The following is a 57,671-nucleotide window of genomic DNA, read 5'->3' as shown; positions in this document are numbered from 1 at the left end:
GGTCCGCCGTGTAGACACCGTCAACACCGTTCTTAGCCATGAGCACCACATCGGCGTGGACTTCCAGGGCACGCTGGGCGGCCACGGTGTCGGTGGAGAAGTAGGGCAGGCCCGCGCCGGCACCGAAGATGACCACGCGGCTCTTCTCGAGATGGCGGATGGCGCGCCGGGGAATGTAGGCTTCGGCAACCTGTCCCATGGTGATGGCGCTTTGCACACGGGTGTCAACGCCGGCTTGTTCCAGGAAATCCTGCAACGCGAGGCAGTTCATGACAGTTCCCAGCATGCCCATGTAGTCCGCGCGCGAGCGGTCCATGCCCGAGGCGGACAATTCGGCGCCGCGGAAGAAGTTACCGCCGCCCACAACGATGGCCACCTCCACGGTGTCAACGGTGCTGGCGATCTGCTGCGCGATGCCGCGGATGGTGTCCGGATCGACACCCAACTTGCCGGCGCCAAAGACCTCGCCCGAGAGCTTCAACAACACACGACGGCGCTTGGCCGCACCCGTTGCGGGTGCTGTGCCGCTTGGCGCGGTCTGGGAAATATTCGTGGTCATGGTGCCTTCCGTGGGTGCCGGTACTGAGCAGCTGAAACTGGGTCTGGACGCGGGGCCCAGCTCTGGACGCGGGGCCCAGCGAAGAGCTGCGTCTAAAATCTTATCTGACGTTACATGCGAAGAAGGGGCAACCGCAGATTGCGGTCACCCCTTCTTCGTCACATCTAGCTATACGACAAAAGTGTCTTATGCTCCGACGCGGAAACGTGCGAAAGCAACAGGCTTGACGCCTGCTTCTTCCAGAACAACGCCAACGCTCTTCTTGGCATCCTTGGCGAAAGCCTGGTCAACCAGAACGAGTTCCTTGAAGAAGCCAGTCAAACGGCCTTCAACGATCTTGGTCATGGCTGCTTCGGGCTTGCCTTCGGCCTTTGCGGTTTCGCCAGCGATGCGGCGCTCGTTCTCGACGGTCTCTGCAGCAACTTCGTCGCGGGAGACAAACGTCGGGGACATGGCGGCAATGTGCACGGCTACGTCGTGAGCAACTTCCTGGTTGTCGCCGTCGATTGCGAACAGCACGCCAACCTGGGCCGGGAGGTCCTTGGAAGTCTTGTGCAGGTAAGCGTCAACAGTTGCACCCTCGATGCGTGCAATGCGGCGGATGGCAACCTTTTCGCCCAAGAGTGCACCGGCTTCGATGACAACCTCGGACATGGGCTTGCCGTCAACGTCAACAGCCAGCAGGGTCTCAACATCGGCTGCACCGGAGGACAGCGCGGTTGCGAGAACCTTGTTGGAGAATTCGATGAAGGGAGCAGCCTTGGCAACGAAGTCAGTTTCGCAGTTGACTTCAACCATGACACCAACGCCACCGTCAACAGCAGCGGCAACGAGGCCTTCTGCAGTTGAGCGGCCTTCGCGCTTGGTGGCGCCCTTGAGGCCCTTGATGCGGATGAGCTCCATGGCCTTCTCGGCGTCGCCGTTGGCCTCGTCGAGAGCCTTCTTGACGTCCATCATGCCAGCGCCAGTGCGCTCGCGCAGAGCCTTAATATCAGCGGCGGTGTAGTTCGCCATATGAACCCCTCAGTGTAGATGTTTAAGTAAATAAATCAGTACTAGGCCAGTTCTGGCAGGACCGCTTTGCCTTGTGAGCGGTGCGATCCTGCCAGCATCTGGTTCCTAGGTGGCGGAGCTATTGGGGTTGCCCCGAACAGCTAGGTCCGCGAGGAAAAGTTTTTTACTTCTCGGTTGCAGCTTCGGCAGCAGCTTCAGCCGGAGCCTCAACTACGGCTTCAACAGCAGCTTCGGCCGGAGCCTCAACAGCAGCTTCAGCAGCCTTGTCGCCTTCGAGGAGCTCGCGCTCCCACTCAGCCAAGGGCTCGGCCGGTGCTTCTTCGTTGCCGGTTGCCTTGTTGTTGCGGGCGATCAGGCCTTCTGCAACAGCATCAGCGATAACGCGGGTCAACAGTGCAACGGAGCGGATGGCGTCGTCGTTGCCCGGGATCGGGAAATCAACTTCGTCGGGGTTGCAGTTGGAGTCCAGGATGGCTACAACGGGGATCTTGAGCTTGTGAGCCTCGTCGATGGCGAGGTGTTCCTTCGGGGTGTCAACGATCCAGAGCACTGAGGGTGCCTTGGTCAGGTTGCGGATACCACCGAGGTTGGTCTGCAGCTTGGTCAGTTCACGCTTGAGGAGCAGGAGCTCCTTCTTGGTGTGGCCGGAGGAGGCAACGTCCTCGAAGTTGATCTCTTCGAGTTCCTTCATGCGGGAGATACGCTTGGAAACCGTCTGGAAGTTGGTGAGCATACCGCCCAACCAGCGCTGGTTCACGTAAGGCATGCCAACACGGGTGGCCTGCTCGGCGATTGCTTCCTGAGCCTGCTTCTTGGTACCAACGAAGAGTACGGTGCCGCCGTGTGCAACGGTGGACTTTACGAACTCGTAGGCGCGGTCAATGAAAGACAGTGACTGCTGCAGGTCGATGATGTAGATGCCGTTGCGCTCCGTGAGGATGAATCGCTTCATCTTCGGGTTCCAACGACGGGTCTGGTGTCCAAAGTGGACGCCGCTGTCAAGCAGCTGGCGCATAGTTACGACGGGCATGCCGGCGCTCCTTCTTGTTAATTTTACGGTTGTTTAGCTTGCTGGCCCGGACGGGGAAACCCGTCTGGACGCTGCTCCTAGCACCCATTGTGTACGCCATAAACCGCCGTGAGGCGGACCGTATGGCCACAATCCGTCAGCAGGACCCACGATCACTCGTGGCATGCCTCGTCAGGAAGAGGTGCGCGTAGTCAGTGCACAAACAGCACACTGCTCCTTCAATGTTACTACAGCGCCGTAACCTTGACTGACCATTTTCAGTCCTCCCGAGCCCCCTCTGGAGCCTGTCTTGTCCACAATTCCCAGCCCATCCGCCCATGGGCGGGTTTCAGGGTTCACTCTTGAGAGATGGGCAACATTATTAGACGTGGCAGGACGGCGATGGTGGGGGCACTCCTTCTTGCCCTTCCCGTGCTGCTGCCGGGTTCCAGCATGGCCGCCCCGCTGCTGTCATTGTCACGCACGACGGCGGCCACTCCGCTACCAGCCTCACTCGCCTGGGGCTGGCCAGTGGCGGGAACACCCCAGCTGGTGCATGGCTTTGATCCGCCCAACAAGCCCTGGCTCAGCGGCCATCGGGGCGTTGACTTGCTGGCCCCTCAAGGCTCCACCGTGCTGGCGCCCGCCGCCGGGGTGGTGACCTTCTCCGGCGTCGTCGTCAACAGGGCAGTGCTGACCATCGCCACAGACAATGGCTTGCGGCTCAGTTTTGAACCCGTGGCCTCGCCCCTGAAGACTGGCGATGCCGTGGCCCGAGGCCAACCACTGGGCATTCTCAAGGGGCCAACGCACTGCGATGGCGCACCGCCTCCCGGAAACAGCTGCCTCCACTGGGGCGTGCGGCGCGGTGAGGAGTACCTCGATCCCCTGCAGTTCATCTATGACCTGCGCCCGTCGGTACTGCTCCCCCTGATCAGCTGACTTTATGCAACTGGCCCGCAGAAAACGGCGAAAATTGAGGGTTTTCACCCCATTTTCGGCGTTTTCTGCGGGCCAGTTTTAGGAGGGACGGGGATCAGACGATCGCGGAGATGCCCGTGATGGCGCGGCCCGTGACCAAGGTGTTGATCTCGTAGGTGCCCTCGTAGGAGTAGATGGCCTCGGCGTCGGCGAAGATTTTGGCCATCTCGTAGTCGGTGACGATGCCATTGCCGCCGAAGAGGCTCCGGCCCATGGCCACCGTTTCACGCATGCGCGCAGTGGTAAAGGCCTTGGCAAGCGCTGATTGCTCGTCCTTGGCCTGGCCCAGGTCCTCGAGTTGGGACAAGCGGACCATCATGCCAGTGGAGGCTACCGTGTTGCCCAGCATCTTCACGAGCTGATCCTGGACCATCTGGAAGGAGGCGATGGGGCGGCCAAACTGTTGGCGCTCAACGGCATAACGGCGGGCAACGTCAAATGCCGCCATCTGCTGGCCAACTGCCTGCCATGCCACGGCAAGGCGGGTTACCTTGAGAACTTTGTTGGTGTCGCGGAAGCTGTTGCCACCGGCAAGTTTGAAATCGTGCGGAACCACCACGTTTTCCAAGGTGATGTCGGCGTTTTGAACCGTGCGCAGGGCCGTCTTGTTCTCAATCTTGGTGGCGCTGTAGCCGGGCAGCGTGGTGTCAACCATGAATGCCTTGACCTGATTGTCCGCCGTATCGCGGGCGTAGATGACAACCCAGTCAGAAAAAGTGGCGTTGCCAATCCAGCGCTTGGCGCCGTTCAGGATCCAGTTGTCACCGTCGCGCACAGCCGTGGTGCGGGTGCCACCAGCAACATCCGAGCCGCCCAAGGGTTCGGTCAGGCCAAAGGCGCCGATCTTCTTCATGGCGTAAATGTCCGGGAGCCAGGCGGCCTTTTGTTCTTCCGATGCCAGCGCTTCGATGGATCCGGTGAAGAGTCCGTCGTGGACGCCCATAAACGTTGCAATCGAGGCATCCGCCCGGGTGAATTCAGCATGGCTTAGGCCGGCAAACAGGCTTGAATATCCCTGGCGGTGCACCGGGCTCATGATGTCCAGCTCGGCCAGCTTGGGGATGAGCTCCATGGGGAATTCGCCACGGTTCCAGCAATCCGTGGCGATGGGCTTTACTTCCTTGTCTAGGAAGTCGCGGAGGTCCTGGAGGCGTTCCCGTTCCTTCGCGGAGAGCATCTGCTCGAATCCATAGAAGTCCCCATCGGCGTAGGGAAGGTTGTTCAGGTCAACAGCTGCCTTGGACACAAGTAATCCTTTGCTTGTTCTCATCTTTGATTAGTCAACGGTTCAGCCCAGCACCAAACTTGTTACTGGTGAGTAACATACCGCATTCACGTGACCTGGGCAACATTCCCCACGATGGCCGGGCAGCGGCCACGTAGCCGGTTGGCATCAAAGTAGCCGCTCCCGCCCCCCTTCATTCGTCGAGACGGGCGTGCGCCAACTCCCACCAAAGCGACCACCAAACCGACCGCCAGTGACCGCCGTCGAGCATGGCCTTAAAGCAAAATACCCCCGGAATCGTGGCGATTCCGGGGGTATTGCAGGTAGGGCCACTCGGACTTGAACCGAGGACCTTAGGATTATGAGTCCCGCGCTCTAACCAGCTGAGCTATGGCCCCATGCAAGGTGCCCCTCCTTCGGTAACTGCAAACCTAAGGAAAAGCACTCTCACAATACTAGTGGGTATTGGACTAAACCGCGTGATCCTCGTAGCTTCCGCCACGATAAATATCTTCGAAGGTGTCAAGGGTCTTTTTCAGCCCGTGACGTGCCACCTTGTCGTGGCTGGCGGCACCCATGGCTTCCCGGTCCTCGGGAGCCAGCCGCATGATCGTGGTGATCTTCTCGGCCAGGTCGTCACTGTCGTTGGGCTTAAACAGGTATCCATTGACACCGTCCTCAACCAGGTGCGGCAGTGCCATGGCGTTGGCCAACACCACAGGTGTTGAGGCGCTCATGGCTTCCAGGGTCACCAGGGACTGCAGTTCTGCCGTGCCAGGCATGACGAACAAATCGGCCTTGAGGTAGACCTCACGCAATTCCTCATCACTGATCAAGCCGGTGAATGTAACCCGCGGGGTGAGCCCCAACTTCTCGGCCTGCGCCCGCAACGCGTTCTTGACTTCGCCGCCACCAACCACCACCAGGTGCAGTTCGAGTTCGGCAGGCGCCTTGGCGATCGCGTCAATGAGAACGTCAATATGCTTTTCCTCCGCAAGGCGACCCACGAAGGCAACTGTGGGGTACGGGTTCGAAGGCTTCGCTTCGCCCTCGGCAAGCTCGTAGTTGCCCACCTCAATGCCGTTGGACAGCGGCAGAACCTTGCGCAGGAACGCGTGCTGGTGCATGGCCTTGGCGGCCAAGGGTGTGGGGGTGGTAACAACGTCGGCCTTGCTCATGACCTTGCCCATGTCGCGCCATGAAACACGGCCCACAATGTTCTTGAACCACTGGGGGAACGGCAGGAAGGGGTTCAGATTCTCGGGCATGAAGTGGTTGGTGGCCACAATACGGATGCCGCGGCGCTGCGCCTCGTAGATCACGTGCTCGCCGATCATGTAGTGGCTTTGCACATGAACCACATCAGGTTGAATCACATCAAAGAGCGCCGCAATGTCCTTCTTGATTTCCCACGGCAGGCACACCCTGAAATATTCGTGGGTGGGAACGGGCCGTGAGCGCAAACGGTGCACAGTGGCCTCGGGCCGCTTCTCAGAAAACATGGGGCCACCATCAGGGCGGCCGGCCATCACGTGTACTTCGTGTCCCCGGGCGCTCATGCCCGTGGCCAACCGGAATCCAAACTGCGCTGCGCCATTGATATGCGGAGGGTATGTATCTGCAGCGATCAAAATGGTCAGCGGTTTTAGCGAGCTTTCACTCGGGGTGGATGTCACGGATAAAACTCCTGATGGATTCTTAGATAGCCCGGAGGCTGACTCGTTACTTACGTTGTTCCTTCTTTGCAGCTGCACGCTGCTTCACCACGTCAGGGTGGTGCCGGGACAACGCGATCACCCCCACGATAGCAAGTATCGCCGCCCCCGCCATGGCAATTGCCACCACGGGCGGCACATCGTCACGAAGCTCACCTAAAATGGTGATGCCAATGGCGATGCCCACAATGGGGTCAATCACTGTCAACCCGGCAATCACCAAATCCGGCGGTCCGCTGGCATAGGCGCTTTGCACAAACCAGCTCCCCAGGCCGCCGGCGGCCGCAATGGCAATCACCGAGTACCACTGCACGTTCAGCAGGAACAGGCCGTTCGGGTCAAATATCTGCTTGGAAATGATGCGGGTCAGCACGGCGACAAAGCCAAACAGCACCCCGGATCCCAGGATGTAGAAGAACGCCTTCAGGCGGTGTTTGAACAGCACCAGTGCCCCGCCAAAAAGTATGATGACAGCTGCCAGCAACAACACCACTGTGAGCTCCTCGGCAGGGTTGACGTGCGTGTTCTCCGCCACCACGTTCACAGCCATCAGGACAAACAAGGCGCTGCCGCCCACACAGCAGGTGATGGCCACAACCGTGGCCCTGTTGAGCCTGATTCCCTGGTCCCGCGAGTTCACAATAGTGGTGATCACCAGCGCAATGGCACCAATGGGCTGCACCACCGTCAGCGTCCCCAGGGTAAGGGCCACAACGTTCAAGGCCATGCCAGCCCCGAGCAGCACCAGACCGAACACCCATCGCGGGTTTCTCAGGAGGCGCAGGAAGCCCGCGCCGCCCAAGGCAAGTCCGCCCGTGTTGTTTTGCACGGCGCTGCCTTGGCGTTGCGCACCAAAAGCGAGGAAAAATGCCCCGGCCACCGCGCACACCACGGCAAGCCATATCATGGGCGGCCCTGAACTGGTTTGTGAAGCTCACGGTGTTTGGCCAGGACCGCCACCATGTACTGGCTGAAGGCAATAACGTGCATGACCATGCCGGCGCCAAGGAACACCCAGGCGAGAATGAACGTGAAGTCAGATTCCAGGGCCTTGGCCAGCAAGAGCAGGGGGGTGCCAATCATCAGCGCCGCCGTGCGTGTCTTTCCCAACATGGTGACCTTCAGATCAGCATCTCCACGGAAACAGTACAGCGTAACGCTCAGCAGTACGACGTCGGGAATCACCAACAACAGCAGCAGCCACAGGGGCAGGATGTGGGCCACCACCAAGGTGATACTGACAGCCACCAGAGCCACCCGGTCGGCCAGGGGGTCCAAGATGCGGCCAAGCTGTGTGGTCTGGTTGAGCTTCCGGGCAACGAAGCCGTCAATCCAGTCGGTGCAACCCATGAGGGCAAGGACAAAAACGCCCCAGCCGTACTCGTGCCGGGCGAGGACCAGCCACACAAACAGTGGTGTCCCCAGGAACCTGACCACCGTGATGACATTGGGGATGGTGACGATGGCGTTGGCGTTCCCTGCCTTGGGGTTGGAACTTGTGGACATCGCAGGTCACCTCCCCTGGTGAAATGTGGCTCGGGCCGCGCAACCGGCACCGCGTGTGGATGTGAACATTGTGTGGCGAAACTACTTCTTCAACAACTTTCGCAGCAACAAGGCGCAAGCCCCGGCAGACACGGCCAGAACAGCGAGTGGTTTCCATCGTTCCTTGATGGTTTCCGCAGCGTGCCCGGCCTGTTCCGCAGCTCCGGACGCTGCCAGGTTCATGACGTCCTTGGCCCGGCCCTTGGCAGTGCCGATCAAGTAGCTGGCCTGTTTCTTCACATCTGCCTGGTTCACCAGTTCCTCACGCAGCGTCAACAGGTGGGCGCGCCGGGCCGTGGTGCGTTCAATGAGCTCGTTTTCGTTGGCCTTGGGACCGTGTTCGGCTTCCTTGGCTGCCCGTTCGGCCTTGGCCTTCGCCGCAGCTTCTTCGGCCTCAGCCTTGCGGGCCTTCTTTTCTTCCTTGCTCAGTGGGACCGGATCAAGTGTTGCCGGGTCAAAGTCGCGGCCTTCCTTGGCAATGCCCAGATCGTGGCGGATTCCACGCCATGCCTGTTCCGGCAGCAAGGGCAGCAGGGACTTGAACTTGCGGTAGCCAATCAAACCGCTGATGCCAATAATGAGCAGGAACGCCGCGCTGACAAGAAGTGCCGAAAGCCAGAGCGGCATGACGGTGGCCAGACCGGCAATGGCGGCCACCACCAAGGCAATGACGAGAAGGGCCGTGAAGACCAGGGCTAGTCCGGCGGCAATCGCCACACCGCCCACGCGGGCCTTCTTGTGTTCCAGTTCCAGCTTGGCCAACGCAATTTCGTCGTTGATCTGCCGGGGCACCAGCCTCGACGCAGTCTTGACCGCTTCAATCAAGGAAGATTCTGGCGCCTTTGGGCTTTCATCCGCCGTGATATGCACGTCCTTTTGCACATCCGTCACTGAAACCGCCTCCGTAATGAGAGTTTTTGCTGCCCATGGAAAGTCGGCGCAAACCCGAAGTCTTTGTACTGCCCCCGCAAGGTGGCACTACTCGTAAAGTCAAAATTACCATCCATCCAGCACCCGGTGGTCCCTTGGCCAGACAAGGCCGCACGCACCATGGCGAAGAACACGGCTGCGGCGTGTCTTGGGCGGGCCGCGAAGTCAACAACGGCCCCCGTATTCCCTAGGTGTCAAAAGCACTAGCATGAGTCAGTGGGCTATCCGGATCTGGAGTTGCCCACATTCGAGCGCACACCCAAGAAACATAAGGACTCCAGCCTTGACCATCACAGCCCACCCCGGCGATGCCCTGTCCCGCCGACAGAAACTGGTCTACGTTCTCGTCTTGGGGCTACTAACGGCGCTGGGCCCCTTCACGATTGACCTCTACCTGCCGGCGTTCCCCATTATTGGGCATGAACTGGGCGTCAGTGCCGCAGCCGTGCAGCTGACGCTGACCGCCACAACCATTGGTTTCGCCGCCGGGCAGCTGGTGGTGGGCCCGTTCAGCGACAAGTTTGGCCGGCGGATGCCGCTGATCCTGGCCACGGCCCTGCATGTGGGTGCCTCGGTTGGTGCGGCCATGTCCACGGATATCACCATGCTCGGCGTGTTCCGCGTGCTGCAGGGCATTGGCGCGGCAGGTGGCGGTGTGGTGGCGATGGCCATGATCCGTGACCTCTTCGGCGGCTACCAACTGGTCCGCATGCTCTCGCGCATGTCGCTCGTGAACGGCATGGCACCCATTCTGGCCCCCGTCATCGGGTCCCAGTTGCTGGGTGTCATGGACTGGCCGGGCATTTTCTGGTTCCTGGCCGGCTACGGCACCTTGGTGGTCATTGCCGCGTTCGTGTTCATCATTGAGACCCTGCCGCCTGAAAAGCGCCATTCCGACGGCGTGAGTGTCGCCAGCAGGTACAAGGCCGTGTTCAGCGACAGGATATTTGTTGGCACCCTTTTTGTGGGTGGGCTGAACTTTGCTGCCTTGTTCACCTACCTCTCGGCCTCCACCTTCCTGTTCCAAAATACGTATGGATTCACACCCCAGCAATACGGCTACTTGTTCGCCGTCAACTCGCTGGGTGTGGTCTCTGGGGTGCAAATAGCTGCACGGATCATGCGCCACACGGGGCCACAGTGGGTCATTGCCGGGGCAACCGTTGCCCAGGTGGCTTCCGCCGCCGCCATAGTCATTTGCGACCAGCTTGGCCTGGGCCTGTGGGGCGTCATGGTGCCACTCTGGTTCTTCATCTGCGCCACCGGCTTCATGTTCCCCTCCGTCCAAGTCATGGGCCTGGCCCGCAACGGCAGGCAGGCCGGCACGGCAGCATCCCTGCTGGGCGCGGCAACCTTTGGCTTCGCTGGGCTCATCACACCCGTGGTGGGCCTGGTGGGTGTGGCGGCAACGAGCATGGCCGCCATCATGGGCATCTGCAGTTTGCTCGCCATGGCCGCCCTGTGGCTCATTGTGCGGCCCCGCACGGTACCCAAGATCTAGCGCCACAGTGCGATAAGGTCCCGGAAAATCCAGCCATTGCCACGATAGCGTTCGCGAAAAACTCGCCATTGCTGCGAGAGCGTGTGGGGTGGGGCGGGGGTGGCGGTGGGAGCGTCTGCGCTGACCCTGGGCGAGAGCGTGTGGCGCCGCAGCACGGCCTCGCCCATAGGCATGGTCTGCACCAGCCGGACGCCTGCCGGGGGTTGCCGACCAGCAGGCGCGGATCGTCCGCACGGATGGTCCCGGCTCCCACCATGATGCCGTCAAGGAACGGCCCCACCCCCGGTGGCTGGCGGTGCGAGCCGGCAGGGCCGCGGGGAGATCAATTGGGGATGGCGGCCAAGAAAAAATCCCCGCACTCACGTGGAGTGCGGGGATTTTCTTGCAAGCTCCTCTGACTGGACTTGAACCAGTAACCCTTCGATTAACAGTCGAATGCTCTGCCAATTGAGCTACAGAGGAATGAAGCAGGTAATAGAATAGCAGGGCTTTTTTGGAAATACAAAACGGGCGCCGGGGCCCCACTTTTCAGTGCCCAATGCCTGAAAAGTGGGGCCCAACTTCTGGCTGGTTGACGCCAGCTACCAGCGCATTGCGCCCGGGGCCGACCACGTCACCACGCCGAATTGGAACTGCTGCCGGCAGTAGCCCGTGGCACAAACCTCGTTCCACGTGGGATACCCAAGCTTGGCGGGCCCGCCAAGCTTGGTCCAATTCGCCAATATGCCGTTCTTGACCAGTTGGGCCGGACCTGACGCAGCTGACCAGTAGATGCGTCCGCCTTGGTATTGCTGGTAGCAACCCTTGCGCGGCAGCCCGCAGACTTCTTCACCCGTTGGGTACCCTTCCGGACCAATCCAGCCAGGCATGATGCCTGAGTGCGCTGATCGGATGGCTCCACGCATTGTGTGTGCTCCGGTTTTGGGGGACCACACAATGTCTCCACTCTGGAAAGACTGTTTGCAGCCTCCGCCAGGAATTCCGCAGGCTTCTTCCGTGGTGGGGTAGCCCAGGAAGCCATTTTGGGCGCCCAGGGCTTGGTATTTGCCTCCGATGGCACCCTTGACAGCGTGGGCACCCGTCTTGGGAGACCACGCGATTCGGCCGAAACGGAAGTTCTGCATGCAGCCACCATCACGCAGTCGGCACACCTCATCCGTGAGGGGGTACCCAAGAACACTCACACTGCCCGTCGACATAAAGACAGCGCCAATTCCACCTTGAACTGCCACGGAACCTGCCGCGGCTGACCAAATAACATTTCCGCCTTGGAACGACTGCAAACAGGTGACGACGACTCCGGAACACTCCTCTTTCCAGGTTGGGTATCCCAAGTAGCCGTCCTGCGCGGACAAGTTGGCCCATTTGGACTGGATGCCACCTGTGATTAGGGTTCCCCTCGTGTCATCACTGGAGACCATCAGCCCGGCGTCAAACGATTGACTGCAACCCCCATCTCGCAATCCACAAGCCAAATTGCTGGTGGGGTAGCCGGGCCCTTGGAGTCCTCCACTGTGAAACCATCCGAAGCCCAGACCGGAGGCCGGATCCACACGGAGCACGCCGTACTTGGCCCGCCAGGTCAGCATAAATGTCGAACCGCCGCCCAAATGCAGGAACTCTTGAGTCGATCCTTGACCCACATGGATCTCGTCGGACTTCGGGTACCCGATGCCCGAGCTGAGCCCGCCGGCTGCGAACCAGTGCGGGCCAAGATTTCCAATGGTCCGGAAGATGACAACAGCCCGGTCTGTGTAGGATTCAAAAATGGTGCCCCCAACAAATTCCTGGCGGCACGGGCCCATTGAACAAGTGCGTTCGGCTGTCGGGTTGCCCAGCAAACCCTCGGCACCTCCCAGCGACTTCCACTTATCAAGAATCAATCCTCGAACCTCAATCGTGGACCCAGACGATTCAACACCAACAGGCAAGACCGCCTGCTTGGGGCTGGCCGGCGGAACCTGGGAAACAGTTGGGACTGGCACTTCGGCCGGGGCTGGCTCCTGCGGGTTGCCTGACGGAAGCGGCTGCTCGGTCTGCGCCGGCATTGTCTGCGCCGAAGTAGTGGGCGGCGTGGTTGGATCCGATGCAACCGCAGGCTGCAGCCCCCACCCGGCCAGGGACATGCCCAGGACAAAGACCACTGCGGCCGCGCGTTTATTCACTTTTCCCCCAAATACTAATTCTGTGATTGTCAGCACTAATATACGGCGGAAAGCCCATGCAACGGAAGTCGTAGTATTTGGGAAAAACAAAATTCCCCGCACTTTAATAAGTGCGGGGAATTTGTTTTGGCTCCTCTGACTGGACTTGAACCAGTAACCCTTCGATTAACAGTCGAATGCTCTGCCAATTGAGCTACAGAGGATCGCGCAGGAACAACAATAACAAACCATCGCCAGGATGTGAAATCGAGCGTTGGGAGGGGCCTCAGCCGTCCCCGCGCAGCTGCCTGCGGGCTGTCTCCAGCTCCATCAGCTCGCGCTGCAGGAGCTGGTAGCTCTCCGGGTCAACGGACGGATCCATGCGTTGCAAGGCACCCAAACGCTCCTCCTTGAGCCGGGTGATCTGCAGTTCAAAGAGTCTGCGCAAAATATCGCGGCAATACCGCATCAAGGTATCTTCCCGCGTTGCAGGCAAGGGACTCAACGCCAATTCGGCCACCAAGGACTCCAATTCCGGCGGGACGTTGGCGCGCACGGCTTCCAGCCACTGGGAGGAGGCCTCCGTGGACTCCCCCGCCAGGGTGATGCCCTGCTGCAGGGCCTTGTAGGCGGGCACCATAAACTCCGTGGCGGCAAAGTGCTGCCAGTTGCCCGCCGTCAGCAAGCCGGGATGCTGCAGGACTACCTCCAGAGCCTCCCGCTCCATGCGCCCCTGGGGATCGCGCGGATCCGGGCGCACCAGGGCAGGCCGGCCGGCCGCAGCTTCCTGCTGCTGCCCGGGGGCAGGCGCGGAGGGCCCCCCGGCCGGGGCGCCGTGCTGCCGTCCGACGTCGGAACGCCCCTTCGCGCTTGGCTGCCCTTGGCCGTGGGCTTGCCCGGGCGCATGGGACGGCCCCTTGGCATCCGGCTGGGTATGCGCGCGTCGCTCAGCCGTCTTGACAGCCCGCAGGACCTCGTTGGGGTCGGCCATACCTAGCCAGCCAGCCAGCTCCTGGCTGTACCCCATGCGGGTGGAGCCGTCGCGGATATCGGCCACTACCGGCGCCGACGCGCGGAGGCCATTGACCCGGCCCTCCACAGTGCTCAAATCAAACTTGGCCAGCGTGGTGCGGATGGCGAACTCAAACAGGGGCCTGCGCGAACGGATCAAGGCATGCACAGCCTCGTCGCCCTTGCGCTGGCGAAGCTCACAGGGGTCGGCGCCGGAGGGCTCCACGGCCACGAAGGTTTGGGCAATAAAACGCTGGTCCTCATCGAAAGCTTTCAGGGCAGCTTTTTGGCCGGCGGAGTCGCCGTCGAAGGTGAACACCACCTCCCCGCCCGTGCCATCGTCGGAAAGCAGGCGCCTGGCCACCTTGATGTGGTCGGCGCCAAACGCCGTTCCACACGTGGCAACGGCCGTGTCCACACCGGCCAGGTGGCAGGCCATGACGTCGGTGTAGCCCTCCACCACCACCAGCTGGCGCTTGGCGGCAATGCTCTTCTTGGCCAGGTCAATCCCGTACAGCACCTGGGACTTCTTGTAGAGCGTGGTTTCCGGGGTGTTGAGGTACTTGGGCCCCTGGTCATCGTCAAAGAGTTTCCGGGCGCCGAAGCCCACCGTGTCGCCGGCGATGTCGCGGATGGGCCAGATGAGCCGGCCCCGGAAACGGTCGTAAATGCCGCGGTTACCCTCGGAGAACATGCCCGTGAGCTTGAGTTCCTCCTGGGTGAAACCCTTCGCCGACAGGTGCTTGAGCAGCGCGTCCCAGCCTTGCGGGGCAAAACCCACGCCAAACCGGTCCGCGGCCTCGCGGTCAAAGCCGCGCTCGGAAAGGAACGTCCTGCCTGTGGCTGCGGCAGGAGTGAGCAACTGTTCACGGAAGAATTCGCCGGCGATCTTGTGTGCGTCGAGGAGCCGCTGGCGCTTGCCAACATCCTCACGGCGCGGACCCGTGCCGCCGTCCTCGTAGCGCAACTCGTAGCCAATCCGGCCCGCCAATTTCTCCACGGCTTCGGAAAAGGAAATGTGATCCATCTTCTGGATGAAGGAAATCACATCGCCGCTCTCCTGGCAGCCAAAGCAATGGAAATACCCCATTTGCGGGCGCACATGGAAGGACGGGCTGCGCTCATCGTGAAATGGACACAGTCCCTTGTACGAGCCAATGCCAGCGGATTTTAAGGTGACGTAGGCGTCAACAATTTCCTTGAGGTCGGTGCGTGTTCGCACCTCGTCAATGTCTTCTCGTTTAATTAGCCCAGCCACACCGCCAGTTTACGTGAGCGCCGGCCCGGGGCAGTACCTACAGCAGTGTGCGTTCGGTCCCCACCAGGCGCTCGTGCAGCGCCAGTGCCGATACATCCGTCAGAGACGCGATCTGGTCGATGACAACCCTCAGCCGGGCGTCGTCGTCGTCCGCGTCCCGCCAATCGGCAGCGAACATGGTCTCCAAATGGGCATCTCCGGTGGCGTTGAGCACCGCCACCAACTCGCTGAGCACATCCTGCTGGCGCTGGTAGATGGGCTGACGGTGGTCGGTGGTCATGACGAAGGTGGTGGCCAGGCCCTTCATGACGGCAATTTCCAGGGCTGTCTCATGAGGAACGACGACGTCGGCGGCGTACCGCGCCAGGCGGTGCGTCCCGTAGATGGCCTGGGTGGCGCCCACCGCGCTCTGGCAGAAGCGGCCAATCAGCTGGCTTGTCATGTCCTTCAGGGCCGCCATGGACGCCCGGCTGCCGTCGGCGTGGCGAACCCACACATCGGTGGCCTCAAGCCTTTGCAGGGCGGCATCGATCTCCGCGGTGTCCACGGTTGGCAGATACCACTGCTGCGTGTAGCCCAGGACCCGGTTGCGCTGATCCTGGTTTGCCAGCCATTTGAGCTGCACATGGCCAGCCACGATGGCATCCTCCACGTCGTGGACGGAGTAGGAGATGTCATCGGAGAGGTCCATGACCTGCGCCTCAATGCAGCTCTTGCCCCGGGGCGCACCGTCGCGCAGCCAGGCGAACACGGGGAGGTCGTCGGCGTAGGCGCCAAATTTGCTGGTCCGCAGGCCGTCAATTAAGGGCGCATCCGCAGCAAGCCACGGGTACTTGGACGCAGCATCAAGGGACGCCCTGCTGAGGTTCAATCCTGCTGAACCGCCGGAGGAAGTGAGCACCTTGGACTCCAGCCGGGTCAACAGCCGCAACGTCTGGGCGTTGCCCTCAAAACCGCCAATGGTGTGGGAAAGGTCATTGAGCACTGACTCGCCATTGTGGCCGAAGGGCGGGTGGCCAAGATCGTGCGCCAGGCAGGCGGTGTCAACAACGTCCGGGTCGCAGCCCAGAACACGGCCCAGCTCACGGCCAATCTGGGCCACTTCCAGGCTGTGGGTCAGGCGGGTGCGGACAAAGTCATCTGTGTCCGGGGCAACCACCTGCGTCTTGGCACCGAGGCGGCGCAGCGCGGAGGAGTGCAGCACCCGGGCCCTGTCCCGCTCAAACACAGTTCGGAAACTGGTCTTGGGCGCCTCCTGCACCCACCGTTGCTCATCGTGGGGCAAGTACACTGACTGCGAATCTGAGGACATGTTCCCCAGTTTAGGGCCAACGCCCCTGTACTCAGGGACATTGTGCACAGGGCTGCCGGCGGCCGGCTCGTCCCGCGCGCAGCGATGGTGGGGCTTGCGGCGTGGTGGTCAGCCGCCGGAGACGTCCAGTTCTGCGCCCACGAGCTCCACCTTTTGCGATCCGCTCAGGGTGCGCTCGTTGAGCCAGCCCTCGGGCAGTGCCGTGCGCTTAGGGGTGCCAGCGCGGCCGCGGGGGCCCTCGGCGTCGACGCCCGGGTACGGCGAGTCCATGTCGAGCGTATCGAGCAGGCCGCGCAAGACCTCGAGGGTGGGCACGGCTGACAACTGGGCGCGAAGCTCGCCACCAACAACGTAGCCCTTGAAATACCAGGCCATGTGCTTGCGGATGTCGCGCAGGGCCTTGTTTTCGTCGTCGAACGTGTCAACCAGGAGTTCCGCGTGACGGTACACGGCCGCGGAAACCTCAGCCAAGCCGGGCTTGTGGCGGGTGTCGCTGCCTTCAAAAGCTGCCATGAGATCGCCAAACAACCAGGGGCGGCCCTGGCAGCCGCGTCCCACCACCACGCCGTCCACACCGGTCTGGCGGACCATGGCAATGGCATCTTCGGCGCTCCAAATGTCGCCATTGCCCAAGACGGGAACATCCGGCAGCGCCTCGCGCAGGCGCGCAATGGCGTCCCAGTCGGCCTTGCCTGAGTAGAACTGGCTGGCCGTGCGGCCGTGCAAGGCCACCGCGGCAACACCGGAATCGCGGGCAATGCGGCCAGCTTCCAGGTACGTCAGGTGGTCATCGTCGATGCCCTTGCGCATCTTGATGGTCAAGGGGATGCCGCCCTTGGAGGCCTCGCGGACCGCCGTCTGCACAATGGAGGTGAACAGATCGATCTTCCACGGCAGCGCCGCGCCGCCTCCGCGGCGGGTTACCTTGGCCACGGGGCAGCCAAAGTTCAGGTCAATGTGATCCGCGTGGTTTTCCTCGACCAGCATGCGCACGGCCTTGCCCACAGTTTCGGGGTCCACACCGTACAACTGCACGGAGCGGATTTCCTCATCCTCGTCATGGCTGATCAGACGCATGGATTCCGGGGTGCGCTCCACCAGGGCACGTGAGGTGACCATTTCGGAGACGAAAACGCCACCTCCGTGCTCGCGGCAGAGCCGGCGGAAGGCGGTGTTGGTGATCCCGGCCATGGGGGCAAGCACTACCGGGGTGTTCACGGTGATGTTGCCAAGTTTCAGGGGCGGGAGGTCCAGTTTGGTGTCGCTGGTGGGGATATCTGTAACAGTCACCCATCAATTCTCTCAAATCCGTGCAAATTAAGCGCCCGCCCTGCGGCGAGGGGTATATCACCCCCGGCCCCGGCGCCTCCGCCCGGTGCAGAACGCGTAGATTCCGCCGCACCGGCTGGTGAACAAGCTCACCTTGCCGGAGGTGCATCCCGCTCCATACTATTGTTAGACTGACTGGTCAGTACAAAGAATTGCGAACACCGGACGAGCCGCGACAACAACGGCCGCCCGGATCCGGAATTCAGCGTCAGAATCCGGAAATCAGCGTCAGAATCACCCACGATTCAATTCCGCCGGAGATCGGCACGATCCCGGCGGAACACTTCAAAAATTGCCCCACACGAAGGAACCCCTGTGCAGATTCATGCCAATAATCTTGCGCTGTCAGCAGGCCGCGGCCCTGTTTACGGCCCCCTCAGCTTTGAACTGGACGGCGGCCTCTGCGTGCTCCGCGGCGACGCCGGAAGCGGGCGGACATCGCTGCTGTTGACCCTGGCCGGGCGTATGAAGCACCAAGAAGGCAGCCTTCTGGTGGGCGGATACGAACTGCCCCAGAAGCTGCGGGCAATCCAAAAGATCAGCTCTGTGGCGGGTTTCCACGGCATTGACGAGCTGGAGGAGTCCGTCACGGTGGGCGCCGCGCTGCGGGAGCGTCTCGCATGGATCTCCCCCTGGTGGTCACGGGTGCCCAAGCTTAACGATGTGGACGTGGCCAAGATCTGCGCCCCCACCTTTGGCCGCGAGCCCATCCCTCACGCCAACACAGTCATCTGGGACTTGAGCGACACGCAAGCGTTCCTGCTCCGCATTGCCCTGGCCATGATGAGCCGGCCCAAAATCCTGTTTGTGGATGACCTGGAGCAGATCCGCAACACCAGCTCCCGCGCCATCGTCTGGGACCGGCTGGCCCACCTTGCCGGCGCTGGCACGGATGTGGTGGTCTCATCCTCGTCCCTTGACGCGCAGCTCTGGGAGCAGCTGGACATTTCTCCCACCGTGGTGGACATCAGCACCCACCAAAGCACCCCTGAAGAAGAGCCGGAACAAGAACCGGAACAAGAACCAGCAGCAGCACAGCACGAATTGGAGACCGTCTAAATGTTTGCCTTTTTATCCTCCGGCACGGAACTGAGCCGATTCAAGCGCGGCAAGATGCCCAAGATTGCCGTTGCCGTGATGCTGTTCATCCCGCTGATCTACGGCGCCCTGTACCTGTGGGCGTTCCAGGCCCCGGACAAGCACATGGATGAGCTTCCCGTGGCCCTGGTCAACCAGGATGTGGGTGCCAGCAATGACGGAGAAGCCGTCAACGCCGGCCAGGACCTGACCACTAAGCTGCTGGACGGCATGGACCTCAAATGGGAGCAGACGGACACCGACGGCGCCGCACAGGGCGTGGCCAGCGGCAAGTACTACTTTGCCCTGACCATCCCCAGCGATTTCTCCGCCAACGCCGTCTCCGTGGGGACCGACACGCCAGCCCAGACCATGCTGGATGTGCAATTCAACGATTCCAACAACTTCCTCTCCAGCGTCCTGGGCAAGCAGGCCATGGCCCAGGTGCGCGACGCTGTTTCCGAACAGCTGGGCGAGCAGACCTCCTCCACCCTGCTGGTGGGATTGCACGACGCCGGAGCCGGGCTGCGTGCCGCGGCCGACGGTTCCGCTGACGTCACCGAGGGCATCGGCACGGCCAAGGACGGCGCCGGCAAGCTGGTGGTCGGCATGACGCAACTGGCCAGCGGCTCGGTGACCCTGAACAATGGCGCCCTGCAGCTTTCCGACGGCGCCTTAGCCCTGTCCAACGGCATTGACACGCTGGCCGGCGGCGCAGCAACCCTTAACACCGGCGCATCGAGCCTTTCCGCTGGTGCCGGTTCCCTGGCCACCGGTTTGGGGCAACTGAACACAGGCGCCGCCCAGTTGGCAGCCGGCAGCAGCACCCTTGCCGCAGGAACCGGCCAACTGGCCACCAGTTTGACCGGATCCATCCCCGACGCACAGAAGTTGGAGCAAGGTGCGGCCTCCGTCTCAGCCAGTGCCGGAACCCTGTCCGCGAGCGCAGCCAAGCTTTCCGGATCAGCCGCTACCTTGGCCACGAGCGCCGATAGTGTGGCCACCGGTGCCGCCCAAACCTCCGCCCAACTGGCCAAGCTCATTGCCAGTGCCGAAAGTCTGCCGCCGGGAACCCCTGCGAGCGCCCTGGTGGACAGCCTCAAGCAGCTCCACGCTGAGGCTGCCTCGCCCGTTGCGGCGGGAGCCGGCAAGTTGGCCGCGGGTGCGCAAGCTCTCTCCACCCAAGGCGCCGCTCCCCTGTCCGCGGGCGCTGCCAAGCTGGCCGCTGGCGCCGATGCTGTGTCTGTGGGCGTCACCAAACTCTCCACGGGTGTCAGCGATGCAGCAACGGGTGCAGACTCGCTCGCCAAGGGTGCAACCACGCTGAATTCGGGCGCGGCCACCCTGGCCAAGGGGGTCCAGAGCGCGGCAACGGGTTCCGCCGATGTGGCCGGCGGTGCCGCCAAGGTTTCCGGCGGGGCAGCAGCCCTCTCCACGGGTGCCGGCACCGCCAAGGACGGCGCAGCGGCGCTGGCCACCGGGGCAGGCTCCTTGAGCAACGGCACCTCGGAGCTGGCAACAGGCACCGGGACACTGCTTGCGGGTGGAACTGAGCTGTCGGCGGGTGCAGAGAAACTCGCCGCCGGCAGCCAGCAGCTCACTGAAAAACTGGGCGACGGCGGCAAGGCCATCCCCAACGATTCCCCCGAATTGCTGGAGCAGAAGTCGCAGGTCCTGGCAGCCCCCGTGGCCGTCAAGTCACAGTGGAGCAATGAGTCCAAGAGTTTCGGTGAGGGCTTTGCGCCGTTCTTCATTGCACTGGCCACCTTTGTGGGCGCCTTGATTTCCTGGTTGTTGCTGCGGGCGCTGCCCACCAGGGCCCTCGCTGCCGGAGCCAATGGGCTGCGGAGCGTCCTGACGGGCCTGCTGCCTGCCCTGGCCATTGGCCTGGGCCAGGTGTTGATCATGATGGCCGTCCTGCTGTGGGGCCTGGACATGAAACCGGTCTACCCGGTGGCAATGGCTGCGTTCATCTACCTGACCACCGTGGCTTTCCTTGCCCTGCAGCAAATGTTCATCATCATCTTCGGCACGGCAACCGGGCGGGTGGTCAGCCTGGTGCTGCTGATGCTCCAGCTGAGCTCCTCCGGTGGAACCTACCCGGTGGAAACCACGCCCGGCTTCTTCCAGGCGCTTCACCCGTTCATGCCGGCCACGTATGTGGTGAGTGGACTTAGGGAGCTGATGACTGGTGGAATAGACTCCCGGTTGTGGGTCTCGGTGGCATTCCTTGCTGCACTGGCACTGGGATCGGTGGCTGTCAGCTCCTTCAGTGCCGGCCGCCAGCGTGTCTTCTCCATCAAACGCCTGCATCCCGAACTGGAAATGTAGGCAACACCCCGGCCTGGCGGTTCAGCCAAGTCCCTGCCAGCCCAAAATACTAAGGAACCCCGTGCCCCGCATCTCTGCCACCAAACAGGCCATCCTGGCTGCCGCACTGGAATTAGGTGCGTTGCACGGGATTTCCGGCACCACCATGGATGAGGTGGCCGAACGGGCGGGGGTGGCCAAGGGCAGCGTGTATTACAACTTTTCCTCCAAGGACAAGCTGTTTGAGGAGTTGCTGACGGCGGGCGTCAGCTCGCTGTCAGCAACGCTGCGCACGGCCCGCGAACAAGCAAGTGGCTTTGGCGCCATCGAGGCCATGGTCACGCAGATGCTGACCTTGATTGCTGAGAACCGGGCCCTGGCAAAGCTGATGGCCGCGGAAATTTTCCGCACCGACAGGGTCTGGCAGCACACAGTCAGCGTGCTGCGCCGTGAAGGTGTTTCCGAGATTGGCACCGCACTTGCCCCCCTGGTTCCGGCGGACACCCCGGAGGCCACCCGTTTGTTGATGGCTGGCGGCATTTTCGGGGCAACCCTCATGGGCGGGCTGGAATGGCTGCTGTTCACCCCGGAGACGCCCGTAGAGGAAGTCTCGGCTGCCATTCTCTTCACCTATTCGGGGCGCCTGGCCCACTAGGCGATTGCCCCTGGGCAGCGGCGAAAATGCTCGGGCGGGTGCGCGGCAACTTTGCTGATATTCTCAGCCTTGAGAGTTTCATCCGCCCGGGAGGGCGCAATCCGTGGAAAGAGGTGGTCAGTGCCATGATGGCCGAACCCCCAAGTATGTATTCCATGGCCCCCTCCTACCCTGCCTAAGGCATTTGCACAGCGCAACTGTTCCATGGAGCGTTTGCGCTCCATCAGGCGGCCTATGGAGGCTGGCCATGCATGACTGGCCCCTTCCCTCACTGCCGTTTGGAATCCCCATGAACACCCGCCGCACTGCCACGCGCCTGCAAAACCTGGTTCCCCTCAAGCCCCGCGATACCCTCGCCCCTGCCGACCCGGGCTCGGCGCGGAAGCCGAGCTACGACGTCGAACACGTCCGCCCGCAAAGCCACAACAGCATGGTTGACGCCGGCATCTACTTGGAGGGGAAGAGGATTTCCTCCCCCAGCACCCTCCCTGACACCTTCCGGGAACTGAACAAGGCCCCCGGGTCCATGGCCTGGATTGGGCTGGTCCGCCCGGAGGAGGCGGAGCTGCAGGAGCTGGCCGCCGAATTTGATCTGCACGAGCTGGCTGTGGAGGACGCCGTCATGGCCCACCAGCGCTCCAAGATTGAACGCTACGGCACCACGCTGTTCGCGGTGCTGCGCGCCACCCGCTACCTGGAATCGCAGGAGGAGGTGGAATTTGGTGAACTGCACATTTTTGTTGGCCCCAACTTCATCATCACCGTCCGCCACGGCCACTCCCCCGATCTGGCGACGGTGCGCCGCCGCATGGAGCAGGACCAAACACTGCTGCAGCTGGGCCCGGAAGCGGTGCTGTACGCCATTTTGGACGCCGTGGTGGACGGTTTCGCCCCCGTGGTGACGGGTCTTGAGAATGACATTGACGAGATTGAAACGGAAGTTTTCAGCGGCGATCCCCAAGTGTCGCGGCGCATCTATGAGCTTTCCCGCGAGGTCATTGAGTTTCAGCGCTCCACCAAGCCCATGGTGGGCATTCTTGAGGCCCTGGCCGGCGGCTTCACCAAGTACGGCATCAATGAGGACCTGCAGCAGTACCTGCGCGATGTGGATGACCACGTCAAGCAGGTCAACGACAAGATTGACGGTTTCCGGTTCATGCTCCGGGACATTCTCACCGTGAACGCCACGCTGGTGGCGCAGCGCCAGAACGAGGAAATGAAGCACCTGGCGGAGGCCAGCAATGACCAGAACGAGGAAGTCAAGAAAATCTCGGCCTGGGCCGCCATCCTGTTCGCCCCCACCCTGGTGGGCACCGTGTACGGGATGAACTTTGACTCCATGCCAGAACTGCACTGGGAGTGGGGCTACCCGCTGGCCCTGATTGCCATGTTCGGGGTCAGCGTGGTGCTGTTTGGCATCTTCCGGAACCGCAAATGGATCTAGGCAGCACGCCGTCATAGTCCTTAGATAGCTGCATCTTTTGTACCTCCCCCATTGTGCACAGGCGCGGGCGGCCCTAAGAATGGACTATGACTGTCACCTTGCGGGCCTTAGAAACAGCAGTTCCAGCCACCATCTTGATTCAGGAGCAGGCCCGGGACGTGTTTGCCGCCCAGCCGGGGTTGACCCGGCTGGGCCAGCGCCTGGTGCGCACCTGCTTTGATTCGGCAGCCATCGACACCCGGCACACGGCGGTTGCCGAAATGAGCCTGGACTTCCACGGCCCCGACCCCATGTTTTACGACGGCGCAACCGGACTGCTGCTGAACCCCACCACCAAAGAGCGCAACGACTTGTTCGCGGCCGAGGCCACGGCCTTGTTCATTGAGGCCGCGGCCAAGGCACTTGCGGCCTGCCGCGAACTGGGTGCCGCAGACATCACCCACGTTGTGACGGTTTCCTGCACAGGCTTTTTCAACCCGGGGCCGGACTACAAGATTGTCCGCGCCCTGGGGCTCAGTCCTTCGGTGCAGCGCTACCATCTGGGGTTCATGGGCTGCTACGCTGCGTTCCCGGCCCTGCGTGCGGCCAAGGCCTTTTGTGAGGCGGATCCGGATGCGGTGGTGCTGGTGGTTTCCGTGGAGCTGTGTTCGCTGCATGTGCGCACCTCCAACGATCCCGACACCATCATGGGCTCCTCCCTGTTTGCCGACGGGGCCGGGGCCGCCATCATCACAGCCCGCGACCTGCCCTACTCCGGCCCCGTCCTGGAACTGGACCATTTTGAGACAGTGCTGACCCCCGTGGGGGAAGACTCCATGGCCTGGAACATTGGCGACCACGGCTTTGAAATGGTTCTGGACACATATGTGCCCCGGATCATCGATGAACACATTGTGGGCGCCCTGGAGCCGCTATTGGCCCGGGCACCGGCATTGGCGGGGCTCCCCTATGGCGACATTGCACACTGGGCCATCCACCCCGGCGGGCGAAGCATTTTGGACAAGGTCCAAGCCAAATTGGAGCTCAGCGACGAACAGCTCATCCCCGCCCGGGAAACCCTGCGCAACTTCGGCAACATGAGCAGCGCCACCGTGCTGTTCGTGCTCAAACACATCCTGGAGCAGCCCTCCGTGGAGGAACGCGAAACCATCTGCGGCATGGCCTTTGGCCCGGGACTCACGGTGGAAACGTCCCTTTTCACCAAGGTCGCAGAACTGCCCAGCCTGTCCGGCCAGGACACAGGGAACCAGTTTGACCACGCTGTCAGGGTCTAGTCCCGGCCGGTTCCTGCGCACCCGTGATCTGCAGGCCGTGGAGGAAATGGACAGGCCGGAGTGCGATCCTGCCACGCTGCAACGGACCTATGCCCAATTTCCGCTGATCAACGCTGTGGTGTCTGGCTGGCGCAGCAACTACCGGCACCGCATCCGGCCGCTACTCTCCGCCGCCGCCAGGACAACTTTGCTTGACATTGGCTGCGGCGGCGGCGACGTGGCCCGCAGCCTGGCCCGCTGGGCTGCGGCGGACGGTTTGTGGCTGGAAATTACTGCCATTGATCCGGATGACAGGGCCTTTGCGTTTGCCCAGTCCCAGCCACCGGCACCCCGCCTCGCCTACAGAAAAGCCTTCAGCGCCGAACTGGTCGCCGAGGGTGCCGGGTTCGATCTGGTCATTTCCAACCACATCCTCCACCACCTCACCCCGGCCGAGTTTGCCGGGTTGCTGGCCGATTCCGCCGCCCTGGCCACGGTGGCGGTGATCCACAGCGACATTGCCCGGAGCCCCGTGGCCTACGCCCTGTTCGCCGCCGGGACGCTGCCGTTCTTCCCGGGGTCGTTCATTCGCCGCGACGGGCTCACCTCCATCAGGCGCAGTTACACGGCGGACGAGTTGCGTGCCCAGGCCCCCCCGGGCTGGGTTGTCACCTCCGAGCGGCCCTTCCGGAATTTGTTGCTCTGGCAGCCAGCAGCAGATGCCGCACGCCATGCTTGATGTGCTGATTGTGGGGGCCGGGCCGGTTGGCCTGCATCTGGGTGCGCTGCTGTTGCAGCAGGGTGTGAGCGTGCGCATACTGGAGCAGCGCTCCGCGCGCAGCGAGCATTCGCGGGCCATTGGCATCCACCCCCCGGGGCTGGCGGCGCTCGCCCAGGCGGGGATCGGCCCCGCGTTGATCCGCGACGGTGTACACATCAGCCGCGGAGTGGCCCGCAGCGCCGGGCGGACCGTGACGGAACTGAGCTTCTTGCGGCTCGGCAATGCCCACCCGTTCATCCTTGCCCTGCCGCAGGCGCGGACCGAGGCCCTGCTGGAGGCCCGGGTGGCCGCCCTTGACCCGAGTGCGTTGTTGCGCGGCCTGGCCGTCACCGCCGTGCACGACGCCGGAACGCATGTCACGCTGACTACTTCCTCGAGCGCCGGGCCAGGATTGGGCGGATCTGGAGAGCAGTCCTTCACGGCCCGGCTGGTGGTGGGTGCCGACGGGGCCAAGTCAACGCTGCGGCGGGAACTCGGCATCGCCACGCGGGGGCGCAACTACCCCGACACCTACCTCATGGGCGACTTTCCGGACACAGGATCCGACGGCCCCGCGGCCGTGCTGTATTTGGAACCCGGCGGGATAGTGGAATCGTTCCCACTGCCGGGCGGGCTGCGACGCTGGGTGGTCCACACCGACACCCTGCTGGACGGTGCAGGAGCCGCGGAGCTGGCCGGACTCATTGCCGAACGCACGGGCGTTGCGGTACCGGCGGCCGAAAACAGCATGCTCAGCGCGTTTGGTGTCCGGTCGCGGCTGGCGACCCGAATGGTGGCCGGCAGGGCTGCGCTCATTGGCGACGCCGCCCACGAGATCAGCCCCATCGGGGGCCAAGGCATGAACCTGGGCTGGCTGGACGCCGCGGCCCTGGCCCCCATCATCACGGCCGCGCTGCGGGGGGAAGCCACGGGGCGCCGGCTGGCACAGTTTGAACAATCACGCATGGCCGCGGCAGCGGGGGCCTCCGCCCAGGCGTGGCTAAACATGGCGCTGGGACGGCCCCATCCGGCGTCGTACCTGGAAAAACGGCACCAGTTGGTCCGTGTGGCGTTCCGGGCCCAATGGCCCAAAGACGTGGTGGCGCGGCGCTTCAGCATGGCCCCGTGGCGGGCGCCCGGCTAGGGTGTTCACATGCATACACCCTCGGACGTTTGGCCCCTGTTCGAACTCACGATCACCTCCCCGCGCCTCACCATGCGAATTGTCCGGGACGATGATCTGCCCGGCATTGTCAATGCCGCACTGGCTGGCATCCATGATCCGGCCGTCATGCCGTTTTCGGTGCCATGGACCGATGCAGACCCGCTGGACATGGCCCGGGGCATGGCCCGCCACCAGTGGGAGTTGCGGGCCGGCGTCCGGCCCGACCACTGGACTCTAAACTTCACTGTCCTGCTCGGCGGGGTGCCAATCGGCACCCAATCCGTGGGGGCAGCCGGGTTCTCCACCACCAAGACCGTCAACTCCGGTTCATGGCTCACGGTGGCGCAGCAAGGCCGGGGATACGGCAAGGAAATGCGTGCCGCGGCACTGCTCTTTGCCTTCGACCACCTGGGGGCCGACGCTGCGGAATCCAGCGCCGCCGTCTGGAACCGGGCCTCACTCGGTGTCTCGCGAAGCCTGGGTTACCGTCATGGAGCCATCAGGCCCATCGAACCCAGGGCCGGCCACCCCGATGAATTGCAGGAGGTGCGGTTGCTGGCCGCCGACTTCAACCGGCCCGACTGGGACATTACGGTGGATGGGTTCAACGCCGTGCGGCGCGACCTTTTTCTGCCCGTTTAGCCAGCAGAACAGGGGTTACAGGGCGGGCACGGTTTGCAGCTTCTCCGGGCTGGTGGGGTCACTCTTCCGGCCGGTGGATTTCACCACGGCAACCGCAACGGCCGTGGTGACCGGGACGGCCAAGACGAGGCCGATCGAGCCCACCAGGATGCGCACCACTTCCTCGGCGAGTTCGGCGCTGGTCAGTGCGTTCAGCAACGGCTGGTCATAGAGGGACACCATGAGCAGCACCGGCAGGGCGCTTCCAGCGTAGGCAAAGGCAATGGTGTAGACGGTGGAGGCAATGTGGTCGCGCCCAATGCGCATGGCCGAGGTGAAGAGTTCGCGGGTGCTGGTGTGCGGGGCCAGTTCGTACAGTTCCCACACGGCGGAGGACTGGGTGATGGTGACATCGTTCAGCACGCCCAGGCCGGAAATGACCAGGCCGCACAGGATCATCCCGGACAGTGACATCCCCTGGGTGAGGCTGAGCAGCTGGTAGGCGTTGTGGTCAGAGGTTCCTGTCAGCGCGGCCGCATCCACCGCCCAGTAGGCCATTCCCGCGGTGACGGCCAACCCAAACAGCGTTCCCAACAAGGCGGTGGAGGTGCGGGCGGAGAAGCCATGGGCAAAGTAGAGCACCCCAAACATGATGGCCGAGGATCCCACCAAGGCCACCAGCAGCGGCGGCTGCCCTTGTGCCAGGGCGGGCAAAATGAACCAGGCCAGGACGGCAAACGCCCCGCCCAATCCCACGATGGCCCGGAGCCCACGCCACCTGGCCACTGCTATGACCACCACCGCATAGAGCGCAGCGAGCAGTCCCATGGGCATGGTCCTGACAAAGTCCATGAAGACGTACTGCGTGCCGGGATTCTCGGCGCCTGTCATGCCCGGCAGCCCGGACAGGTCCAGGAAGCTGATTTTGTCGCCGGCATTGACGCCACGGGCCTGGACAATGTCCGGGCTGACAACAACAGGCACCTCGGCGGCTCCGTCCACCGCCGTGTAGGCGATGAAGCAGCTGCCAGCAGGAGCACCCACGGTGCTGCCGGGGCAATCCTGGGTGGCTGTGCGCTGCACAACGCCCGTCTCAATGCTGGCCCCGGGCGCCGCCGTGTACGGGTTCCCCGCAGCAGGTGCCGCGTTGTCGCCGCCGGGCCACATCAACGCCATGGCTACCAGCGTGAGCACCGCCAGTGGCGCCAGGATCCAGCTCAGCAAAACCACTGCCCGGCGCCGCACAGCGTTGCGGCTGCGCAGCTCGGCCCGGCTCAGCAAAGAATCGTCAGTGTCACCGTGCGAGTGCGAGTGTCCCATAGGCTGAAATCAGTCCTTCGGTTGGCGGTGGCGGTGTGGTGACCGCCCACTAAGGCGGCGGAGCCAGGGTTTCCGCAGGTCGCGTAAAGGAGACCCCAAAGGCCGCCCGCGGCCGACGGGTCGGATAGCGACCGAGGAAATCCTGGTCCGCCGCCGGAGGTGAGTCCGGCGGCGGATAGGTTGAACTTACTCGCCGACGACGAGTGTTTCGGTGCCGCGAACCTTGGCAGCACCCACGGCAATCATCGGGTTGACCACAGCCGCGAGGGCTTCCATGGCGTCATCCAGTTCAAGCAGCACGGGGTACTGGTGGGTGATGAGAGCCAGCAGGTCATACGCGGCCTGCACCGCTTCATCGTTACCCAGGGCGGGTTCCACGCCGAGGAACACCTCGGAGGCGCTGGCGGGGATATCCTCGTTCGTCTCAATGCTGCCCTGCGAGTAGCTCAAAGCGAACGCCTGGATCTTGCCCTTCTTACTCGGGGCAACATCGGCGCCAAAGGCGCTGGCAGGCTCGGCCCGCAGCACCAAGGCTCCGTGGGCGCCCGTGAGGTCATCCAGGAACATCCGCTGCACCGTCCCGGGACTCAAGGGTCCGGTGGGATCCCACTGGTTCACGGATTCGTAGTAGCGGCCCACAACGTCGGTCAGTTCAACCGAACCGGTGGCCAGGTCCTGAAGACGGGCAGTTGCCTCCTCCTCGGTGCCTTCGCCAAAGCTGGGCAGCTTCAACGCGCCGGGGCCCACCTCGATGACCCTGTTGCGCTGCAGCACGCCCAGGCCCATGGCCTGCGCAAAAGCGGCACCGGAAGTCTCCGGGGCAACCTTGCTACGCAACGCCGTGGTACTGACCAAGCCAGTCTCAAACGCACCGTGTGCTTCACGGCGCAACATGGTCAGCAAGGTGGCACCAACGCCTGCACGGCGGTGGTCCTTGGCAACCTCAACGAAGGCCCACAGGCGGGCCGGGTGGAGCTTGGTGGAGTACACCACACCGGCCGCAACCGGGATGCCCTGATCCTCGGCCACAATGGTGCGCCGCCATGGATTGGCATCCTGCTCCGGCGCCAACGCGGCACGGAACTGCCCGGCCGCAGCGGAATCGGCGTCACCCCAAATTTCCAGCAGGGTCAGGTCGTCGCCGTCGCGCCACGACCGGTATGTCAGCTCAGCCATGCTTAGGCACCCAGGAGACGGGTGGCCAGGTACGCCTGCACCTGATCCAGGGGCACGCGCTCCTGGCTCATGGTGTCGCGCTCACGGATGGTCACGGCGTTGTCCTCGAGTGTTTCAAAGTCAACGGTGATGCAGAACGGGGTGCCAATCTCATCCTGGCGGCGGTAGCGGCGGCCAATGGCGCCGGCGTCGTCGAACTCGATGTTCCAGTGCCTGCGCAGGGTGTTGGCAAGCTCCTTGGCCTTCGGGGACAAATCCTCGTTGCGGCTCAGCGGCAAGACCGCAGCCTTGACGGGGGCCAGGCGCGGATCCAGCTTCAGGACCGTGCGCTTGTCCACGCCGCCCTTGGCGTTGGGGGCCTCGTCCTCAACGTAGGCGTCCACCAGGAACGCCATCATGGAACGGGTCAGGCCGAAGGAGGGCTCAATGACGTACGGGGTGAACCGCTCGCCCGTGGCCTGGTTGAAGTAGCTCAAATCCGTGCCGGAGCCCTTGGTGTGCGAGCCCAGGTCGTAGTCGGTGCGGTTGGCGACACCCATGAGCTCCCCCCACTTAGAGCCCTGGAAGCCGAAGTTGTACTCAAAGTCGATGGTGCCGGCGGAGTAGTGGGCGCGCTCGTCCTCGGGGACGTCAAAACGGCGCATGTTCTCCGGGTTGATGCCCAAATCGATGAACCAGTCCCAGCACAGCTCGACCCATTCCTTGAACCACTTCTCGGCATCTTCGCCGGGCACAAAGAACTCGATTTCCATCTGCTCGAACTCACGGGTGCGGAAGATGAAGTTGCCGGGTGTGATCTCGTTGCGGAAGGCCTTGCCGATCTGGCCGATGCCGAACGGGGGCTTCTTGCGAGAGGTGGTGAGCACGTTGTTGAAGTTCACAAAGATGCCCTGCGCGGTTTCGGGGCGCATGTAGTGCAGGCCTGCGGCGGAATCCACCGGGCCCAGGAACGTCTTGACCAGGCCGGAGAAGAGCTGCGGCTCGGTCCACTGGCCCTTGGTGCCACAGTCGGGGCAGACAATGTCTTCCATGCCGTTCTCCGGCAGGCGGCCCTTCTTGGCCTCAAAGGCTTCCATGAGGTGGTCCTGGCGGTGGCGCTTGTGGCACTGGGTGCACTCGACCAGCGGGTCGGTGAACGTTGCCACGTGACCGGAGGCTTCCCAGACGGCCTTGGGCAAGATGATGGAGGAATCAAGGCCCACCATGTCTTCGCGGCCGCGGACAAATGACTGCCACCATTCGCGCTTGATGTTTTCCTTCAGCTCAACGCCGAGGGGGCCGTAATCCCAGGCCGACCGTGAACCGCCGTAAATCTCACCGGCCTGAAATACAAAGCCGCGACGTTTCGCGAGTGAAATGACCTGGTCAAGCTTGGACTGAGGCGCCACTGTTTACTCCTATTAATTACGAGGCCGCTGGGTGCGGTCCGTCTCGCGCTCTAGCCTACAGTTGCGCAGCTGTTCGGCGGGAATTGACCCGCTTCGCTGTGCCGGGGGCCGTTGCGGACATTCGCTGCCGGGTGAACCACGGGCGGATGTCTGCAGCGGCCCCCGGACGGAATCAGCGAGGCGGTGGATCCTCCTGCGGGCGTCAGGCGATCAAAATGCAGGTGGGACTGCCGAAGTCCACGGACTGCACGGGTTCCGCACCCGGCAAGCCGTGACTGTCCAGTTCGAAGACGGCGACGTTGTTGGAGAGCTGATTTGCCACGTAGACCTGGTTGCGGCCCACGGCAAAGTGCCGCGGCCAGGTGCCGCCACAGGGAATCTGCCCCAGAAAACTCGGCGGCGCCGGTTGCTCCGCGACCAGGCCCGCCACATCCAGGGTCACCAGGGTGTTGGGGCCGCGAACGGCCGCATACAATTTGCTGCCGTCCCCGGAGAGCTGGATGTGTGAGGGATAAAACTGCTCCGCGGCTTCAAGCTCCGCGACGGATGGCGCCAACGGCGTCTTGAACAGCCAATGCCAAAAGTAGTCCTCCCGGGAGGTTTCTCCTGGTGCACGGTTCGGCGTCCTTTGCAGCACGTGCAGGCAGCCATCGAGCTCGCCCGCCACCAGGAGGAAATCCCCCTTGAGCGCAACATGGCGCGGGCCTGTTCCCGGCGGCAGTTGTGCCGATCGCAGCAAGGTGTGGCTGCCGGCGGTCTGGGCGTACTCATCCACCCGGTCGGAACCAAGGTCCGCCACAAGCACGCTGTCCCACGGTGTGGGAGTCACCTGGTGCGCATGGGATTCAGCTTGCCGCTCCACCACGGGGCCACTGCCAGGATGCGCCAAAACCTGCGCGGCGGGCGCGTCATTGCCGAGCAGGCCATCCAGCGCCAGCACGGTTGCCGTGCCCGATGAGTAGTTGGCCACCCACACCTGACCGTCCACCAGGGCAACATGGCAGGGATCCGAGCCCAGGGTTGGTGCCCGGCCAAGGACTTCCAGGGTGAGCGGATCAACGGCAACAACGTTGCCCTCCGGCAGTTCTTCCACCGCGAGCAAAAGCCAGCCTCCCGTGCTGAGGAACGAAGGATTTAGCACAGCAGAGCTTTTTCTCAGCAGTGCCCCCACGGTGCCGTCGGCCAGCACCTCAAACAAGGACAGCCCAGGACCGGCACCATAGCCTTCTTCGGTGTAGCCGCTGACAATAATGGCAGGTGTGGATGACATGGCTGATTCTCCTTGTGATGAAAGACCTTGGCTCCAAGCTACCCGCCTGCGCAGCGGCATTGCCATCCATGCGGCACAATTAAGCCATGAGTTCACACGAGATCATTGACATCCCCATCCGCGACGACATGATCCGACTGGGACAGCTGCTCAAACTAGCCAGCCTGGTGGAGGACGGCGTGGAAGCCGCCGACCTCATCAAGGCCGGTCTGGTGAAGGTCAACGGCGAGATCGACGAGCGCCGCGGCCGCCAACTGCACCACGGCGACACCGTCACCGTCAACGGCGAAACCGTTCGCATCACCACGGGCGGATAGTCCACCACCCAAGTACGACGGCGGGCACCCACGTCGGGTGCCCGCCGTCGTACTTTAAGCGGCTACTTCGCGGCCAAGACCTTGTACTGCAGGAATTCGCCCACATGGGAGATCTCCTGGGCGTTGATGCCGTGCCAGATCCCCGTGTAGAGAACCTTTGTCAGCTGCACATTGGCCCGCATCCACACATTGGTTGACTCAATGGCCGTTTCCGGAATGACCGGGTCGGCCTGGTCGCGGCCCCAAAAAACCTCCGGCTTGATGGCAGCCACTGCTGCATCGTCAAAGAACGCATCGCCTTCGGCATCCACCACAAAACCGGAGAGCCCCACCACGGCGGCATAGCCGGCCGGCCTGTGCCGCAACAAGGTTATGGCCATGCACATGCCCTGGGAGAAGCCCAACAGGCTCACGGAGCTGTGGTTGGCGCGGACGGCGTCAATCCACTCTTCGAGTGCGGCCGCGGCGCTGGTCACGGCAGACACGGAATAGCTCAGGTCGCTGCGCAGCGGGAACCACGAGTAGCCCGGACCTGCCTGCAGGGAAGCGCGCACGGAGGCCACGGTGAATTCGCCCGGCAGCTGGCCGGCCAAGGAGAAGAGGTCGGCCTCATCGGCGCCGTAGCCGTGAAGGATGACCAGCAGGGGTGTGCCGGTGCGCTCGGATTCGGGACGTGACCAAAGGACTGTGGGGGTTTCGCTCATTCCTTCATCTTTCCATGCGGCGCCCCGGGTCCAAAAAGGCCCACTGGCGAAACCGGCCGCCCAAGGGGCAGGATGGGATGGTGAAAGAATCTACCGCACAGAATTTCCAGTCCGGGCCAGCGCAGCCCACTTCCCGCCATCCCTGGAGCCGCTACGTGGCCATGGGCGACTCCTTTACCGAGGGAATTGGCGATCCGGAACCGAGCAGCCCCGGCGGCTATCGCGGCTGGGCCGACAGGCTGGCCGAGGAGCTCAGTCGCGATCACGAGGACTTCCGCTACGCGAACCTGGCCATCCGCGGCAGGCTCCTGGGGCAGATCCTGGGCGAACAGCTCGCACCGGCGTTGGCACTCAAACCCGACCTGATCAGCATTTCAGCAGGTGGCAATGACTTAATCCGGCCGGGCTCGGACCCCGATGCATTGGCCGAATCTCTGGATGTCGCCGTGGGGAAAATGACGGCCGCCGGGGCCACCGTCCTGCTCTTCAACGGCCCCGACATCAGGGACACCCCGGTGCTGGGCATGGTGCGCGGACGGGTTGCCATCTACAACGAGAACCTGCGCACCATCGCCGCCCGGCATGACGCCGTGGTAGCCGACATGTGGTCCCTGCGCCAATTGGGCGACCCCCAGATGTGGGCCGAGGACCGGCTGCACTTTGCCCCGTTGGGCCACCACACCATCGCAATCATGGCACTGAACGCCCTCAACGTCCCGCACGCGCTGGCTCCGCAGCGGCCCAAGCCGCTGCCGGCGCAGAAGTGGCAGGCCGCCCGCGCCGAGGACCTGGTGTGGGCCAGGGAGTTCTTGTTCCCTTGGGTACTGCGCAGGCTTCGGCACCAATCCTCCGGCGACGGCATCTCGGCCAAGCGCCCCACCCCTGGACCGGTGTTTGGCCCGGGCATGGGCACTGGAGCAGGCGGCTAGGTGTGTCCCACAGGAGGTTTTGACACGGACTAACGCCGGATCCGGTACCGGGTCATGACCACCCCGCCGGGAAACGTCCGCGTCTCCACCAGATTCAGATTCACCCGGCGATCCAACGCTGTGAAGAACGGAGTGCCGCCGCCCACCAGGACCGGATGGGTCACGATCGTGTACTCGTCGACCAGCCCGGCCCGCATGGCCGCCCCGGCGAGAATTGCGCCACCGACCCTCATCGGCCCGCCAACCCCGGCCTTGAGCCGGGTGATCTCCGCGACCGCGTCACCGGCAACCAGGCGGGTGTTCCAGTCGACCTGCTCCAAAGCCGAGGAGAACACCAGCTTCGGCGTGTCCCGCCAGTTCCGCGCGAACTCGATCTGCGCCGGGGTGGCGTCCGGCTGCTGGTCGCCGGTGGGCCAGTAGGAACTCATGACCTCCCAGAGCTTGCGCCCATACAGCAACAGGCCGATCGCCCGCTCCTGATCGAGCCACCACTGAAACAGCTCCTCGCTCGGCATGCTCCAGCCGATGTCCTCTCCGGGCGCGGCAACGTAGCCATCCAGTGTCAGGTTCATGCCGTAGATCAGTTTCCGCACAGCGCCATGCCTTCCGTCATCCGGTCCAGAAATTTAGCGTAATCGGTAACGAAACACGGTGTAAAGCACCACGTTGGCACCATTGCTATACTGCACGCCGAGGAACTTCGCTACCCGCTGTGCCGGGGGGCGCAGCGGGCGGACTAGGATGAGAAGAGGCGCTGGATTCGGCGGCCTATTCGTAGAAGAGGTGCGTTGTGCCCATCATGCTCGAACCATTGGCGACGAGTATTGTTGCTGCCTCGTCCAGCAGCTCATCCGGCTTTTCGCCCCTGTTCATGCTGGCAGTTGTGGGAGTCATCCTGCTCGGCATCTTCACCAGGTCGGCCAACCGCAAGCGCCGCGCGGCACGTGAGAACATCTACAACCCGGCCAACCCAACAGGCAAGGCGGGGGTGGCCCATCAACCAGGCAACGCCCCCTATGTGGGAACACTGCTCAACGGCGTCCCGATGCGCAACTACGACACCTCCCACGGACACCAGACAACCGGTTTCGCCAACGAGCGCATGAAGGCCGAGGCCGAGCTGAAGCGCCAGCTCGACGCCCTGGACACCGCACGCCGCAGCGGCCAGGTCACGGCAGAACAATACGCCGTCCACCGCGAAGCAATCTTCAAGAACTTCTAACCCCCGGCAACTGCCCTGTGGTGTCAGCTGCTGAAGAAGGATTCCTTCAGCAACTCCCCCACCACGGCCACCTCGGTGAGGAAGCCGTCGTGACCAATGGCGGAGTCGATGTGGTGGACAGCCACATCCCCGGGAAGCGCCGCTGCTAGGGCAAGCGACTGGGCCGGGAAGTACAGGCGGTCGCTCTTGACGGCCGCCACCAGGAACTCCACGCCCGCCGTTGCCGCCAGGGCCTGGCCCAGGGTGCCGCGGCCGCGGCTGACGTCGTGGCTCATCAACGCCTCGGTGATGGCAATGTAGCTGTTGGCATCAAAGCGTCCCACCAATTTGCGTGCCTGGTGGTCAAGGTAGCTCTCCACCTGGTACCTGTTGCCTGGTGCACCCAATGCCGCCAGGCGGCCGTGGCTGATGGTGTCCTCGCCACCTTGGGCCTGGCGACCAAAGCGTGACTCCATCTCAGTTTCCGAGCGGTAGTTGATGTGGGCAATCCGCCGGGCCAGTCCCAAGCCCGAGGTGGGGGCTGCGCCGTCGTAATAATCCCCGCCGGCAAAGTTGGGGTCTTGGCGGATGGCGAGGGTCTGCGTCTGGGCAAAGGCGATTTGCTCAGCCGTGCTGGCAGCGCAAGCCGCCACCACGGCGCAGCGCTGCACCCGCTCCGGGTAACTCGCCGCCCACTCCAGGGCACGTGCACCGCCCATGGAACCGCCAATGACGGCGTGCCACAGCTTCACGCCCAGCTTGTCGGCCAGGCGCGCCTCGGCGTGGACCGAGTCCCGGATGGTGACGAAGGGGAAGCGGGAACCGTACGGCTTGCCGTCGCCGGCGATGCTGGAGGGGCCGGTGGTGCCGTAGCAGCCGCCGAGCATGTTGGCGCACACCACAAAGTACTTGTTGGTGTCGATGACTTCCCCGGGGCCCACCAGGCCTTCCCACCAGCCGTCTTCCTCGGATTCGCCGCGACTCACGTGGGTGCTGCCGGTCAGGGCGTGCTGGATGAGGACGGCATTGTCGCCCGCCTCATTCAGCGTGCCCCAGCATTCAAAGGCCATGGTGACCGAAGGCAGTGATCCCCCGGCTTCCAAGGGCAGTGCGCCGATCTCAAGAGAGCGCAGCACACCGCCGCCCTGGCCCACGGCTGCGGAGAATTCCTCTCCCACGGGTGTGGCCTCCACGGAGGCAAAGCCCGGCGCCAAAACGCTGTTTTCCTCCGTGCGTTCCACGGCGATCACGCTAATTTTGCTGCGCGGAATCCGGCTTCGAGGTCGGCAAGGATGTCTGCGATGTTCTCAATGCCTACGGAGAGGCGGACCAGTCCGGGGCGCACGCCGGCAGCCAGCTGCTGCTCCGGTGAAAGCTGCGCATGCGTGGTCGACGCCGGGTGGATGACCAGGGAGCGCACGTCGCCAATGTTGGCCACGTGTGAGTGCAGTTCCAAACCATCAACAAAGCGCTTGCCAGCTTCGGCACCGCCCTTGATGTCAAAGGCGATGACGGCGCCGGTGCCCTTGGGACCGTACTTGCGGCCACGCTCAAACCAGGGGCTGGAGGGGATTCCCGCGTAGGCCACGGCGTCCACGTTCTCGTTCTGCTCAAGCCATTCTGCAACGGCAACCGCGTTGCTGACATGGCGCTCCACACGCAGGCTGAGCGTCTCGATGCCCTGGGCAATGAGGAAGGCGTTGAACGGTGCCACGGCCGAGCCGAGGTCGCGCAGCAGCTGCACGCGAGCCTTGAGGATGTAGGCCAAGTTGGCACCGAGCGCGCTGCCAACACCCAAGTCGCGGGCGTACACCAGGCCGTTGTAGGTGACATCCGGGGTGTTGAAGCCGGGGAATTTCTCCGGGTTGGTGGCGAAGTCGAACTTGCCGCCGTCGACAATCACGCCCGCGATGGCGCTGCCGTGGCCGCCCAGGTACTTGGTGGCGGAGTGGATGACAATGTCGGCACCCCATTCCAGCGGGCGGATCAGGTACGGAGTCGCCAAGGTGTTGTCCACCAGCAACGGCACGCCGGCCTCGTGGGCAATGGCGCTGATGTTCTCAATGTCCAGGACGTCCTGGCGCGGGTTGGAGACAACCTCGCCAAAGAATGCCTTGGTGTTGGGGCGGACGGCAGCGCGCCATTCGTCCAGGTTGTCGGGGTCGGAGACGAACGTGACCTCAATGCCGAGCTTCTTCAGGCTGTGCGCGAACAAGTTGTACGTGCCGCCGTAGATGCTGGGGCTGGAAACAATGTGATCGCCGGCCTCCGCCAGGTTCAAGATGGCGAACGTGGTTGCTGCCTGGCCGGAGGCGAGCAGCAGTGCCGCCACGCCGCCTTCCAAGCTGGCAATGCGCTGTTCGACGGCGTCCTGGGTGGGGTTGCCGATGCGGGTGTAGATCGGCTCCAGTTCAGCCAGGGCAAACCGTGCGGCTGCGCTTTCGGCGGAGGGGAAAACAAACGATGTTGTCTGGTAGATGGGCAGGGCGCGTGCACCTGTGGTGACGTCCGGCTCCTGGCCTACGTGGATCTGACGGGTTTCAAATGACCAACCGTTGCTCATGGTTGAGTTCCTTCACACTAGAGGCCTGCGCCAAAAAACCCTCCGACGCAGCATGCGTGAAGGGCCTTAGACTCGATGGCCCGCGCTTGCACTGGAACCGGGCGGCTCAGTGCCAGGTCTTCACCCGGGGCACCCCACCGCGGAAGGAGGGTTGCCGGTCAGCGAGCCGGGGCTTGTCGCTGACACTCATGACCTACATCCAGTGTGGAAGATCCGTTCATGCGCCGCAAGATTGTGACGAGTTTATGACCTTGGCCGAACATGTGCTTGAAATTTGCGCCAAAAAGTGGCACCAGCTGAACTTATGAGAAATCCGGCCGCGGTGACTACGCAGATAACGCCCTCTCAACGTGCTGAGAGGGCGTTATGTGCGTAGTCACGGGGCAAGAAGGCCCGCGCGGCGCAAAGCCTCGGCCATGGCCGTGTTTGCCGACGGCGGAGGAGTTGCGGGGCGTCCGGCACGGTCGCCGCCTCGTCCCTGGGCGCCTTGCCCCTGGGGGCCAGGTTGGGCTCCCCCAGTCCGGGACTGCTCGCCGCCGCTGGGTGCGGGCCGCCCGGAGGCACGGACACCGGAAGGGCGGGAGCCGGCGTCGCGCTTGCCCCCTGCGTTGGCATCAGAAGCGGCGTCATCCAGTCGCAGGGTGAGCGAGATGCGCTTGCGCTCCGGCTCCACCTCCAGGACCTTCACACGCACCACCTGGCCCGATTTAACCACCGCGTGCGGGTCCGAGACAAAGGAGTTGCTCATGGCCGAGACGTGCACCAGCCCGTCCTGGTGCACGCCAATGTCCACGAACGCGCCAAACGCGGCCACGTTGGAGACCGTCCCCTCCAGGATCATGCCGGGGCGAAGGTCGGTGATCTTCTCAATGCCGTCGGTGAAGGTGGCCGTTTCGAAGCGGGGGCGGGGGTCGCGGCCGGGCTTTTGCAGCTCGGCCACAATGTCGGCAACCGTGGGCAGGCCGAAGGTGCCATCCACAAAGTCGGCCGGGTTGACGGCGGCCACGGCGGCAACGCCCGCGGAAATCTCTGTTGACGTGGCGCCCACCGTGGCAAGGATCTTGCGGGCCACGCCGTAAGCCTCGGGGTGCACGCTGGAGGCGTCCAACGGCTCCGCTCCCCCGGTGATGCGCAGGAATCCGGCGCATTGTTCAAACGCCTTGGGTCCAAGCCGGGCCACCTTGAGCAGCTCGCGACGCTTGTTGAAGGGGCCGTGCTCGTTTCTGTGGGCCACAATGTTTTCACTCAAAAGAGGTCCGACGCCGGCCACCCTCGCCAGCAGGGCCGGCGAGGCGGTGTTCAGGTCCACGCCCACCGCGTTCACGCAGTCCTCAACCACGGCGTCCAGAGAGCGTTCCAGCTTGGCCGGGGTGAGGTCGTGCTGGTACTGGCCCACGCCGATCGATTTGGGATCGATCTTCACCAGCTCGGCCAGCGGATCCTGCAGCCGGCGGGCAATGGAGACGGCACCGCGTAGGGAAACATCCATGCCGGGCAGTTCGGCACTGGCCAGCGCCGAGGCCGAATACACGGAGGCGCCGGCCTCGGAGACAACCAGCTTGATGACCTTACTGTCCTGGTTGAGGCGCTTGAGCTCGGCGACAAGTTCGGCGGCCAATTTGTCCGTCTCCCGGCTGGCAGTGCCGTTGCCAATGGCAATCAGCTCAACGCCATGCTTGGTGGCCAGGGCCACCAAGGTGGCGAGGGATTCGTTCCACTTGCGGGCGGGCGCGTGCGGGTAGATGGTTTCCGTTGCTGCAACCTTGCCGGTGCCGTCCACCACGGCAACCTTGACGCCTGTGCGCAGCCCCGGGTCAAGGCCCAGGGTTGCGCGGTTTCCGGCCGGTGCGGCCAGCAGCACGTCACGGAGGTTGGCGGCAAAAACACGCACCGATTCCTCCTCGGCGCTTTGGAACAGGCGCACGCGCAGATCAACCGAGAGGCGGGTCAGGATGCGCGTGCGCCAGGCCAGTCGGGCGCTGGTCATGAGCCAGCTATCCGCCGCGCGGCCAGATTCGGTGATGCCCAAGGAGTGGGCAACGGCATTTTCGTAGCGGGACCGGGCCAGCGCGGCAGCGTCGGCGTCGCGGGTGTCACCCTCGGCCAGATCCAGCCCCAGGACGCCGTCCTTTTCGCCGCGCAACAGGGCCAGCACCCGGTGGCTGGGCAGCGTGTGCGGGGGCTGGGAGAAGTCAAAGTAGTCCTTGAACTTTTCCCCGGCCGCGTCTTTGCCCGCCTTGACGGTGGAACGCAGCCGGCCTGTCTTCCATAGGCGCTCGCGCAGCTCACCCACCAGCGCAGCATCCTGGCCGGCCCGCTCAATCAGGATGGCCCGTGCCCCGGCCAGGGCGTCATCGGCTGAGGCAACGCCGCGGGCGGCGTCAACAAAGGCGTCCGCTTCCACGGCAGGGAAGCGGGAAGGGTCGGCCAGCAGGGCGTCGAGCAGGGGCTCCAAGCCCGCCTCGCGGGCGGCATCTGCCTTGGTCTTGCGCGTGGACTTGTAGGGCAGGTAGAGATCTTCCAATTCCGATTTGGTCGCGGCATCTTCCACGGCACGGCGCAGCGCGGCAGTCAGCTTGCCGAGCCCGTGAATGGTCTCCAGCACGGTCAAACGCCGGGCCTCAAGTTCGCGCAGGTACCGTAGGCGCTCCTCGAGATCGCGGAGCTGCGTGTCATCCAGGGTGCCGGTGGCTTCTTTTCTGTACCGGGCAATAAAGGGGACGCTGGCGCCGTCGTCCATCAGGCCAATCGCGGCACGAACCTGAGCAGGGCGGACCCCCAACTCGGCGGCAATGCCTGAGCTGATTCGCTCAGCGATGGTGGCGGCGGTGGGCAGGGTCAGCGGGGCGTTTCCAGTATCAGTCACGCTCCAATTCTGCCCCACCGGCCGGGACGCCAAACACCCCTGACATCTGACGTCCCATGTGGCTTAGGCGACACTAAGTCGAGACGTCGATCACAAAGTGCCAAGATGAACTCATGCGAATGGATCATGTTTCTTACGCCAGTGAATCAGACGGATTGGCTGCCACTACGGAGCGAATCGCGACCGCCCTCGGGGTCGATGCAGTGCGCGGAGGAATTCATCCGCGCTTCGGCACCCGCAATATGATTATTCCCCTCACCGACCACCATTATGTGGAAATTGTTGAGTGCCTTAATCACCCCGCCTCGGACAAGGCGCCGTTCGGCCAGGCCGTCAAGGCGCGCTCCGCAGCCGGTGGAGGTTGGATGGGGTGGTGCGTCGCCGTTGACGATCTCACCCCCTTCGAGGAACGCCTGGGCCGCAGCGCTGTCCCCGGCAACAGGAAGTTCCCCGACGGCCAGGAATTGGTGTGGCAGCAGATCGGCATCAAGGGACTCATTGCCGATCCCCAGGTGCCGTACATGCTCAAGTGGGAGGGCGATCCCTCCCTGCACCCGTCGCTGGCGCGTGCATCCACCGTGAAGCTCTCCTCGCTGACCATCGCCGGCAGCGCCGAACGCGTCACCGAATGGTTGGGCGAGCCCGTCGAGGCGCCGCTGGATGACGTGGCGGTGGAGTGGATCGCCCCGCGCGGCACCCCCGGCATCATGTCCGTCACGTTCGAGACGGCCCACGGCCCGGTCACCATCTAGCTCTTCTGTTCATTGGGCCCACAGCTCCATTGTTCGACGCCGGCACCCTCCCCTTGCGGGCGGGTGCCGTTTGCGTCTCCCCCGGGATCTGTGACGCAGTTGTTGGACCGATTTCGCCTCGGAAAGCGCAATCCGCAGCAACAAGTGCGTCACAGTTGGGCGGGGAGGGCGGGGCGGGCGGGGAGGGCGGGGCGGGCGTAGGCGGGTGGAGTTGGGCGGGTGGGGCGGGTGGCCTGCTAACCGCCGAAGCCCAGGGCCGGGCCCAACGTGAACGCGGCAATGTCAACCAAAGCGTGGGCCACCACGAGCGGCGCCACCCGGCCGTACTTTTTGTACACCCAGCCAAACAGCAGGCCCATCAGGAAATTGCCCACGAACGGGCCGAAGCCCTGATACAGGTGGTAACTGCCACGCAGCAGGGCGCTGAGCGTGATCGCGGCCCAGGGCCCGAGCCCGATCTTCTCCAGCCGGCCCAGCAAATAGCCGTTGAGAATGACCTCCTCCAGCACACCGGCCCGGATCGCGGAAAGCACCAGCACGGGGATGGTCCACCAGTACTGGTTCAGGGCGCTGGGAATGATCTCGGTGGTGATGCCGAGCGCCCGCCCTGCCGCATAAATCCCCAGTGACGGCACGCCGATGACCACCAGCAGCGCCAACGCCCCGAGCCCGTCGCGGAAGGGATGGCGCCAATCCAGCCCGATGCTCCGGAACACGGACTTCCCGGGCTCGGCCAGCAGGTAGAAGACCAGCATGACGGGCACCAGGGCGAAGAAGATATCCAGGAGCTGGTACGTGAGGTCAAAGAATTCGCGGTTGTTGCGCACCACGTTCAGCGTCGAGGTGCCCTGGGCAATGGGCGCGCGACTCATCTTGTCCAGCAGCGACACCACCGAGTACACGGCCGACTGCCCCACCGAAACACCCAGCACCAGCAGCACCTCGGTAATCAGGCGTCGCCGCGACTTGACGCCCCAGCCCTGATGGCCTGATGCCTGATGTTCGACGCCGGGCACGGCACCTTGGCCGGTGGGGGCCGGGACGGAAGGTCCGGCGTCGTTCATGGAAATGGCGGGCACTGATTCACTCATACAAGCAATCATGCCGTTCCCGCGTGAATTGTGCCTAAGAATGTATAAGATCAGGGGCATGAGCGCGCCTCGCAAGATCATCATGATCCGCCACGGACAGTCGGCAGCCAATGTTGACCAGACCCTGTACAACAGGATTCCCGATTACCGGATCCCGCTGACCGAGCTTGGCGTGGCCCAGGCCAAAGCTGCCGGGGAGAAGGTGCGGCGGCAGTTGGACGGGCAGAAAGTCTGCGTCTACGTCTCCCCGTACCTGCGCGCCTATCAAACCCTTGAGGCACTGAATCTTGGCGATCTGGTGGAGCGGACAGTCGAGGAACCGCGACTGCGCGAACAGGACTGGGCGAACTTCCAGAACCCTGCGGAGATTGCCGATCAAAAGGAACTCCGCAACGCCTACGGCCATTTCTTCTACCGGTTCAGGGAGGGCGAATCGGGCTCGGATGTGTACGACAGGGTGTCCTCCTTCATGGAGACCCTGTTCAGGCACTGGTCCAGGCCGGACTACGCCCCCAACGCCTTGCTGGTGACGCACGGGCTGACCATGCGCTTGTTTTGCATGCGCTGGTTCCACTGGTCCGTGGAGTACTTTGAGTCCCTGAACAACCCGGAAAACGCCGAGGTCCGCACCCTCATCCGCGCGGGTCAGCAATACATCATGGACACCAACTTTGCGCAATGGACAGTGGCAGACCCGTCCACGACGGTGCTGGACGCGCCGGACCACATTTGGTGACGCCGCGCAGGCATTACGCAACACTTCGCTGGCCTAATTGGCGCCAAGAGGCAGTCTAAGGGTAGCCTTGCCTGAGAGTTGGGGCACACCCCAACTCTCAGCATCAAGGGAACACCGGAGTATTTAGGTGCTTGCAACACTTGTCATCGGCCTGCGTGAAGGTCTTGAGGCCGCACTGATAGTGGGCATGATTGCCGCTTTTCTGCGCCGCAATGGCCAATCCCTCAAGCCCATGTGGCTGGGTGTTGGCGCCGCCGTTTTCCTGAGCGCCCTGGTGGGCGTCACCCTGGAGCTGGTTTCCGCAGCGCTCCCCCAGCAGCAGCAGGAAGCCATGGAAACCGTCATCGGCGCCGTGGCGGTGGTGATCGTGACGTTCATGATCCTGTGGATGAGCAAAAATTCGCGCCACCTGAAATCCACGCTGGAGGCCCACGCAGGCTCCGCCCTGAAGGGTGGCTCCGTGGTTGCCCTGGCCGGCATGGCCTTCCTGGCCGTGCTTCGCGAGGGCGTTGAAACGGCCGTTTTCATGGTGGCCGCCTTCCAATCCTCCTTGAATCCGCTCAGTGCCGGGCTGGGTGCCCTGCTGGGCCTGGCCATCGCCACAGGGGTGGGATTCCTGCTGTTCCGCGGCGCCATCAAGCTCAACCTTGCCAAGTTCTTCAAGGCCACGGGCGTGTTCCTGGTGTTCGTGGCCGCAGGACTCGTCATGAAATCCCTGCGCACGGCCCACGAAGCCGGCTGGATCAACATTGGCCAGGACGCCACTGTCAATCTCGCCTGGCTTGCCCCCAACGGCAGCGCCCGGGCGGCCATCCTCACCGGCGTGTTCGGCATCCCGAACGATCCCCGCCTGGTGGAACTGCTGGGCTGGGCCCTGTACCTGGTCCCCATGCTGGCCTTCATCCTGTGGCCGCGCAGCTGGCGGCCACGCGCCGCTGCCCTGCCGCGCCTGCAGCTCATCGCCGCCGCAACCCTCAGCATTGCCGCCCTGGTGTTGGTCTTGGCCGCACCCCTAGCCATCCCGGCCGCCCCTTCTACAAACAGTACGACGCCGTTGCTTTCCTCGTCCGGGGAGGCGGCGGGTTCGCTGCGGCTCGCCCCGGGGGACGCAACAACACTTGTGGTGTCCTCCGCGGACGGCACCTCAGCCAGCTTTGCGCTGGCCAGCCACGGCACGGAGTCGCATGCCGGCCGGACAGCCGCCGTCTACACGGCAGCGCCGTCCACACCCGCCGCCTCCGAGCCCGCCAAGGTGTCAACGGACCTGTTGAGCGAGCTCAACGGCGGCCGCATGCCGGTGGGCATCAGCCCCGCCAAGAACCCTGGCCCCTTTGCTGCCAGCTGGAATCACAAGGGCAGCATCACCGTATGGCTGGTCAACAATCAGGTGATCGACGCCGTCAACACCCAGGGCGCCACCCTGACACTGACTGGCGGCGGCCTGGCCACCTCCCGCACCCTTGCCGTGGCCGGGGAAGGCGGCTGGCACGTACCCGAAAAGCATGTCACCGCCGCTGTGACCGAACTGAGCAGTTTTGAATCCGCAGCGGCAGAGAATGTGCTGTGGGCCCGCTACCTGCCGGCCGTGTTCCTGGTTGCGGCCCTGATGTTGCTTCTCACGGCCCGGCGCAACCGCCGCCAGCTCCTCATCACGGCACCCTCACCCTAATTCCGCACCACCCACGCCTGGCGCCCCGCGCGCCGGCCACTTTGTGCTCCCCTTTTGCACACTCCTCCCCCTCACCCCTTGCCAAAGGAAACCCATGCCTTTCCCCTCAGCCCGTTCCCTGCGCTCCAAGACTGCCGTGCTGCTCGCCGGCGCAACAGTGCTCACCCTCTCCCTGGCCGCCTGCGGCGGAGCCACACCCCAGGGCCAGGCCACTGCTGTCAAGGGCGATGCCGCCCCTGTCAGCAACGGTGCCGCCCAGATTGCCGTCAGCGTTGAAAAGGTCAACGGCGACGAGCAGTGCGTCCCGGACTTCTCCGGCGCCCCTGCAGGACCTGTCACCTTCACCATCTCCAACAAGGACGCCTCCGGTGTCAGTGAGGTGGAACTGCTCAGCGACAAGCGCATCCTGGGCGAGCGTGAAAACGTCATTCCGGGACTGAAGGCCGTCAGCTTCACTGTGACGCTGGCAGGCGGCGAATACCAGCTTTACTGCCCCGGTGCCGTCACCGAAACGAAGGCGTTTACCGTCAGCGGCGGCGCCGCAACGGCAGCTGCCAACGGTGTCAGCGACAAGTTGCAAGAAGGAACCGCCGGCTACGCCAAGTACGTTTCGGGCCAGGTGGACAGCCTGGTGCTGGCCGTCGCGGCCCTGCAGACGGCCGTTGACTCCGGCGATGTGGCGGCCAGCCAGCAGGCTTACGCCCAGGCCCGCCCGTTCTTTGAGCGGATCGAGCCGGTGGCAGAGAGCTTCCCCGACCTTGACCCGGCACTCGACCTGCGCGTGGCCGACGTCGAGCCCGGCACGGAATGGACGGGCTTCCACCCTCTGGAAAAGGACCTTTTTGAGGCGAAGGCCATCACGGGGACGTCAAAGGCCCTGGCTGCCGGCATTGTGAAGAATGTTGGCACCCTGAAGACCCTGACGGCCGAGCTGGAAGCCAAGGGTTCCTACAAGCCCGAGGAACTGGCCAATGGCGCCAGCGGCCTTCTCGAAGAGGTCCAGTCCTCCAAGATCACCGGTGAGGAGGAGGCCTACTCCAAGCTGGACCTGGTGGATTTCGCCGCCAACATTGAGGGCTCGCAGCAGGCCTTTGAGTATCTGAAGCCCGCCCTGAAGGACATTGACGCAACACTGAGCGAGCAGATCGCCACCCAGTTCGAGACCGTCAACACCGCCCTGGCCGGGTACAAGGACGCCGCCGCCCTGGGTGGCTTCAAGGCCTACACGGAAGAGCTCAAGAAATCCGACGCCGCCAAGCTCACGCAGCTGATCCAGTCGTTGCAGGCACCCTTGGCCAAGATTTCCGAGAAAGTGGCGACGGTCTAAATGAGCGAATCCACCGAACCGGCGGGCGGGGTTTCGCGCCGGAACTTCTTTGGCGGATCCGCCGCTGTGGCCGGTGCTGGGGGCGTGGCCTTGGGGGTGGCAGGCGCCCTTGCGTCCAGTGCACTGGCTGCCGCCGCAGCAGCCCCGCCAACACCGGTGTCCGACGTGGAACTCATGGCCGGCCGGGCCGCCCTGACCTACCCCTTTTATGGGGAGCACCAGGGCGGGATTGACACTCCCCCGCAGGACCACCTGGTGTTCACGGCCTTTGATGTGACCGCCACGAGCCGCACCGAGCTGCAACTGGTGCTGGCCAAGTGGTCGGCCGCCATGGCGGAGATGACCTCCGGTGCACCCGTGGGCAAGGTGGAGCCCGGCCGCGAGCACGCCATCCCTGGCGACACCGGAGAGGCCACGGACATGGGGCCGCAGGGCCTAACCCTCACCTTGGGCTTTGGGCCTTCCCTCTTTGATGAGCGGTTTGGTTTGTCGGCGTTCAGACCCGCCGACTTTGCCCAGCTTCCAGCCATGGCCGGGGAGTCCCTGAACCCCGCCCTGACCGGCGGGGACCTGTGCATCCAGGCCTGCGCCAACGATCCCCAGGTGGCCTACCACGCGGTGCGCAACCTGGCCCGCATGGCACGCACCATGGTCAAGACCAAGTGGACTGTGCTGGGTTTTGGGCGCGCCTCCGCTGGCGCGCAGCAATCCACGCCACGGAACCTGATGGGTTTCAAGGACGGCACCCGCAATGTCAAGGACGCCGTGGATCTTGATGCGCACGTGTGGGTGGGCCAGGAAGCCGGCCAGCCGTGGATGGTGGGCGGCAGTTACCTGGTGGCCCGCAAGATTCACATGCTCGTTGAGACCTGGGATGAGGACACCATTGGGGATCAGCAGAGCATCTTTGGCCGCACCAAGGCCGAGGGTGCACCCCTGTCAGGAACCAAGGAGCACGACGTCCCTGACTTCCACGCCACGGCCGCGGGTGCGCCTGTCATTGCACCGGATTCGCACATTGCGTTGGTGGCCCATGAAAACAATGGTGGCACCAAGATCCTGCGCCGTGGCTACAACTTCACCGACGGGCTCGACGCCGTGGGCCGCCTGGACGCCGGGCTGATGTTCCTGAGCTTCCAAAAGCACCCCGAACAATTCATTGCCCTGCAGCGCAAGCTGGGCAGCTCCGACAGGCTCAACGAATACATCCGCCACGTGGGATCGGGGGTCTTTGCCGTCCCGCCGGGCCTCCCGGCAGCGGGCAACTACTACGGTAGGGAATTCTTCGCCTAGGCCGCGGGCACAAAAAAGCTGCGGCACCCCGGGCCTGATGGCGTGGGTGCCGCAGCTTTTTGCGCTGCCTCTGCAGTGCGCTGACTCTGCAGTGCGCTGTCTCTACAGTGCGCTGACTCTACAGTTGTGGCGCCACAATCACGTGGGTGCCAGCTTCGGCAAACGCGGTGAGCTGCTCCTGGGTGATCCGGGAGTCGGTGATCAGGTTGCGGAAATCGTGCTCCTCCATGGTGGCGAAGGCCCGCTTGCCGATCTTTGAGGCGTCCGCCAGGATGTAAGCTTCCGAGGCGCGCCGGGCCATGCGGGAGTTCACCGAGGCCTCGCCCTCATCATTCGTGGTGGGTCCGGCACCGGGCTCGATCCCGTTCACACCGATGAAGGCGAAGTCCAGGGCAACGCGCTGCAAGATCGAGTCCGCGTAGGGTCCCACCAGCTCGTAGGAGCGCGGGTTGACGATGCCGCCGGTCACCATGATCTTGAAGTTGGGCCGGATGGCCAGCTGCGCCGCAATGTTGATGGCGTTGGTGACAACCGTCAGGGTGGGCCGGTTGGACTGCACCATGAGGTCCTCGCGGGTGGAGAGCACCTGCGCAAGAGCTGTGCTGGTGGTTCCACCGCACAGGCCAATGACGGCACCCTTGGGGATCAGGGCACTCGCGGCGTGCGCAATCTGCTGCTTTTCCTCGGCAAAATCGTCACGGTTGTACCGCCCCGGCAGGTCATAGGAAACAGAACCACTCGTTGCACCGCCGCGGGTGCGCGTCAGCAGGCGCTCATTGGCCAAGGAGTCCAGGTCGCGCCGCGCCGTTGCCGGGGATACCCCCAACTTGGCCACAATCTCATCGACTTCCACATGGCCGTCCGCGGCCAGGATGTCCAATATCGCTGTGAGTCGTTCAGTTCTGTTCATCTATGTTCTCCCCGGGACGGCCAGGCGGCCATCGCGTTTAGTTGTTCGTTAGACCGGCACCGGCAAACAAGTTCAGCAACCGTGCAACTTCAGGAATCAGGGCCGTGCGTCCTGCACCCAAGTACTTACGTGAATCTACTACAGCAGGGTTGGCATCCAAGTACTCGCGAACCGCCCGCGTAAAGAAACCGTTCAGGTGTGTGGAGACGTTGATCTTGGTCATACCTGCTGCAATGGCTGCCACAATCATCTCATCCGAGACCCCTGAGGAGCCGTGCAACACCAGCGGCACATCCAAGGCAGCCTTCAACTCGGAAATGCGCAGCAGGTTCAACGCCGCGCTGCGCTCGGTCATGGCGTGCGAGGAGCCCACGGCAACGGCCAGGGCGTCCACGCCGGTTGCTGCCACGAAGGCTGCCGCTTCGGTGGGGTCGGTCAGCACGCCCGGCGCATGGGCACCGTCCTTGCCGCCCACTTTGCCCAACTCTGCTTCCACGTAGACGCCGCGTGCGTGCGCGTAGGCTGCCACGCGGGCCGTGACCTCAACGTTTTGCTCATACTCAAAGTGCGCGCCGTCGTACATGATGGAGCCAAAGCCCAAATCCACTGCCTCGTAGGCCAGCGCCTCGTCCTCGGCATGGTCCAGGTGCACGGCCACGGGAACGCTTGCCCGCCGGGCTGCCGCCAGGGTTGCCGCTGCCACCGGCTCCAAGCCGCCATGGAACTTGGCGCAGTTCTCGGAGATCTGCAAGATGACGGGGCGGCCAGCAGCCTCGGCGCCGCCAATCAGGCCCTCGATGGTCTCCAGGTGGATCACGTTGAACGCGCCCTGGCCAATGCCGGAGGCAGCCGCCAGGTTCATGATGTCGCGGGTGTTAGTCAAAGCCATGAAATGTGTTCCTTAGTGGTCTGTGATGATGAGTTGTTGGGCCAGCTCGCCGTACCGCGGAGAAATTTCCCCGGCGCCGGGCATGAGCACGGCTGCCGCGCTCCACGAGGTGGCGGCGCGCAGGATCTCGCGCAGGTCCTCAACCCCGTTGGCAAGGGCGACGGCGGCGGCACTCACAGCCGCATCCCCTGCACCTGTGGGGTTGCCGCTCAAGGGTGCCGGCAATTTTGCCTGGAGGTAGCTGCCGGGGGCGTCGGCGCTGAAGGCGAGCATGCCCTCCTCGCCAACACTGACCAGCACGCGTTTGGCGCCCAGATTCATGAGCTTGCGGGCGGCGCTGACAAGGTTGCTCTCGCCCACGGCTTCCATCAGCTCGTGATTGTTGGGCTTGAGCAGGTCGGCACCGGCCTTGGCCGCGGCCAGAATGCCGCTGCCGGAGGTGTCAATGATGGCTGGCACGCCGGCGCCGTGGGCTAGGGCCACTAGTGCGGGGTAAAAATCGGCCGGTGCCTGCTCCGGCAGGGAGCCGGAGCCCACCAAGACGCCGGGCTTGCGCACGCCGTCGGCCGTTTGCACACCGGCCAGGTTGTCCACCACGGCGGCGGCCAGCGCCTGCCATTCGGCGGCGCGCAGGGCCGGGCCCACCTCGTTAAAGATGCTGGTGGTGTTGCCGTGCGCGGTGTCCACCAGGGCGATGGTGCGCCGGGTTGCAGCGGCCACCGGGACCAGGTGGTGCAGGATCCCGGCCGCCTGCAGATCGGCACGCAACTGCTCACCGGAGGGGCCGCCGGCCGTGGCAATGGCAAGCGTTGCGTGGCCCAGCTGGTGCGCCACGCGGGAGACGTTCAGGCCCTTGCCGCCGGCGCGGTACAGCGGGGTGGGAACCCGGTGGGAGGAGCCAAGATTCACGCCGTCCACCGTGTAGGTGACGTCAACGGCAGGGTTGGGGGTGACGGTGAGGACTAGGTTGTTGGCGCTCATGCCTGCTCCTTCCCGGCGCTGGCGCTAAGGCTGCGTGCTTTCAAGGCCGAGCCGATGAGCCCTGCGTTTTCACCCAGGGCCGCGTGCACATACTGTGGGCGGCGGTGGAAGGTCAGCAGCTCATCCACGCGGGCCGCCAGGGGTTCAAAAAGTGCGGGGCCGGCCATCGACAGGCCGCCGCCCAGGACGACTGTTTCGGTGCCCAGGATGGAGACACATTGGGCAACACTAAAAGCGAGAGCGTCGATGGCGTCGTGCCAAATAGTTTGCGCGGCGCCGTCGCCTGCCGCGGCCAGGCCCATGACCTCACGTGCACCAGCCACGGGCGTTCCCGTGGCTTCGGCGTAACGCCGGGCGATGGCGCCTGCGGAACCCAGGGATTCCATGATGGCCATGCCGCCGCCCGGAGCCGGCACCATGGCGTGCCCAATCTCCCCGGCGTAGCCGCCGCCGGCAACGCGCTTGCCGTCGCACAGCACGGCACCGGCAATGCCTGTGCCGATCACCAGGATCAACACGTCACTTCTGCCCTTGGCGGCGCCGAGCTGGAATTCGGCTTCTCCGGCCATGCTGACGTCGTGCCCAAACCCAACGGGCAGGCCCAAGGCCTGCTCCAGTGTTGCCGTGAAGGGGAAGTCCCGCCAGCCCAGATTGGAGGAGTAGATGCCAATGCCGGCGTCCTCGTCAACAATGCCCGGAACGGTGACGCCCACGGCGCCGATGACCAGCTGCGGGTGGCTTGCACGGTACTCGGCCGTCAGTTCAACAATCCTGGCGCAGACGCTCTCACCCGAGCGGGCGCCGTCGAGCGGTGTGGGATGGCGTTGCAGATCGCGCACCTCAACGTCACCCAGGCTCAGATCACCCAGGACCACACCAACCTTCATGTCGGTGCCGCCCACGTCAAAGGCCAGAACGGCGTCGGGCATGGGCTCGCAGGGGGCAGCGATGGTGGGCAGCGTTTCGGATTCGCCCGCGGGGTTGGTCAAAGTATTCATGAAGGTAGTTTCTTTGTAGAAGGCGAATACCAGTGGCATGATCTGGTGCGGCCACGCTGTTTGTGGACAAACATCAGGCACGCCACTTCTAGATGAAGTGGCGTGCCTAACATTTTAGCCAGAAATCCGGCCGGCTTCGTGCGGGAGGGCGATTGGGCCCACAAGCCCGAGGGCCCCGTCCCGAGTCGCGCCAGCGGCTTGGGACGGGAGGGTTTGGGGACTAGTCGCCCAGGATGACCGAGCGGGTGAGGTTGCGTGGCAGGTCCGGGTTCATGCCGCGGGCGCGGGCGCGCTCCAGCGTCACGCGGTGGACGCGGGCCAATTCCGCCAGCGGGTGCATGGTGGTGTTGATGTACAGCGCGCCAGTCTTGGCAACGTCCTTATCCAGGCCCTCGGGCTGGTCGCCAAACATCCAGGTGACGCGGTTCGGGGCCGCGATAGAGATGGGGCCATGGCGGTATTCCTTGGCCGGGTAGGACTCGGTCCAGCCCTGCACGGCTTCACGCATCTTCAGGCCAGCCTCATGGGCCAGGCCCACGGTCCAGCCGGTGCCCAGGAAGGTGAACTGCTCGGCGTCGATCAATTCCTGCTCCACGGGAGCGATAACACTGGCCTTGGCATCCTCCACGGCAGCCGTCAGGTCAACGCCAACGCTTGTCAACAGGTAGGTCAGGGCCGTGGTGGCGAAGCGGGTCTGCACCACTGACTGCTCATCGGCGTATGGCAGTTCCACAATGGCGTCCGCGATGGTCATGATCGGGGAGGTGATGTCGCCAACCAGGGCAACCGTGCGCACAGTGCCCTTGATGGCCGTGAGGATTTCCAGCACCTCGGTGGTGGTGCCGGAGCGGGTGATGGCAATCACTGCGTCATAACCGCGCTCGGCACCCAGGAACGCCTCGGAGGCGGCGAATGCGTCGGTGACGCCTTTTCCTGCAGATTCGCGGGCCGTGGCGTAGCTCTGAGCCATGAACCAGGACGTGCCGCAGCCAATGACTGCCACGCGCTGCCCATCGGCAGGCAGCAGATTCTCACTCTTAGCCTGGGCAATTGCCGTAGCCCACACTTCGGGCTGGCTGGTGAGCTCAGCGTCCATGAAGGGGCCAAGTTGGGTATTTTCGCTCATGCTGCGCATTCTCCTTGTTTAGCGGCTTCCTGTGACACATTTTTACGGCCGCTGGAAGCATTCCGGGTTGTGCACCAGCTTAGCACATAGTGATCACAATGACCATCAAAACGTCATGATCAATCACTTGGGCCCGCGCTAGCGCGGGGCTGTCATTACCTCGAGGGTCACCATATTTCAACCCCCGAAATACGGGGCACCACTGGACATGATCATGTAATGTTATCCATAACAGTGTGAGGTGGCTCATGTTCAGTCCAGTCAGCACTGCAATTCGCATCACAAATCAAGTGCGCAGACCGCCACTTGGACCGCAAAAAAGTTATTCAAGGAGCTCTTGATGTCACTCGATCGACACCAACGCAAGTGGTTGGGGATGGGGATCGCCGGCGCTGTCATGGCCGGCGCCATCGTCCCCCTCGCTGCGGCCATCCCTGCCGTCGCGGCAGCCGGAACGGCGGTGATCGCCTCAGGAACACTTTCCGTTGAGGTCTCCACCGCGTTCCCCCAGGCGTTGAAATACACGCTCGCCGGAAAGACCATGACGGGCGCCACCGCCGTCGCCACCAAGATGCGCATCAACGGCACAGACCAGAACGTCACTGTGACATCGGCGCTCAACGGCAATGGCAAGTCGATCGATTACACCATCACCGTGCCCGGCATGGCTGGCGTGAGCATGAAGGCCAAGCTGTCGGTTGAGTCGAACGTTCTGACGTTCAACATCACCGAGATTGTGGACACCCCCGCCCAGAGGGTCAACCGCATCCAGATCATGGATCAGGACCTGGTCACCCTGTCATCGACCGAGGCTGGCGCCTCCGTGGCCGCGGCCATTGTTGATGTTGACCGTGCCAAAAACGGCGATACCATCACGCCCATCACGGCCGACACAGCAGTGGATGCCGAGCCCAAGACCTCCATGGTGGCCATTGCCAATACCAAGGATCTTGCCGCCAGCTTTGAGAGTAACTCCTTGTATGACGGCGCCTACGGAGCCACGGACAGCAGTCTCGCCAACGCAGACCGCGGCCGAATGTGGCGTCAGGTCAAGGCCGACGGGGCCAACAAAAAGGTGGGCATCTCCTCCGGCGCGTGGCTGTACCGCGCCAAGGACTCCACCGAGACTGAGCCACTGCCCATGGCCAAGGTCGTCATCACCGGTGACATCAACACCGATGGCACAGTGAACTGGCAGGACGGCGCCATCGCCTCCCGCGACATCCAGATCAAGCCCTACGGTTGGGAAGATGTCAAGAACCGCGTGGTCCAGACCATCCCCTTCAACTTTGCCAGCCAGGCCACCAACCCGTTCCTGCGCACCCTTGACGACGTCAAGCACATGTCCCTGGCCACCGACGGCCTGGGTCAGCTTGCATTGCTGAAGGGCTTCACGAGTGAGGGCCACGACTCGGCCAACACCGACTACGACGGCAACTGGAACGAACGTGCCGGCGGCCTCAAGGACATGAACGCCTTGTTGGAGCAGGCGAAGGGCTTCGGTGCAACGTTCAGCGTGCACATGAACAACACCGAGGCCTACCCCTCGGCCAAGGCGTTCAACGAAGAGTTCATCAAGATGCCTCCGCAGAAGAATTGGAACTGGTTGGAGCAGGCGTACATCATTGATCAGCGCCACGACGTCCTCTCCGGGGACCAAAAGACCCGCATCGACGGCATGTCCACTAATGTCAGCGACGGCCTGAGCACCAACTACATTGACGTCTACTACGAGCATGGCTGGATCTCCGAACGCCTCCAGCGCAACATGATTGACGCCGGCTATTCGGTGTCCTCCGAGTGGGCCAACTACATGGTCCGCAACAACACCTGGTCACACTGGGCCGTGGATGAAAAATACGGTGGAACTGCCAACAAGGGCTGGAACTCACAGATCCTGCGCTTTAGCCAGAATACCCAGCGTGATACCTGGAACCCGGATCCGCGCCTCGGCACCCCGCACTTGGTGGAGTGGATGGGCTGGACCGGACAGAATGACTACAACGCGTTCCTGAAGAATGTGTGGGACAACAACGTTCCCGCTAAGTTCATTCAGCAACAGGAAATCAAGACCTGGACCACGGACGCCATCACGCTGGAAAACAACGTGAGCATCACCGGCACCAGCCTGGACAACCGCGTCATCACCCAGGACGGCGTGAAGGTCCTTGATGGTCATAACTACCTCCTGCCGTGGTCCAGCAAGCTCGTTGAGTTCGGCGAGGACGCCAAGCACAACGTCAATGACCAGACCAAGCTGTACAACTACAGCTTGGCCGGCGGCACCCAGACCTGGAAGCTGACTCCCGAGTTCGCCAGCCAGGGCTCCTTGAAGGTGTACGAACTCACGCCCCAAGGCCGCAAGGCACTCCCCGACGTCTCCGTGGTCAACGGCGGCGTCACACTGACCCCCAAGGCGAACACCGCCTACGTGCTGGCACCCACCTCCGCCTTGGCAACTGTCCCCGACAACGCCGCTGCAGAGTGGGGCCAGGGCACGGGCATCAAGGACCCCGGCTTCAATTCCGGCAACCTAGCCGCCTGGCAGACCACGGGCGAGGTCACCTTGGCCACCTCCCACAAGGGTTTGACCAGCGCCAAGTTCGGTGCAGCCGCCTCCAGCATCAGCCAGACCCTGGAACCGTTGACGAAGGGCACCTACTCCGTGAGCGCCTGGGTTGAAATTGACCCCACGCTCGACTCGAAGGAGACGTTCCCGCGCGGCAAGCGTGAAACCACGCTCTCTGCCACGGTTTCCGGCCAGCCTGCTGTGAAGAACACCACCAGTTCCTCGGCGCTGTACAACACGGTTGCCGCCGACCAGAAGAACCGCACCTTCACCCAGCGTGTGCGCGTGCTGGTCGATGTGAAGAACGACGGCGACAAGCCAACAGTCACATTCTCGGCACCTGCCGGGGCCGCGGCTGTCTTGGTTGATGACTTCCGCGTCATCAAAACAGCTCACGTCTCTGCTGCCGATGTTGTGGAAGATCCCCAGACCGGTGTGGTGCTGGCCGAGGACTTTGAAACCGTTGACCAGGGATGGGGCCCGTTCGTCAAGGGCAACGCGGGCAGCATCACCGACCCTCGCACGCACCTGGCTCCGATCAACGCCCCGTACACGCAAAAGGGTTGGCAGAACAAGCCGATTGACAACGTCATCGATGGCACGTTCAGCCTGCTCTCGCACGAGGAAAACAGCGGACTGGTCTACCGGACAACACCGGCAACCTTGCCGTTCAAGCAGGGTCACGACTATGAGATCAGCTTCGACTACCAATCGGCCAAGGCCAATGAATACACCTGGGTTGGCGGCTACGACGGAGCCGCTGGCGCGGTGGAGACAGTGTCAACTCCGGTTCCTGAAATGCAGTCAACCAAGCGCTGGGTGCAGAGCTTTACCGCCTCCGCTTGTGGCGACAGCTATGTTGGCCTGCGCCGTACGGGCTCAACGCCGGCAGACTTCTCCTTGGATAACCTGTTGGTCCGCGATCTGGGACCTTCGCAGAAAACCCCTGCCTGTGCCCAATTGTCCATGACCCAGACCGGGCCCATCATTGAACAGGATGCGCCCAACGAGTTCACCACCACCTTGGTTTCCAACGAGCCCGCTGGTGTCACGAATGCAGTGGTGAGCCTGGAACTGCCTGAGGGCTGGACTGCCACGGCAACCACACCGGCAACGGCCGCAACATTGGCTCCCGGTGGCAAGCTGATTACCAAATGGGCCGTGGATGCCCCGGCCAGTGCCGACGGTAGCTACAACATCAAGGCCAAGTCCAGCTACACCACCACGGTGGCGCCCCTCGGTGCCCGCACGGCCGAAACGACCGTGGGTGTCTACACCATGCCCAACCCGCCCACCAAGGACACTTTCGCGTCGGACATGCAGTGGATCGGCACCCCCACCAACGGGTGGGGACCTGCCGAGAAGGACTTCAACAACGGCGAGCAGGGCGAAAAGGACGGCCAGGGCATCCTGCTCGATGGCAAGCTGTACGCCAAGGGTTTGGGCGTCCACGCCGCGTCGAAGATCAACTACTTTGTTGGTTCACAGTGCAGCGCCTTCACGGCAGTGATCGGCGTTGACGACAAGCAGGCCAGCCGCGGCTCCGTGATCTTCAAGGTTCTAGGGGACGGCAAGGAACTCTACAACTCCGGTGTTCTGACAGGCGCTTCAGCCGCACTGCCCATCACTGTTGATTTGAAGGGTGCCCGCTACGTTGACTTGGTGGTGGACGCTAATGGCGACAACGGCAACGACTGGGCCGACTGGGCAGATGCCAAATTCATCTGTTCAGATGACGCACCGGCCATCGCCTTGGCCCCCGCGGTCAGCCCGGCCGGACCGCTGGAGCAGGGCAAGTCCTACACGGTCACCGTGGGTGACTTGAAAGCCGGCACCGAGGCCACGTTCTCCCTCGGCACCGCCGTGTTGGGCAAGGCCACGGCCAATGCCTCCGGTGTTGCCAGCTACACCTACAAGGTTGCAGCAGATGCGGCCTTGGGTGCGGGAACTCTCAACGTTGCCGGTACGGACAGCAACGGGAAAGCAGCCACCGGCACTGTTGCCATCAGCACCGTGGGCGCCGCCCCTGCTGCGCCCACCAAGGACAGCTTCGCCAGTGACTTGGAGTTCGTGGGCACCCCCGTGAACGAATGGGGACCCGTCGAGCGCGACTTGAACAACGGCGAAAATGCCGCCGGTGACGGAACCCCCATCACCATTGACACCAAGGTCTACGCCAAGGGACTGGGCGTTCACGCCGATTCCAGCATCCGCTACTACCTGGGCGCCCAGTGCACCAACTTCAGTGCAGTGGTTGGCATTGATGACGCAAAGCTGCCCAAGGCACACCGCGGCAACGTGGTCTTCACGGTGGCGGGAGACGGCAAGACCCTTGCCACGTCACCGCAGCTGACAGTTGACAGCGATGGCTACAAGCTCAACGTTGATGTCACGGGTGTCCGCTACATCGATCTGAACGTAGACAAGGTGCTGGTCGACGGCAAGAACGGTGACGAGTGGGCCGACTGGGCAGATGCCAAGTTCAGCTGTGGTACTTCTGTTCCGACGGCAACCCCGAGCGCGACGCCTTCGGCCACGCCCAGCGCTACTCCGTCGGCAACCCCGTCGGCCACGCCCAGCGCTACTCCGTCGGCAACCCCGTCGGCCACGCCCAGCGCAACGCCTTCAGCGACACCGTCTGCCACACCCTCGGTAACACCTTCGGCGACGCCTTCGGTAACACCCTCGGCGACCCCGAGTGTGAAGCCGAGCGCTACGCCGTCGACCGTTCCCACCAACACCGTCAGTGGTGGCGTCAGCTCCGCAACGGTGGCACCG

Annotated in this window: 46 protein-coding genes, 3 tRNA genes and 1 riboswitch (1 of these 50 running past the window's edge); of the genes, 19 read left to right on the top strand and 30 right to left on the bottom strand. The window is 63.4% G+C overall.

The genetic code is table 11. The features are described from left to right. The 3 genes from pyrH to rpsB all read right to left on the bottom strand — a co-directional run. Positions 1-559, bottom strand: the 5' portion of a protein-coding gene (gene pyrH / locus ACX80Q_RS11995; protein WP_459330761.1) for a UMP kinase. The gene continues 203 nt to the left of window position 1, outside the view; 559 of the gene's 762 nt are visible here — the first part of the coding sequence; it begins with the start codon at positions 557-559; its stop codon lies off the left edge, out of view. A 186-nt stretch (positions 560-745) separates the two neighbouring features. Beyond that, entirely contained in the window at positions 746-1,573 is an 828-nt protein-coding gene (gene tsf, locus ACX80Q_RS11990; protein WP_459330760.1) for a translation elongation factor Ts, read from the bottom strand. 163 nt (positions 1,574-1,736) lie between these two features. After that, positions 1,737-2,603 (bottom strand): 30S ribosomal protein S2, encoded by an 867-nt coding sequence (gene rpsB, locus ACX80Q_RS11985; RefSeq protein ID WP_459330759.1) that lies wholly within the window; start codon positions 2,601-2,603, stop codon positions 1,737-1,739. Positions 2,604-2,951: 348 nt separating this feature from the next. On the opposite strand from rpsB, the gene ACX80Q_RS11980 reads away from it, so the two are divergent. Then, complete coding sequence (locus tag ACX80Q_RS11980; RefSeq protein WP_459330758.1) at positions 2,952-3,524, top strand: M23 family metallopeptidase; 573 nt, start codon at positions 2,952-2,954, stop codon at positions 3,522-3,524. A 94-nt stretch (positions 3,525-3,618) separates the two neighbouring features. On the opposite strand, the gene ACX80Q_RS11975 is transcribed toward ACX80Q_RS11980, so the two are convergent. From ACX80Q_RS11975 to ACX80Q_RS11950, 6 genes are all read right to left on the bottom strand, one after another. Next, positions 3,619-4,833 carry an acyl-CoA dehydrogenase family protein gene (locus ACX80Q_RS11975; RefSeq protein WP_459330757.1) on the bottom strand — a complete coding sequence of 405 codons (1,215 nt, stop codon included), beginning with the start codon at positions 4,831-4,833 and terminating at the stop codon, positions 3,619-3,621. 279 nt (positions 4,834-5,112) lie between these two features. Further along, positions 5,113-5,186, bottom strand: a tRNA-Ile gene (locus ACX80Q_RS11970). 72 nt (positions 5,187-5,258) lie between these two features. Further along, a complete protein-coding gene (locus ACX80Q_RS11965; protein ID WP_459330756.1) occupies positions 5,259-6,464 on the bottom strand; it encodes a glycosyltransferase in 1,206 nt (401 codons plus the stop codon). 46 nt (positions 6,465-6,510) lie between these two features. Further along, positions 6,511-7,410 (bottom strand): DMT family transporter, encoded by a 900-nt coding sequence (locus ACX80Q_RS11960; protein ID WP_459330755.1) that lies wholly within the window; start codon positions 7,408-7,410, stop codon positions 6,511-6,513. Beyond that, complete coding sequence (locus ACX80Q_RS11955) at positions 7,407-8,009, bottom strand: CDP-alcohol phosphatidyltransferase family protein (protein WP_459330754.1); 603 nt, start codon at positions 8,007-8,009, stop codon at positions 7,407-7,409. The genes ACX80Q_RS11960 and ACX80Q_RS11955 overlap by 4 nt, the downstream gene beginning before the upstream one ends. An 81-nt stretch (positions 8,010-8,090) precedes the next feature. Further along, entirely contained in the window at positions 8,091-8,939 is an 849-nt protein-coding gene (locus ACX80Q_RS11950) for a phage holin family protein (RefSeq protein WP_459330753.1), read from the bottom strand. 322 nt (positions 8,940-9,261) lie between these two features. On the opposite strand from ACX80Q_RS11950, the gene ACX80Q_RS11945 reads away from it, so the two are divergent. Continuing rightward, a complete protein-coding gene (locus tag ACX80Q_RS11945; RefSeq protein ID WP_459330752.1) occupies positions 9,262-10,479 on the top strand; it encodes a multidrug effflux MFS transporter in 1,218 nt (405 codons plus the stop codon). A gap of 389 nt (positions 10,480-10,868) precedes the next feature. On the opposite strand, the gene ACX80Q_RS11940 is transcribed toward ACX80Q_RS11945, so the two are convergent. The 6 genes from ACX80Q_RS11940 to dusB all read right to left on the bottom strand — a co-directional run bounded on the left by ACX80Q_RS11940 (position 10,869) and on the right by dusB (position 17,494). Continuing rightward, positions 10,869-10,941: transfer RNA gene (locus ACX80Q_RS11940), tRNA-Asn, on the bottom strand. Between the two features lie 119 nt (positions 10,942-11,060). After that, positions 11,061-12,644, bottom strand: a complete 1,584-nt coding sequence (locus ACX80Q_RS11935; protein WP_459330751.1) for a hypothetical protein — start codon at positions 12,642-12,644, stop codon at positions 11,061-11,063. Between the two features lie 127 nt (positions 12,645-12,771). Further along, positions 12,772-12,847 (bottom strand) — tRNA-Asn (locus tag ACX80Q_RS11930). Positions 12,848-12,909: 62 nt separating this feature from the next. Then, positions 12,910-14,892: a DNA primase gene (gene dnaG / locus ACX80Q_RS11925; protein WP_459330750.1), complete on the bottom strand. Its 1,983-nt coding sequence runs from the start codon at positions 14,890-14,892 to the stop codon at positions 12,910-12,912. 37 nt (positions 14,893-14,929) lie between these two features. Next, the gene (locus ACX80Q_RS11920) at positions 14,930-16,204 is read right to left on the bottom strand and encodes a deoxyguanosinetriphosphate triphosphohydrolase (RefSeq protein ID WP_459330749.1); all 1,275 of its coding nucleotides are present in this window, start codon (positions 16,202-16,204) and stop codon (positions 14,930-14,932) included. Positions 16,205-16,312: 108 nt separating this feature from the next. Continuing rightward, positions 16,313-17,494, bottom strand: coding sequence for a tRNA dihydrouridine synthase DusB (dusB, locus tag ACX80Q_RS11915; RefSeq protein WP_459330748.1), 1,182 nt, complete (start codon positions 17,492-17,494; stop codon positions 16,313-16,315). Between the two features lie 354 nt (positions 17,495-17,848). Here dusB and ACX80Q_RS11910 point away from each other — a divergent pair, with 354 nt between their 5' ends. The 8 genes from ACX80Q_RS11910 to ACX80Q_RS11875 all read left to right on the top strand — a co-directional run bounded on the left by ACX80Q_RS11910 (position 17,849) and on the right by ACX80Q_RS11875 (position 26,839). Beyond that, entirely contained in the window at positions 17,849-18,592 is a 744-nt protein-coding gene (locus tag ACX80Q_RS11910; RefSeq protein WP_459330747.1) for an ATP-binding cassette domain-containing protein, read from the top strand. Next, complete coding sequence (locus ACX80Q_RS11905) at positions 18,593-20,941, top strand: YhgE/Pip family protein (protein ID WP_459330746.1); 2,349 nt, start codon at positions 18,593-18,595, stop codon at positions 20,939-20,941. Positions 20,942-21,002: 61 nt separating this feature from the next. Then, positions 21,003-21,575 (top strand): TetR/AcrR family transcriptional regulator, encoded by a 573-nt coding sequence (locus ACX80Q_RS11900; RefSeq protein ID WP_459330745.1) that lies wholly within the window; start codon positions 21,003-21,005, stop codon positions 21,573-21,575. A gap of 247 nt (positions 21,576-21,822) precedes the next feature. Next, on the top strand, positions 21,823-23,019 hold the full coding sequence (locus ACX80Q_RS11895; protein ID WP_459330744.1) for a magnesium and cobalt transport protein CorA: 1,197 nt from the start codon (positions 21,823-21,825) through the stop codon (positions 23,017-23,019). Between the two features lie 86 nt (positions 23,020-23,105). After that, a complete protein-coding gene (locus tag ACX80Q_RS11890; RefSeq protein ID WP_459330743.1) occupies positions 23,106-24,293 on the top strand; it encodes a type III polyketide synthase in 1,188 nt (395 codons plus the stop codon). Then, positions 24,271-25,011 carry a class I SAM-dependent methyltransferase gene (locus tag ACX80Q_RS11885; protein ID WP_459330742.1) on the top strand — a complete coding sequence of 247 codons (741 nt, stop codon included), beginning with the start codon at positions 24,271-24,273 and terminating at the stop codon, positions 25,009-25,011. The genes ACX80Q_RS11890 and ACX80Q_RS11885 overlap by 23 nt, the downstream gene beginning before the upstream one ends. Then, on the top strand, positions 24,992-26,176 hold the full coding sequence (locus ACX80Q_RS11880; RefSeq protein WP_459330741.1) for an FAD-dependent oxidoreductase: 1,185 nt from the start codon (positions 24,992-24,994) through the stop codon (positions 26,174-26,176). Before ACX80Q_RS11885 ends, ACX80Q_RS11880 begins: the two co-directional genes overlap by 20 nt. A gap of 9 nt (positions 26,177-26,185) precedes the next feature. Further along, positions 26,186-26,839 carry a GNAT family N-acetyltransferase gene (locus ACX80Q_RS11875; protein WP_459330740.1) on the top strand — a complete coding sequence of 218 codons (654 nt, stop codon included), beginning with the start codon at positions 26,186-26,188 and terminating at the stop codon, positions 26,837-26,839. Positions 26,840-26,854: 15 nt separating this feature from the next. Here the strand turns inward: ACX80Q_RS11875 and ACX80Q_RS11870 are convergent, their stop codons facing one another. The 4 genes from ACX80Q_RS11870 to ACX80Q_RS11855 all read right to left on the bottom strand — a co-directional run bounded on the left by ACX80Q_RS11870 (position 26,855) and on the right by ACX80Q_RS11855 (position 31,972). Then, complete coding sequence (locus tag ACX80Q_RS11870; protein ID WP_459330739.1) at positions 26,855-28,138, bottom strand: YibE/F family protein; 1,284 nt, start codon at positions 28,136-28,138, stop codon at positions 26,855-26,857. Positions 28,139-28,324: 186 nt separating this feature from the next. Continuing rightward, positions 28,325-29,314, bottom strand: coding sequence for a GNAT family N-acetyltransferase (locus ACX80Q_RS11865; protein ID WP_459330738.1), 990 nt, complete (start codon positions 29,312-29,314; stop codon positions 28,325-28,327). A 2-nt stretch (positions 29,315-29,316) separates the two neighbouring features. Beyond that, complete coding sequence (locus ACX80Q_RS11860) at positions 29,317-30,702, bottom strand: glycine--tRNA ligase (protein WP_459330737.1); 1,386 nt, start codon at positions 30,700-30,702, stop codon at positions 29,317-29,319. A 202-nt stretch (positions 30,703-30,904) separates the two neighbouring features. Then, positions 30,905-31,972 (bottom strand): lactonase family protein, encoded by a 1,068-nt coding sequence (locus tag ACX80Q_RS11855; protein WP_459330736.1) that lies wholly within the window; start codon positions 31,970-31,972, stop codon positions 30,905-30,907. 86 nt (positions 31,973-32,058) lie between these two features. On the opposite strand from ACX80Q_RS11855, the gene ACX80Q_RS11850 reads away from it, so the two are divergent. Further along, positions 32,059-32,289 carry an RNA-binding S4 domain-containing protein gene (locus ACX80Q_RS11850; protein WP_103467427.1) on the top strand — a complete coding sequence of 77 codons (231 nt, stop codon included), beginning with the start codon at positions 32,059-32,061 and terminating at the stop codon, positions 32,287-32,289. Between the two features lie 62 nt (positions 32,290-32,351). Here ACX80Q_RS11850 and ACX80Q_RS11845 read toward each other — a convergent pair whose 3' ends face one another. Next, entirely contained in the window at positions 32,352-32,993 is a 642-nt protein-coding gene (locus ACX80Q_RS11845) for an alpha/beta hydrolase (protein WP_459330735.1), read from the bottom strand. Positions 32,994-33,070: 77 nt separating this feature from the next. Between ACX80Q_RS11845 and ACX80Q_RS11840 the strand changes: the two genes are divergently transcribed. Further along, positions 33,071-33,922: an SGNH/GDSL hydrolase family protein gene (locus ACX80Q_RS11840; protein ID WP_459330734.1), complete on the top strand. Its 852-nt coding sequence runs from the start codon at positions 33,071-33,073 to the stop codon at positions 33,920-33,922. A gap of 29 nt (positions 33,923-33,951) precedes the next feature. On the opposite strand, the gene ACX80Q_RS11835 is transcribed toward ACX80Q_RS11840, so the two are convergent. Continuing rightward, positions 33,952-34,515 carry a dihydrofolate reductase family protein gene (locus ACX80Q_RS11835; protein ID WP_459330733.1) on the bottom strand — a complete coding sequence of 188 codons (564 nt, stop codon included), beginning with the start codon at positions 34,513-34,515 and terminating at the stop codon, positions 33,952-33,954. Positions 34,516-34,721: 206 nt separating this feature from the next. On the opposite strand from ACX80Q_RS11835, the gene ACX80Q_RS11830 reads away from it, so the two are divergent. After that, entirely contained in the window at positions 34,722-35,144 is a 423-nt protein-coding gene (locus tag ACX80Q_RS11830) for a hypothetical protein (RefSeq protein WP_459330732.1), read from the top strand. Positions 35,145-35,167: 23 nt separating this feature from the next. On the opposite strand, the gene metX is transcribed toward ACX80Q_RS11830, so the two are convergent. From metX to ACX80Q_RS11815, 3 genes are all read right to left on the bottom strand, one after another. Continuing rightward, positions 35,168-36,301 (bottom strand): homoserine O-acetyltransferase MetX, encoded by a 1,134-nt coding sequence (gene metX / locus ACX80Q_RS11825; protein WP_459330765.1) that lies wholly within the window; start codon positions 36,299-36,301, stop codon positions 35,168-35,170. 68 nt (positions 36,302-36,369) lie between these two features. Continuing rightward, the gene (locus ACX80Q_RS11820) at positions 36,370-37,686 is read right to left on the bottom strand and encodes a bifunctional o-acetylhomoserine/o-acetylserine sulfhydrylase (protein ID WP_459330731.1); all 1,317 of its coding nucleotides are present in this window, start codon (positions 37,684-37,686) and stop codon (positions 36,370-36,372) included. Between the two features lie 77 nt (positions 37,687-37,763). Further along, positions 37,764-37,880: riboswitch (SAM riboswitch) on the bottom strand. A 182-nt stretch (positions 37,881-38,062) separates the two neighbouring features. Then, positions 38,063-40,552: a Tex family protein gene (locus ACX80Q_RS11815; RefSeq protein WP_459330730.1), complete on the bottom strand. Its 2,490-nt coding sequence runs from the start codon at positions 40,550-40,552 to the stop codon at positions 38,063-38,065. A 113-nt stretch (positions 40,553-40,665) separates the two neighbouring features. Here ACX80Q_RS11815 and ACX80Q_RS11810 point away from each other — a divergent pair, with 113 nt between their 5' ends. Then, the gene (locus ACX80Q_RS11810) at positions 40,666-41,304 is read left to right on the top strand and encodes a VOC family protein (RefSeq protein ID WP_459330729.1); all 639 of its coding nucleotides are present in this window, start codon (positions 40,666-40,668) and stop codon (positions 41,302-41,304) included. A gap of 236 nt (positions 41,305-41,540) precedes the next feature. Here the strand turns inward: ACX80Q_RS11810 and ACX80Q_RS11805 are convergent, their stop codons facing one another. Then, complete coding sequence (locus ACX80Q_RS11805; protein WP_459330728.1) at positions 41,541-42,395, bottom strand: CPBP family intramembrane glutamic endopeptidase; 855 nt, start codon at positions 42,393-42,395, stop codon at positions 41,541-41,543. A 58-nt stretch (positions 42,396-42,453) separates the two neighbouring features. On the opposite strand from ACX80Q_RS11805, the gene ACX80Q_RS11800 reads away from it, so the two are divergent. The 4 genes from ACX80Q_RS11800 to efeB all read left to right on the top strand — a co-directional run bounded on the left by ACX80Q_RS11800 (position 42,454) and on the right by efeB (position 47,420). Further along, positions 42,454-43,131 carry a phosphoglycerate mutase family protein gene (locus ACX80Q_RS11800; protein WP_459330727.1) on the top strand — a complete coding sequence of 226 codons (678 nt, stop codon included), beginning with the start codon at positions 42,454-42,456 and terminating at the stop codon, positions 43,129-43,131. Positions 43,132-43,258: 127 nt separating this feature from the next. Beyond that, complete coding sequence (efeU, locus tag ACX80Q_RS11795; RefSeq protein ID WP_459330726.1) at positions 43,259-44,800, top strand: iron uptake transporter permease EfeU; 1,542 nt, start codon at positions 43,259-43,261, stop codon at positions 44,798-44,800. A 94-nt stretch (positions 44,801-44,894) separates the two neighbouring features. Then, positions 44,895-46,127 carry an iron uptake system protein EfeO gene (gene efeO, locus ACX80Q_RS11790; RefSeq protein ID WP_459330725.1) on the top strand — a complete coding sequence of 411 codons (1,233 nt, stop codon included), beginning with the start codon at positions 44,895-44,897 and terminating at the stop codon, positions 46,125-46,127. After that, the gene (gene efeB / locus ACX80Q_RS11785) at positions 46,128-47,420 is read left to right on the top strand and encodes an iron uptake transporter deferrochelatase/peroxidase subunit (RefSeq protein ID WP_459330724.1); all 1,293 of its coding nucleotides are present in this window, start codon (positions 46,128-46,130) and stop codon (positions 47,418-47,420) included. Positions 47,421-47,538: 118 nt separating this feature from the next. Here efeB and ACX80Q_RS11780 read toward each other — a convergent pair whose 3' ends face one another. The 5 genes from ACX80Q_RS11780 to ACX80Q_RS11760 form a co-directional block, all read right to left on the bottom strand. Then, entirely contained in the window at positions 47,539-48,330 is a 792-nt protein-coding gene (locus tag ACX80Q_RS11780; RefSeq protein ID WP_459330723.1) for a DeoR/GlpR family DNA-binding transcription regulator, read from the bottom strand. Between the two features lie 37 nt (positions 48,331-48,367). Continuing rightward, positions 48,368-49,219, bottom strand: a complete 852-nt coding sequence (locus ACX80Q_RS11775) for a class II fructose-bisphosphate aldolase (RefSeq protein WP_459330722.1) — start codon at positions 49,217-49,219, stop codon at positions 48,368-48,370. 12 nt (positions 49,220-49,231) lie between these two features. Then, a complete protein-coding gene (locus ACX80Q_RS11770; protein ID WP_459330721.1) occupies positions 49,232-50,200 on the bottom strand; it encodes a 1-phosphofructokinase family hexose kinase in 969 nt (322 codons plus the stop codon). Next, complete coding sequence (locus ACX80Q_RS11765; RefSeq protein ID WP_459330720.1) at positions 50,197-51,198, bottom strand: ROK family protein; 1,002 nt, start codon at positions 51,196-51,198, stop codon at positions 50,197-50,199. Before ACX80Q_RS11765 ends, ACX80Q_RS11770 begins: the two co-directional genes overlap by 4 nt. A gap of 220 nt (positions 51,199-51,418) precedes the next feature. Then, the gene (locus ACX80Q_RS11760) at positions 51,419-52,324 is read right to left on the bottom strand and encodes an SIS domain-containing protein (RefSeq protein ID WP_459330719.1); all 906 of its coding nucleotides are present in this window, start codon (positions 52,322-52,324) and stop codon (positions 51,419-51,421) included. A 340-nt stretch (positions 52,325-52,664) separates the two neighbouring features. Between ACX80Q_RS11760 and ACX80Q_RS11755 the strand changes: the two genes are divergently transcribed. Next, on the top strand, positions 52,665-57,671 hold a 5,007-nt coding region (locus ACX80Q_RS11755; protein WP_459330718.1), incomplete at its 3' end, for an endo-alpha-N-acetylgalactosaminidase family protein.

This window comes from Arthrobacter sp. HLT1-20 (genome assembly GCF_054510895.1).
The sequence above is the reverse complement of the archived record's forward strand: the minus strand, read 5'-3'. Positions and strand labels throughout refer to the sequence as shown.

Excerpts from the sequence above, each read along its gene's own strand:
- ACX80Q_RS11880 (WP_459330741.1), top strand. The coding sequence starts at position 24,992 with ATGCCGCACGCCATGCTTGATGTGCTGATTGTGGGGGCCGGGCCGGTT.
- ACX80Q_RS11955 (WP_459330754.1), bottom strand. The coding sequence starts at position 8,009 with ATGTCCACAAGTTCCAACCCCAAGGCAGGGAACGCCAACGCCATCGTC.
- ACX80Q_RS11875 (WP_459330740.1), top strand. The coding sequence starts at position 26,186 with ATGCATACACCCTCGGACGTTTGGCCCCTGTTCGAACTCACGATCACC.
- ACX80Q_RS11830 (WP_459330732.1), top strand. The coding sequence starts at position 34,722 with ATGCTCGAACCATTGGCGACGAGTATTGTTGCTGCCTCGTCCAGCAGC.
- ACX80Q_RS11895 (WP_459330744.1), top strand. The coding sequence starts at position 21,823 with ATGCATGACTGGCCCCTTCCCTCACTGCCGTTTGGAATCCCCATGAAC.
- tsf (WP_459330760.1), bottom strand. The coding sequence starts at position 1,573 with ATGGCGAACTACACCGCCGCTGATATTAAGGCTCTGCGCGAGCGCACT.
- ACX80Q_RS11980 (WP_459330758.1), top strand. The coding sequence starts at position 2,952 with ATGGGCAACATTATTAGACGTGGCAGGACGGCGATGGTGGGGGCACTC.
- ACX80Q_RS11870 (WP_459330739.1), bottom strand. The coding sequence starts at position 28,138 with ATGGGACACTCGCACTCGCACGGTGACACTGACGATTCTTTGCTGAGC.
- ACX80Q_RS11775 (WP_459330722.1), bottom strand. The coding sequence starts at position 49,219 with ATGGCTTTGACTAACACCCGCGACATCATGAACCTGGCGGCTGCCTCC.
- ACX80Q_RS11855 (WP_459330736.1), bottom strand. The coding sequence starts at position 31,972 with ATGTCATCCACACCTGCCATTATTGTCAGCGGCTACACCGAAGAAGGC.
- ACX80Q_RS11920 (WP_459330749.1), bottom strand. The coding sequence starts at position 16,204 with ATGTCCTCAGATTCGCAGTCAGTGTACTTGCCCCACGATGAGCAACGG.
- ACX80Q_RS11765 (WP_459330720.1), bottom strand. The coding sequence starts at position 51,198 with ATGAATACTTTGACCAACCCCGCGGGCGAATCCGAAACGCTGCCCACC.
- ACX80Q_RS11805 (WP_459330728.1), bottom strand. The coding sequence starts at position 42,395 with ATGAGTGAATCAGTGCCCGCCATTTCCATGAACGACGCCGGACCTTCC.
- efeB (WP_459330724.1), top strand. The coding sequence starts at position 46,128 with ATGAGCGAATCCACCGAACCGGCGGGCGGGGTTTCGCGCCGGAACTTC.
- ACX80Q_RS11800 (WP_459330727.1), top strand. The coding sequence starts at position 42,454 with ATGAGCGCGCCTCGCAAGATCATCATGATCCGCCACGGACAGTCGGCA.
- ACX80Q_RS11845 (WP_459330735.1), bottom strand. The coding sequence starts at position 32,993 with ATGAGCGAAACCCCCACAGTCCTTTGGTCACGTCCCGAATCCGAGCGC.
- ACX80Q_RS11770 (WP_459330721.1), bottom strand. The coding sequence starts at position 50,200 with ATGAGCGCCAACAACCTAGTCCTCACCGTCACCCCCAACCCTGCCGTT.
- ACX80Q_RS11960 (WP_459330755.1), bottom strand. The coding sequence starts at position 7,410 with ATGATATGGCTTGCCGTGGTGTGCGCGGTGGCCGGGGCATTTTTCCTC.
- ACX80Q_RS11840 (WP_459330734.1), top strand. The coding sequence starts at position 33,071 with ATGGTGAAAGAATCTACCGCACAGAATTTCCAGTCCGGGCCAGCGCAG.
- ACX80Q_RS11820 (WP_459330731.1), bottom strand. The coding sequence starts at position 37,686 with ATGAGCAACGGTTGGTCATTTGAAACCCGTCAGATCCACGTAGGCCAG.
- ACX80Q_RS11850 (WP_103467427.1), top strand. The coding sequence starts at position 32,059 with ATGAGTTCACACGAGATCATTGACATCCCCATCCGCGACGACATGATC.
- ACX80Q_RS11780 (WP_459330723.1), bottom strand. The coding sequence starts at position 48,330 with ATGAACAGAACTGAACGACTCACAGCGATATTGGACATCCTGGCCGCG.
- rpsB (WP_459330759.1), bottom strand. The coding sequence starts at position 2,603 with ATGCCCGTCGTAACTATGCGCCAGCTGCTTGACAGCGGCGTCCACTTT.
- ACX80Q_RS11760 (WP_459330719.1), bottom strand. The coding sequence starts at position 52,324 with ATGAGCGAAAATACCCAACTTGGCCCCTTCATGGACGCTGAGCTCACC.
- ACX80Q_RS11905 (WP_459330746.1), top strand. The coding sequence starts at position 18,593 with ATGTTTGCCTTTTTATCCTCCGGCACGGAACTGAGCCGATTCAAGCGC.
- ACX80Q_RS11810 (WP_459330729.1), top strand. The coding sequence starts at position 40,666 with ATGCGAATGGATCATGTTTCTTACGCCAGTGAATCAGACGGATTGGCT.
- efeO (WP_459330725.1), top strand. The coding sequence starts at position 44,895 with ATGCCTTTCCCCTCAGCCCGTTCCCTGCGCTCCAAGACTGCCGTGCTG.
- ACX80Q_RS11975 (WP_459330757.1), bottom strand. The coding sequence starts at position 4,833 with ATGAGAACAAGCAAAGGATTACTTGTGTCCAAGGCAGCTGTTGACCTG.
- ACX80Q_RS11865 (WP_459330738.1), bottom strand. The coding sequence starts at position 29,314 with ATGGCTGAGCTGACATACCGGTCGTGGCGCGACGGCGACGACCTGACC.
- ACX80Q_RS11890 (WP_459330743.1), top strand. The coding sequence starts at position 23,106 with ATGACTGTCACCTTGCGGGCCTTAGAAACAGCAGTTCCAGCCACCATC.